This window comes from Streptomyces sp. WAC00040, from assembly GCF_056835925.1.
In genome coordinates this window covers 3,858,253-3,915,079 of the sequence record NZ_JAKQZE010000001.1, presented here as the reverse complement: position 1 = coordinate 3,915,079, position 56,827 = coordinate 3,858,253, and the positions used below count along the sequence as shown (strand labels likewise).

Here is a 56,827-nt window from a genome sequence, read left to right as displayed (position 1 = left end):
GCGTCGCCGTTCCCCCGGACGACGTTGCTCCGCAGCACCGATCGGGTGGACCGCTCCTGGGCGATGCCCCAGGTCCCGTTGTTCTTCGAGGTGACCTGGCGCACCGTCAGCCGGTCGGTCCAGGCGGCCCAGAGGCCGTTCTTGGCGAATCCGCTGAGGGTGAGGGAGCGGACCTGTACGCCCTCGACCGGCTGCTTCTTGGTGCCGATGACGCAGATGCCGTTGCCGGCGCCGGCGCACGTGCCGGCGGCGGCCCCCTTCTTCGACGGCTTGAGCACGGTCGCGCTGCCCGCGCCCCGCAGGGTAAGGCCGGACTTGGTGATCCGGACACTCTCCATGTAGGTGCCGGCCGCGATGTCGATGGTGTCGCCCGGCTTGGCGGCGTCCACCGCGGCCTGGATCGATTCGCCCGGCAGAACCTGGTGACTGACGGCGGCACTGGCGGGAGCCGCCGCGCCGAGGCCGGACGCGACGAGCAGAGCCGCGCATCCGAGCATGGTCGTTTGTCGCTTTGTCATAAACCGAAGCTATGCGCATTTACGACGAAATCGACACAAACCACGCCTGGGCGGGCTTGTGTCGCCCACCCAGACGCGGCCGGAGAGTGATCAGGCCTCTTCGAAATAGGCGTCGAGGACCGCGTCGAGCTCCTCGGTCCACTCCTTCAGGCGCCCCCTGGCCGGGGCCTCGACGTCCGCGTTGAACCAGCGGTTGGCCGCGACATGGACGGTGACCGTGAACCGGCGCCCGAACCGTGCCGGCCGCACCTCGACCGCGCCGATCTCGTCCCAGCGGAAGTCCGCCTCCTGGTCGTCCAGGGTGAAGCGGATGCCGGACCGGTCGGCGGCGATCGAGCCGCGGCGGTCACGCACCTCGAAGGCGGGGCCGTCGGCTGAGGGAGCGTCGGATTCGCCCGTGACCTCGCCCGCGGACTCGCCCGTGGACTCGTCGTCGCCGTCGGTCGCGGTGGCGTCCGTCCCGGCGTCGTCGACCTCGTCCGACACGTCGTCCGGCCCGGTCCCGGCGTCGGGCCCCGTGGCTGTGCTCTCCTCCTCCCTCTCCTTTACGGCGGGCGCCGACCCCGAGAGGAGGGGGACGAATGCCGGATCCGTCCCCACGGCGATATCGAGCTTCGTCTTCGGATCTATCTGCTGCTCCACGGCGGGCAGTATGGACGACGAAGCTGTACGAGACCAATGTGGTCCGCTGATCGGCTTGCGCCCGGGCCTCATTCGGTCTTGCCGGGGCCGACGCGGTCGCGGACGCACCGAAGCGGGCGGCGGGCGCCTCGACGCGCACCGGACTGCGGCCGTGGTCCGCGCAGGAGGCGGTGGCACCGGCCGTGGGCGGAGTGGCTGTCGGACAACTCGATCCGGAAGACGCTCCGGTCGGCGTCTCATGCGACGCGCGGGGCGAAGTCCCTCCGGGTACGCGGCCATGAAGGCGGCGTACCCGGCGAACTCGGCGTCGACGAGCGGGACGGTGCCGTTGAGCGCCGTGCCGCCCGCACGGGGCCAACACGATGGGCCCACCGCACCTGCGAGACGCACCGTCGTGGATCGGTTGCCCGCCATGAACCGACGGTGTCCCAACGAGGGCAGGTTGCCACAGCGGCCCTGTGCGAATCGATATCTCAGTCCAGTCGCCTCGAACTCAGGACATCGCGCGGGGTCAGCGCCTCCGCTCCGGCTCCCTTGAACGTGACCTTGCCGGAGTGGACGGTGTCCAACTGCTCCACCTGCCTGCCGTACCACTCGATGCCGGTCAACAGGAACGACGGCTGGGCGGTCCTGGCCAAAGCTTCGGAACCAGCATGCTCGAACACCATGCCCAATCGTGCGGTCCCCTCGACGCAACGGACTACACACACGACCGCATTATCCGCCGCACCAGAAGCGTCCGGCGCCACGGACTCCACGGACTCCACGGAGACGATGCTCAAAACCAGGGCTTGATCAAGTTCCGTAGGTGTCCGGATCGTTGGTGATGCCCAGGATGGGGGGTGCCGGACAGGCCCTAGGGTGGTCCCTCATGGACTGCCTCACCGATGACCTGCCGTTGCTGGAGTTGCTGTGCGCCGCTGACGAAGTGCGGGTCCCCGGCGAGCTCGAGTCGTCAGGCCCTCACGAGAACGCTCCCGACGCGGTCGTGGACACATACGTGGTCGACGGCGGCCGACTGCTTCTCACTCTCTGGCGCGGCCAGCTGCACGAGGTGATCTATCAGACCCCGGCGGAGTCCGGACAGGACGCATCGCGGCGCAATAACCGGCTGTTCGCGCACTACGGACAGAGCGACGGCTGGACCGAGATTCTCGACAACGGTTTCGGCAAGACCTATCGCCGTACCGATCAGCGGCGGTACGCGCTGTGGAGCTACGCGATGGACATCACGACCTTCGGCACGATGGAATTCCATCAGGTCAAGTGGTAGCCGCCCCGAGCGATGACCTCCGTCATGAGCCGCCGCCTCACCGGAGCCACCATCGCCTCCTGGAGGACCGCATGAGCGAGAACCCACAGGCCAAAGCCATCCTGGAACAACGTCGAAACCCGCGAGCGTGAACTGGCCGACCGGGCCGGGCAGTTCCTGGACCGCATCGAAGAGCTCACCCGGCAGCTCGGCTGACTCGACGCGGAGAGCGAGAACCTGCGCATCACCCGCAAGACCCTCCTCACTCTCCCGCTGCCCTCACCCGCCACCGGGCCGGACCGCCCCGATATCCCGCACCACCCCGCCTACCAGCAGATCCTCACCGAACCCGAACCCGGCTTGTTCACCCGCCCCGACGCCTGAGGGTCACCCCCACACCTGCGACCAGCAGTCCTTCCCCAACTTCAACCACGAAACGGACAAGAGCTCACGTTCCGCACTCTGACAAACGAGGCCCCCACTCTTCATGTCCTGTCAGAGCTTGCCTTCGAGCAGTACGGTGCGGTGGCCACCGAGACGGCGTGAGAAGTCCACGACGAACTCGGGGCGCAGTGTGGGCCAGTTCCAGAACGTGAAGCCGAGATGACCGAACGCGAAGTAGTCGTCGGCCCAGAGCCACGTGTTCACGGGAGCTGTCCGGTCGCAGGACGGGCACGCGACGGGCTCATCGTGGCCCTCGGCCCAGGAACCCACTGCGTCCTCGAACCGGGCCCACCTCTCCTCGATGGGCGACCAGTGCTCGTCAACGAGGGGCATCTCCGTTGCGCAGTGTGGGCAGGTGACGGCCGAGGGTTCGCCCTGCCCAGCATCGAAGACCGTACGCCCTACGGTGACGTGCAGGCCGTTGCTCCACACGTTGACCAGCTCGGGATCCGGGTCCTCGACGGCTTCGCCGTAATGCGTCCCTGGCGCGTGCCCGGCGTCAGCTCCGAGGACGCAGTCGGTACGTTCCGCTGAGATGAAGCCGTCTGCAATCAGCCAATCGAGTACATTCGCCGCGAGCCCCTGCGCCTCCCCTGACGTGGCCTCGGTGTCGACGATCGTCTGGAACCAGTCGCCCATGATCTCCCCTCCAGTGCCCGTGCCTGCGTACCGTACGTCTCGCCAGGGACAGTTGCAGCGGCCCCACCGACATCGCGTTGGTATCGAAGCCGTCGTTCGGGGCAGGGCGCGCGGACTGGGCCGGCGTCCAGGCTGAGAAAGACGTCGACGTCGGCGGTCTGTCCACGCCTGCGGGCTCGTGACGCCCTCCCCGCGTCACGCACTCGAGAAGGGGAGGCAGTCATACCAACCCCCAAGGCCGGTCACTCCCGTTACGGGGTACGTAGAAGGGGCAGCGGGGGCGCGAAGGCCCTGTTCATCCGCCTGTGGACCCTCAGGACTCGGCGCTCCCGGACGTCTCCGCCACCTGACGCTCACCAAACATGCACATAGGTCTGACAAGCTACGCGGGACATCTCCGCATCGGCGGACAACTCACCCATTAGCGAGGGTTTAGCAAATGCGCAAGGCGCGTATCGCACTGACGGCCGTTCTGGTCACCACGCTCGGCCTCGGGCTCACGGCATGCGGCGGCGATAGCGAGGAGGGGGTGACGGAGAAGGAGTCGCCGACGGCGACGGTGCCCGCGCCGGACGGGGCAAGCCCTAGCACCGACGGCGGCGAGAACGAGGGCGGCGACGCCCAGCCCGCGGGCGATGTCACCGCGCCGGGCGCCGGGCTCAAGGTCGGCGACAAGGCGGTCCTGCCCTTCGAGTACGCCAAGAAGAAGGGCACTCTCGCGATCACCGTCACGGCGATCGACAAGGGCACTGAAGCCGACATGTCCCAGTTCGGCGAGCGAGCAGAGGGCCTGACGCCGTATTTCATCAAGATGAAGGTGGAGAACGTAGGCGACACCGACCTCTCGCGCGCGTACGTACAGTTGAGGGGCCTTCTCGACGGCGGCCAGAGCACAGGCGTCTCGCTGATCGGCGACATCCCGGGCAAGTGCGACAAGGAATCCGCGCCCGCCGAGTTCGGTAAGGGAGTGTCGTTCGAGACCTGCTCGCTCGCCGCGTCGCGGAGCGGCGATGTCACGGGCGCTGAATTCGACGAAGGCGACGCGTACAGCGACAAGCCGGTCGTCTGGACCGCCGGCTGACCCATCACCGGACACCGCCCGTCGGGCCCGCGGGGTGGTTCAAGGCGGGCCCGACGGTGCTCACGGAGGAATTCCTCCTCGGCTGTCGAGCAGCGCGAGCCACACGCTGCAGCTGACAAAAGGAAGCTCTGATTCCATGAGCCCAATTCATTGAGCACTCAGTGCTGCATTGACGAAATCGGCCTCGTCCAGCACGTGGTGAGGTCGGGACGTCAGGCGCGGTTCTCGTTGCGGATCATGCGGCGGAGGCTGGTACGGGCGGCGGCCAGGACGGTTGCAAGTTCCCCGGTCGTGCGGCTGGTTGGGCTGTGACCAGTTGGGGCGCATAACAGGGCAGGCACGGGCTTCGTGATCATTGTGGTGTCTAAGCCAGATGATCATAAGGTGGCCCGTGCCTGCTGCTGCATCCTCTCCCATCCCTGCCGTGCTGGTGAAACTGGGGCCGCTGGACACCGGCCGGATCGCCGACCTGCGCCCCTACTTCGACTCGGTGCCCGACCCGCGCGCCCGCCGGGGCCGGTGGTACTCGCTGACAGCGGTCCTGCTGGTGTGTGCCTGCGCGGTCGTCTCGGGAGCGAGGAGCATCGACGAACTCGCCGAGTGGGGCCAGCGTGCCCCGAACGCACTCCTGGCAGTGATCGGGATCCGGCGCCACCTGCTCAGATGGCGGCGCTCTCCGGCGGCGGCCACGATTGGCCGTGTGCTGGGGGCTGTTGACGGTGACGCCCTGGACCGGGCGGTGGGAGCCTACCTGGCCGACCGGTACCGCGTCGCCACCGAACCCGCCCAGGTGCCGTCACCCTCAGCGTCCGGGTGGCGGCGCGTGATCGCTGTCGACGGCAAGGCACTCAAGGGATCGGCCCGTCTCACCGCGACGCGTCGGCATCTGCTCTCCGCGGTCACTCACGGCACCGTGGTGACCCTCGCTCAGGTGGAGGTCGGCGCGAAGACGAACGAGACCACACGCTTCCGGCCGCTGCTGGCATCGCTGGACCTGGCCGACACCGTCGTCACCTTCGACGCCCTGCACTCGGTCAGGGCGAACATCTCCTGGCTGGTCGAGACCAAGAAGGCCCACTACATCGCCGTGATCAAGACCAACCAGCCCACTGCCCACCGTCAGCTCGCGGCCCTGCCATGGCGGAGCATCCCCGTCCAGCACACCGCCTCCGGGACGGGGCACGGACGCCGCGAGTCCCGCTCGATCAAAACCTGCGGGATCGCCGACGAACTCGGCGGAATCGCCTTTCCCCACGCCCGCCTGGCCATCCGCGTTCACCGCCGCCGCAAGCAGACTGGCACACGCGAGACCCGTGAGAGTGTTTACGCCGTCACCAGCCTCGACGCCCACCAAGCCGGCCCAGCCGATCTGGCCGCCGCGATTCGCGGGCACTGGGGAGTGGAGAATTCCTCGCACCACATCAGGGATGTCACCTTCGCCGAGGACGCCTCCACCGTCCACGCCGGGACCGCACCACGGGCCATGGCGACCCTGCGCAACCTCGCCATCGGCGTGCTGAAAACGCTCGGAGCCGACAACATCGCCAAGACCACCCGGGCGATCCGCGACGAGCCCCAACGTGCACTCCCCATCCTGGGCATCACCAACGATCCGGACACCTACGGAACTTGATAAAGCCCTGGCTCAAAACAGCCTTGTCCGGCGGGTTGTCCAACACGTCGGTGTGCCTCCTGGACGAAGTGATCGATCTGCTCGGGAGTCAGTTTGGGCACGTACTCTTCCAGGAGCGGATCAATGTCCCCGTTTCCGATCTTGCGGGGGACGTGAATACCCATCTCGGAGAGAATTTCCCGGGCAACCGATGATGTACTTGCACGGACGCGCCAAGCACTGACTGCCCCTGAGGGTGTGATGCGGCCTGTGCGGCCGAGGGCGTCATAGGTGTACGACATGGTGCGACCGTTGACCGCCTCGGAGACAAGGTCGCCATACCCGTACCGAAGAAACGTGACGGTGGCTTCCTCGTCAGCAGCTTCCGCCAGGTGGTCGGTGACGTCGTAGATGAAGGTCGACGCATTTCCATCGACGTTCTTGCGAATGACCCGTCCAAGAGCATCCCGCTCGTAACGGACCGTCTGTCCCAGCGCGTTGGTACGTGCTGGGGGTCGGCCTGCAATATCCCGCTCGTAGCTCGGTGTCCGGTTGTCGAAGTCCGACTCGGACAGCAAGTGTCCAACTGCGTCATAACTGTAGTCCCAGCTCAAGCCTTGCGGGTTGGTATCTGTGCGAGCGAGCTTTCCCCCTGATCGACCGTTGCGCGGCCACGGGCGCGGGTACCGGCTCACCTGCCCGCTCGACCAGCTCCCCCTGGTCGGCCGGGCCAGCCAACTCGGCCAACTCCGCAAGTCTGGAGAGAGGCGTTCAGGCCCCGATATGTCATCCCCGTTGTCACTCACCCGCGGAATGCTGACACGGCCGTGTTCCCCTGAGCAACGTGGAAACTGGCGCATATGGGACTCAGAACATTGAGCTTCTTCGAGTTGGCCATCGATCAGGTGATGGCCAGCGAAGGGCAACGAGCGAGGCCCCTGGGCAGTTGATCGAGATGTCTGACGTCTCAACCACATAGCTCGGGGGCCCCGTTGGTCATCCATCCTGCCGCACTCGACCTGCCGCATGCGCTCGTGGAGTGGGTCACCATGCTGATCGTCACCGTGAGGGCGACCGCCGATGCAATCTGCGCCCCTCTCAGCGCGCGATGGTGGCACTGGTGTACCTGCGCGAACACACCACCCTGGCGAAGATCGCTGCCGGGTTCGGGATCTGCGAGTTCACCGCCCACGCCTACACCACCAGTGCGGTCGTCCACCTGCTCGCCGAACGAGCACCGGGTCTGCTCAAGGTTCTGCGCGAGAGCGACGCGGACTTCGTCCTGCTGGACGGCACGCTCGCCGAGTGCGACCGAGTCGGCGACGGACGGGGCGACTACTCCCACAAACACCGGCGCCACGGCGTGAACGTGCAGGTCGTCACCGACCCCGGCGGGCGGCTGCTGTGGCTCTCACCCGCCCTGCCAGGCCACACTCACGACCTGACCGCCGCTCGCACCCACCCACCGGATCATCCGGATCTGCGAGCGCCAGGGCGTTCCTATCCTGGCCGATCTCGCCTACCAGGGTGCTGGCCCGTGGCTGACCACCGGCATCAAACGCAAGCCCTTGCAGGAACTCACTCCCACCGCAAAGACCCTCAACCGGGCACTTACCGCTGCACGAGCGCCGGTCGAGCGCGGCGTTGCCCGCCTGAAGTCCTGGCGCATCTTCCGCAGGTCCCGATGCAGCCCGAATCGAATGACGTCAATCGCCAAGGCCATCCTCACACTGGAGCGGCAACTCTGAAGAGGCTCATTCACGGGTGACGGACGTCTCGTGCGGTTCATACGGGTCTGCTGATCCCGCTCGGCCCGTCGCTTGCACGGGAACCAGACGCCCAGGTAAGCCAGTTCGGCGTCAGTGAAACCCGCCTCGACACCGCGGCCGGCTCCGCCTCCGGTCCGGGCCGGAGACGGAGCCGGGAGTCGCGGACCGCCGCTCCCGCAGCCCTGCACCGGCGTGCCGCGCTTCTGCCGCAGCCGCGGAGGTGCGCCGGGGACACGCGGGCGCGGTGGCCGCCGCTGGTGATCAGCGCGTTCACCGGCGTCATCGGGTCCGCCGCCATCGACTTGGCCAGCAGGACGCCCGCCACGAGCGGGAGCAGGGTCACGGCGAGGGCCGTACCGGCAGTGGCGGCGCCCCGGACGCGGGGGTGGTGGAGGGCTTCAGGGAGCATGCTCCGATTCGACCCGACGCGCGGCGCCGGCGGATCCGGCGGCGTACTCAGGTCGGACGCGCGCCGTACTCAGTCACCCCTGCGCGGGCACCACGCTGCGGCCCGTCCCGTGCGCGTAGAGCGTCGCCCGGTCGCGGAGCGAGGCGTGGACCGACATCTGTGCGCGGTGGCGCCGGGCCGGGCCGTCCGGAAGGTGGAGGACCCCGGTGTTGCCGCGGGAGCCGCGCTGGATCTCGGCGGTGCGCGGGATGCGCAGCGCCTCGTAGCGGGCGAGGCTGTCCGCGATCCGCTCCTCGGGCGCGTCGGCGAGGCGGGCCGCCGGGTCCATCGCGTCCTCGCTCGTCCGGCCCGCCCCCTGGCGCCATGAACGGCAGCATCGGATGGGCCGCGTCATTGAGGAGGGTGATGCGGCGGCTCGACAACGTGAGCAGCGGCGGCCGGTCGTGGAGCGCCCCCTGGTGCGTCACCTCGGTCGCCTCGACGATGTCGGAGACCATGCCCGGTCCAGGAACCGAACGCGTCGCGCAGTCCTCCGGATCGCCGGGCGCCGGGCTGTCGTCCCGGGCGGCACAGCGGCACGTGCGGGGCCCGTCGTCTCGTGCGGCACGTACGGGGGTGCCGGGCACGGCCACGGGCCGGTGCCCGGAACGTCGTCGGTCGTTCCGGGCACCGGCCCGTCAGGTGGAGGCGGCCGGTCGGCCGCCGCGCGGCTCCTGTCAGTAGGGGCCGTTCACGTTGTCGATCGAGCCGTACCGGTCGGCGGCGTAGTTGCACGCGGCGGTGATGTTGGCGACCGGGTCGTACAGGTCGAATGACGTGCCATCGACGTGGTAGGCGTCGAAGGTGGGCTGGATGACCTGGAGCAGGCCCTTGGAGGGCGTGCCGTTGACGGCGTTGATGTCCCAATTGTTGATGGCCAGCGGGTTGCCGGAGGACTCACGCATGATGTTGCGGTGGATGCCTTCGTAGCTTCCCGGGATGCCGTGCCGGGCCATGATGTCCAGCGACTCGCGGATCCAGCCGTCCAGGTTGTTCGCGTAGGCCGGCTTCGCGGGGGCCGCGGCAGCCTGGGCCGCCGGGGCGCTCGTGCGCTCGGAGCGGTCCGCGCGGACGGTTTCGGCGGCGCGCTCCGACGTCTCGGCCTCTTCCGCGGCCTTCGGAGCGACCTTCTCCTTGGCCTGCGGCTTCGCCTTCGGCTCGGCCTCGGCCTTGGCGCCGATCGTCAACCGGAGACCGGGGTGAATCAGCGCCGGGTCCGCTCCGACGGCCTTCCGGTTGTCCTTGTAGAGCTGCTTCCAGCCGCCGTTCAGAGAATGCTCTTCGGCGATCTTGTAAAGCGAGTCACCGGCGACCACGGAATACGTGACGGTGCCGGCCTTCTGCGCGACGGCCTGCGCGGCCGCGGCGAAGGTCTTGGCGGGAGCGACGGTCCGCTCCACCACGGCGGGGGCCGCCGCGGGTGCCGCCTGAGCAGCGGTGCCGCCGATGAGCGGCAGGGCGAGCGCGGCGCCGCCCGTGCCGGCTGCGACGAGTCCACGGGTCAGCGAACGGGACTTGGGACGACGGTGCTTACCCTTTGCGGGCATGGCGAATTCCTCTCCGTCGCCTGCGAGGTGAGCTGTCGGGTTCGGGCTGGAGATGCCCGGCCGCAGGTGAATGCGACTTAACCCCGAGCCGTTCCGGATTCCGGTACGGCGGCTTACCTGGTTCCCCCGCTCCTGCCGTACGTGAAGTGAGTTCGGTTGCGGATTCCGGACGGCGGCAGGATTCGGCGGTCCACCCGGATTGACGGTGACCGTAAGCGAGAGCGTCCCCGGGAAACAAGTGCCGAATTACACATCACAATCCGAATGGGGCATCCGCGCACGGATTTTCAATTGTCAGTTCCGCGTCAAGGAACTCAAATTCCTTACCGGGAAAGGGAAGCACCTCTTCCGGCATCCTCGCCGCGGCCACCGACCCGGTGACCGACATCACGGGCTCCCTGTGCAACCGCCCTGACCGCCATAGCGTCTCAAGAACACCAACTCGCAACAACAAGGCCCAATTAGACTTAACAAGCAAGACGGTAATACAAGCCATATAGGACATCCAGTGCCGAATGTGCCCTCCAGAGGGGCCGATCGGCCACAGGTCCCGGCCGTCCCGTCCGCCGGCCGGGACCCGGACCTCATGTCCTCAGCCCCCTGTGGTGCAGGCGCCGAGGTAGAGCACCGAGTTCTTGTTGGGGTCCACGGCGAGCCGCTCGCCCATGCCGCGGTCGGGCATGTTGCCGCCGAGCTTGAAGGGCAGAGTGGTGGCCTGCCGGCCGGCGCCCCGGTCGGCGGAGCGCAGGACGGCTCCGTTGGTGAGGGTCCCAGCTGTTGGTGCACGTGCCCACGGCGGCGTACACCTTGTCCGGGTCCACCGTGTCGGAGGCCGAGGCTCACGACCCCGGTCCAGCGCCATCGGTCCCAGTCGACCCGGTCCAGCAACGGGGTCCACTCCTTGCCCGGCTCGTTCCAGCGGTAGGCGCCGCCGATGTCGGTACGGGCGTACGCGAGGTCCTTCTCGGAGCGGTTGAAGACGATGCCCGGCATGAAGCCGCCGCCGTCGATGCGTACGTTCTTCCAGGTGCAGGTGTCCACGGCCGTCGACACATCGGAGGGCTCGGCGGCCGAGGCGGTTTCGCCCGAGCGTGCCGAGGCCGGGCTACCTGCGGTGAACAGCCGGCCGTCAGGGCGAACGCCGCCAGTAAGGCAGCGAGTGGTCTGGCGCTTCTGCGCACGGATACGTCCTCTCCGACCAGGACCGCCGAGAGTGGCGCCAGGGAAGAGCGGAGGTGGGAGCGCTCCCAATGCGGACGCCGTGGCGGCGCGAGCCCGGCGGGAGAAGAGTGAATGCAGCGGACTCATCCGACGACTGGCGCTTCACGGACCGTCGTCGTTCATTCCACGGGCCAGGTGTGCGCCGGCGCGTTCAGATGCATGTAGTCGAGGTACTGCCGCGTCATCAGCCGCAGCGCCTCATGGTGGTCGACCCGGGACGTGGAGTCGATGTGGTGGTACATCTCCGCCTGCCACACGGCGCCGTTGCGGCCGGTGACACAGCGCTGCTCGATGATGCCGAGCAGCGGCTCCCGCCACGCCGCGTCCATGCCGGAGAGCTCCAGCCCCCGGTGTGCCATGGGGAGCAGCCGCCGCAGCACCAGCTCGGCGGCGGGGACCTCACCCATCCCCGGCCAGTACAGGCCCGCGTCGATGCCGTACCGGGCCGCCGTGTGCAGATTGTCCTCCGCGGCCTGGAACGACATGCGGGACCACACGGGCCGTTCCTCATCGACCAGCGCGCGGGTCAGCCCGTAGTAGAACGCTCCGTTGGCGAGGACGTCGGCGACGGTGGGGCCGGCGGGCAGGACCCGGTTCTCGACCCGTAGATGGGGCTTGCCGTGGGCCACGGCGTAGATCGGGCGGTTCCAGCGGTAGATGGTGCCGTTGTGCAGGGTGAGCTCGGGCAGCTCGGGGACGTCGCCGCCGTCGAGCGTCGCGCGCGGATCCTCCTCGTCGCACAGGGGCAGCAGCGCGGGGAAGTAGCGCACGTTCTCCTCGAAGAGGTCGAAGACGCTGTTGATCCATCGCTCGCCGAACCACACCCGGGGCCGGACCCCCTGCACCTTGATCTCCTCCGGGCGGGTGTCGGTGGCCTGCTCGAACAGTGGGATTCGGGTCTCCCGCCACAGCTCCTTGCCGAACAGGAACGGCGAGTTCGCCGCCAGCGCGACCTGCACCCCGGCGACGGCCTGCGCGGCGTTCCAGTAGGCGGCGAACTCTCCCGGCGAGACCTGGAGGTGGAACTGCGTGCTCGTGCAGGCGGCCTCCGGTGTGATGGTGTCCGCGTAGGTGCGCAGCCTGTCGACGCCGTCCACCGCGATCCGCAGGTCCTCGCCCCGTGCCGCGAAGACCTGCTCGTTCAGCAGCCGGTAGCGCGGGTTCTCCGACAGCGCCGCCTCCCCCACGTCCCGCTGCCGCAGCGTCGGCAGGATGCCGATCATGGCCAGGTGGGCGCCGACCTCGGAAGCCCGCTCCTCGGCGTGGTTGAGCGCGCCGCGGATCTCCTGCTCCCAGGAGTCGGGGCCTCCCGCCGTGAGGGTGCGCGGGGGGATGTTGATCTCCAGGTTGAACCTGCCCAGCTCGCTCGACCAGGCCGGGTCGGCGATCGCCTCGAGGACGTCGGTGTTGCGCATGGCCGGCTCACCGGACTCGTCCACCAGGTTGAGCTCGATCTCGAGTCCCACCTGAGGGCGCTCGGACTCGAAGCGCGCCTCGCGCAGCATCAGCGCGAACGTGTCGAGGCAGCTCTGCATCTTCTCCCGGTACCGGCGGCGGTCGTCACGGGTGAAGACGAGCGCCGGGACATCACGCCCCATGGGCCCTCCCCGGGTCTCGTCGGGCGGGCACGGCTTCCCCTTCAATGTCCCACTCCCCGGCCGCGCCGACCAGCGGTGCGGGACGTCACCCGGCCGGATGACGTCCGGTCCTCCGCGCGGCCGGTACGCCGCCCGTCGCCTCAGCGCGGTGCGCCCACCAGCAGGTCGCCGCCCAGCCGGGTCCTGCAGTACGCGGACGCCGTGGCGGCGGGACGAGAGCAGGCCCGCGTCACGGAGGACCGGGACATGGCGGCTCGCGGTCGAGGCGGCGAGTCCCAGCGCCGCGGCGATGCTCGTGGTGGTCATCGGACGGTCCAGTTGCCGCAGCAGCCGGGCACGGGAGGTGCCGATCAGCTGGGCGACCGACGACGCGGGGTCGGCGCGGCGTGACCGGGCGAGCCACTGCGGCTCGGGCGACAGCGGATGCACCGGCACCGGCGGCAGTTCCTCGTCGACCAGGGCCAGCGGGGCGCGGACGCAGAAGAAGGACGGCACGAGCGTCAAAGCCCTTCCTTGGAGGCCCAGTCTTCGGTCCGCGGGGTACGGGGCGCGGAGCCTCCCGTTGTCGCACCGCCATCCCGGAAGCTCGTCGTACCCGGCGCGCAGCCCCTCGGCGCCGCGGACCGGCGCGGCGTCGGCCCGCGCGGCGCGGTCGGCCGCGGCCTGCGTGCGCATGACGGACAGATACGGCTCGACAGCCGCGGCGCGGTAGCCGCGCAGTGCCCGGGTGAGCCGCCGCAGCGCTTCGGGCCGGCCCTCGCCGAGCGGCGGGCACGCCGGGCGGGACGGCGCGGCCGGTGTCGGCGTACAGCCGCAGGAGCTCGGCCGCCAGTCGTCGCCCGGGCGTAGCGAGCACCTGGTCGAGGGTGGTGTCGAGGTCCGTCTCGCCGCACCCGGGCGTCAGGAAGGCGGGGAAGTATCCGGTGGGCGGGCACAGGCTCATCAGCGCCCTGGTCGCCGAGACGAGACCGGCGCGGGCCGCGGCGGCACGGGCCTCGCGCCGCCACGGGTCGCAGGCGAGCGCGGCCTGTCGGTTCTGGAAAGCAGATGCAGGCTGAGGGCGGTCTCCCCCAGCGCGTCGACGCCCGGCGCGACGCGCAGCCCGGGACCGAATGTTTTGCACCTGACAACCCTGCGTCACCCTGACGGCCTCACCCTGACGGCCGAAGACCCGGGCCGCCCGCTCGCCCACGACCCGAACGTGCCGAAGACACACATGTGACAAGTCGACCCAACACCCGACGGAACGCGACCGGACACGACTCGACGAAGGGGACCGAGGGCATGCGCTGGAGACGAACGAGCGCCGTGAACGGCGGCGGTGCGGCACGGCGCCGACCGCTGGTCTGCCTGCTGCCGCTGCTGGCACTGAGCGCGGCGGCGCTGGGCACGGGCGCCGCCGCCGATCCGCCGGGCGCCCCTGCCGGGTCCCCCGCCGCCCACCGGTCCGCCGCCCGGCCGGCCACCGACGGCACGGCGCCGGCCCCCGACATCGGAGTTTCCTGGAGCGTCGACCTGGCCACCGGCTCCGAAGCCGGCAACGACGACGACGTCAACGTCCGCCATGCGAACGGCGCGCTGCGCATCCGCGACACCATGCTCCCGTCCACCTCGGCCGGCACGGAGCGGGGCCAGGGCTCCGCCGTACTGCCGGTGCACCGCCTGGAGACCGGGGCAAACCGCGTCGCCGCCGAGGTCCGGGCGGAGCTGCCGCCGGGAGCGGCGGTGGAGGTCGACGTCCGCGGCCGCGACCGCAACGGCCCCTGGACCGAGTGGCGCGAGGCCCTCGCCGGCGTACCGGCCGAACTGCCACGCACCGTCACGGAGGTCCAGGCACGGCTGGTCCTCCAGGGCGGCACGAACCGGTCCGGCCCCGCCGTGAGCTCGCTGCGGCTCACCGCCGACAGGGTGAGCGTGGCCGCTCTCCGCCCCGCCTCGGCCGAACCGTTCACCGCCCGCGTCTACGCCACCCGCGAGGGGCTGGTCGGCGGGACCACCGCCAACGGGCATGTGATCAAGCCGAACGACCACTTCGTCGCCCTGCCCTCGCGGCGGGGCCTGTCCCCCAAGGGCAGCGCCGAGTACTCGGTACGGGTCTGCGGGCCCGCCCGCTGCGAGACGGCGCCGGTCTGGGACGTCGGCCCGTGGAACATCCGCGACGACCATTGGAACCCGTCCTCGGTGCGGGAGACCTTCAAGGACCTGCCCCAGGGAACGCCCGAGGCCCAGGCGGCCTACGAGGACGGCTACAACGGCGGTCTCGACGGCTTCGGCCGCCGGGTCCTCAACCGGGCCGGCATCGATCTGGCGGACGGCACCTTCTACAACGTCGGCCTGAACGACAACGGCTGGGTGACCGTCACCTACCTGTGGACCGGCGACGGCACCACCACCAAGTCCTTCCCGACCTGGGGAACGGACGTCAGCATCCGGCAGTCGGCCACCAACGCCTCCACCCGCTTCACGGCGCTCCCCGGCCCGACGACGGTACGGGTCCGCTGCCAGGTCCGAGGCCAGCTGGTGCAGACCGGCGGCTACAGCGACGACGCCTGGTCCTACCTGCCCGACTACGGCGGCTACGTCTCCAACATCTACATCGACGTCGCCGACTCCTGGCTCACGCGCGTCCCCGCCTGCTGACAAACCCCCCGCGGCGGAAGCCGGCTCTCCGCGGAGTCCGTCGGACGTATGCGCCGAGCGGCCGAACGGTATGCCCGAACAGGGCCGCCCTCCCCGACCACGGGCAGAACGGCTGCGCTCCACAGCGCTCCGGTCACGGCTGAGGCTTTTGATCAAGGAGCCGATGCCACGTCAACTACCTCCAAAAAGCGGGTATTTGGCCGGAGCGTGACAAAGAGAGGGCAGCGGCCGGCCCTCCGCCGGCTCGGGCGGCCGTCGGCGGCGCCCGGCTCGTGGAGCCGGGGCCGCCGACGCCGCCGGTCAGTCGCGGCCCGGGCCGAGCGCCGCCGCCAGTTGTCCGACGAGGGTGGCGAACGGCATGTCGAGCGCGCCGTAGACATCACCGGCGATCGGGTCCGCGTTGTCGGCGAGGATCTCGACCATCAATGCCGAGTAGTCGCTGACGACCACGCCAGCCTGTTGCAGCCGGAGCATTCCGGTCTCGCGCTTGGTGGCCCAGAAGGTGCCGCAGGCGTCGACGGCGACGTAGCTGTCGTAGCCGGCGGCGGTCGCGGAGAGAGCGGGGAAGGTGGCGCACACCTCCAGGGAGACGCCGGCGACGACGAGCTTGGTCCGGCCGGTCGCCTCGATCGCCTCGCGGACACGGCCGTCGTCCCAGGCGTTCACACTGCTGCGGTCGACGACCTTGTGCCCGGCCGGCAGCACGGCCGTCAGTTCCGGGACCAGCGGGCCCCACATGCTCGACGCCGCGGTCGTCGTGGTGACGATCGGCAGACCCAGCAGATCGGCGGCCTTGGCCAGGCCGGCCACATTGTGCTTGAGGTCCTGCACGGTGATGTCGCGGACCCCGGTGAACAGGCCCACCTGGTGGTCGACCAGCAGGAGCACGGTGTTGTCGCGGGTGAGCGGCTCGTGGACGCGGCCGGTCCCGGTCGGACGGTCGAATACGGTCATCGGATTCCTTCTCTCTGTCTGTTTCCGGTGTTCGTGCGGTCGAACTGCTTCAGGCGCGGGCGGCCGTCCGATCGCTCCCTCGGGTGCGGGCGTGACCGCCCGTCACCGCGGCGACCGAACGGCGAACCGCGTGCACGGTCAGGAGCAGGAAGCGCGCGGCGGCCGGGCCGAGCGCGACGCCGCCCGTCGCCATGACCGGTCCCGTCGGCTCGGCGAGCGAGAGGCCCATGCCGATGACGCCCCGACGCCCCACTGCCCGGGGCCCCGCCGGGCGTGACCGAGGCTCCGGGCACCCGCCGTGCGGGCAGGACCGCCCGCCGCTTGCAGGCGCCCGGGCCCCAGCGGTGGGAGCAACCGCCCGCCCGTCGCCAGGAATGCGAAGATCCTGTCTGCCATGACCATGGTGGTGAAGCTAGGCGGGCACGCGTCGGGGCGAATCCGTAGAGCTTCAGTAGGTACGTACGTGAGTCGGGGGCGGGGATCGTGGTGCTCTACGGGCGAGATGCGGAACTGGCGGCACTGGACGGGCTCGTGGCGGACGCGCGGGCGGGCGCCAGTGGTGCCGTGCTCGTGCGGGGAGAGGCGGGTATCGGCAAGAGCGCGCTGCTCTCGCACCTCGCCCACTCGGCGGCGGACATGACCGTGCTGCGGGCAACCGGCGTCGAACCGGAGGCCGATCTGGCCTTCGCCTCGTTGCTCCAGCTCCTGCGACCGGTCGCCCACCACATGGAGGCCCTGCCCGCACCGCAGGCGGAGGCCCTCGGCGCCGCCCTGGGCGCGGGCGGCCCGGCGGGCCGGGACCGCTTCCTGACAGGGCTCGCGGTGCTGTCGCTGCTTGCCGACGTGGCCGAGAGCGGCCCGGTGCTCTGCCTGCTCGACGACGCCCACTGGATGGACGCGCCGTCCGCCCAGGCGCTGCTGTTCGCGGCGAGACGGCTGAGCGCCGAGGGCGTCGCGATGGTGTTCGCCGCCCGCGACGAGGGCTTCGACGCTCCCGGGATCGTGGAGCTGCGGCCCGCCCGGCTCGGCAGGGAGGAAGCAGGCCGGCTCCTCGGCGAACTCGATGTGGCGCCCGTACGACGGGAGAGGATCATCCGTGAATCCGGCGGGAACCCGCTGGCGCTCACCGAGTTCGCGGCCGCTTACGGGCCCGAGCCGGGACCGGCCGCACCGCTGACGGCCACCGACAGGGTGCTCGCGTCCTTCCGCTCCCGTGTCTCGGCCCTGCCGGACCGTGCCCGGCTGATGCTGCTCGTCGCCGCCGCCGAGTCACGGGCCGACGTCGCGCACCTGATGAAGGCCGCGGCGCTGCTCGGCGCCGGCCCGGAGGACCTCGCCACGGCGGAGGCGGAGCGGCTCGTCGAAGTCACCGGTGACCAGGTCACGTTCCGGCATCCGCTGATCCGGGCCGCCGCGTACGGGAGCGCCCCGCTCGCCCGGAGGATCGCGGTCCATCGGGCACTGGCCGACGCCGCGGACACACCCGACGGCGGCGCTCTGCACCGGGCTGCCGCCGCCATCGGCCCGGACGAGGACGCCGCCGCCGGGCTCGAGGCGCTCGCGGAACGGGCCCGCGCCCGGGGCGGCCACGCTTCAGCGGCGAACGTCTACCACCAGGCAGCCCGGATGTCCCCTGACCCGGCGGCCCGGACCGCGCGCCTCACCGCGGCCGCCCGGTCCGCCGGACAGGCCGGCCTCGCCGCGCGGTCGGGCGAACTGGCGCGGGAAGCCGCCGCGGGGACCGAGGATCCGGCCGCGCTGGCCGAACTGGCGTACATCCGTTCCCTGTCCCTCTTCGAGCAGGACGCCGTCACGGACGCGGTGGCGCTGCTCGTCGGCCATTGTGCGGACTCCCCCGCACGCGGCACGGACATGGTCCGCACCGCCGCGTTCTACGCCTGGCACAGCGGCGACCTGAACGCCCTGCGGCACTGCGCGGCTCGACCGGAGGTGCAGGGGGGCGAGAGCCCCGGTGACCGGGCGGTACGTGGCCTGGCCCGGGTGGCGGCAGGCGACTTCGCGGAGGGGCTGCCGCTCCTCGCCGGACTCCTCGCGGAGGTGGACGAGGCCGACCGGGCAGGGGCGGACGGGGTCGCGTCCGGGCATCACGCCCGTACCCAGGCGGTCACCGTCGGTCTGCTGCTGGGCGACGACGCGCGGCTCCGACGTGTGGTGGACGCCGGCATCAGGCACTGCCGGCAGCAGGGCGTCCTCGGGCCGCTACCCTTCCTGCTGAGCGTGCTCGGGCGCCTTCAGGTCTTCGCCGGAGAGCACCGTGACGCACTGGTCACCGTGGCGGAGGCGACGGCACTCGCCCGCGACTCGGGATTGCGTAAACGCCGGGTGCAGCTCGACCATGTCGCCGCCCGGATCGCCGCCATCGAGGGCGACGAGACGCGCGTGCGCTCGCTGATACGGACGGGGCCGACGATCGACGGCAGCCACGGCACCGCCGCCCTGATCCTGTTGGACCTGGGGCTCGGCCGGTACGAGGACGTACTGCGCCGCACCGACGAGACGGAACGCGGTGGCGCCTGGCACTCCATCGCGTCCATCCTTGCCTGCGCGGACGCGGCCGAGGCGGCCGTGCGGCTCGGGGAGCCCGCCCGGGCGGACCGCGCGGCTCAGCGGTTCACCGCGTGGGCCGAGGCGAGCGGCCTGCCCTGGGCGCGGGCGACGGCACTGCGTGTCGAGGCGATGCGCTCCAACGACCTGGCCGGCTACGAGCGCGCGATCGACGCCTACCGGGAGGCCCAGGGCGCGCTGACCGACCGGCGGCCGTTCGAACTGGCCCGCACCGAGCTGCTCCACGGCGAGGCCCTGCGCAGGGCGCGCCGTACCACCCAGGCCCGCACGCGGCTGCGCGCGGCGGCCGCGGCCTTCGAACACCTCGGCGCCACCCCGTGGGCGGAGCGGGCTCACGCCGAACTCCGCGCCACCGGCGCGAGCCTCGCCTCACCGCCCACGGCCCTGGCCTCCCCCGCGGCGTCCCTCACCCACCAGGAGCTCCAGGTGGCCCGCCTGGCGGCCGCGGGCACGTCGAGCCGCGAGATCGCGGCGCAACTGTTCCTGAGCCGGCGGACGGTGGAATACCACCTCTACAAGGCGTACCCCAAGTTGGGCGTGACGTCGCGGAAGGAGCTGGCAGGGCTGGACCTGTCGTGACCGCCGTGTCACGGGAGTATCTCCACGAACCTCTTCCCGGGGCACGTCGAGGCAGAGGCTCAGTCGGCGGGCAGTTCCAGCACTGTGTCCGTGAGCCCGAGTTGTTAGGGCCCGTTCGGTCATCGCGTCGGTGATGGCGACGGCGACCGCCCCTGCCAGGTGGTCGTAGCAGGTGCGGGCGTGGGCCGGTGCGCGACGCCGATGGGCGTCGGACAGCGAACGGGCCGGGGCGGGCCGCAGCGGGGCGTGCGAGGCCAGGCTTTCGATCATCTCCGCGATGTCGGGGCCCGCGAGGCGCAGATACCGGTGCCGTCCCTGCCGCTCCTCGGCCAGAAGTCCGCCGGCGACCAGCAGATGCAGATGCCCGGTGGCGGTGGAGGGGGCGACGGCGGCGTGCCGGGCCAGTTTCTGTCGCGGTCCAGGCACGTCCGTCCAGCATGGCCAGGCACATCGCTGCGCGCGTGCGGTCGGCGAACAGCCCGGACAGGGCGGCGAGGTCGGGGCTGGTGACGCCGCCTGCTGGCGTGGGCGGGGACAGGGGCCGGCTCATGACGGTCATTCTCGCCGGTCGACGCTTCGGCGATCACCGAAGTCTCGCCGTCCTAGCGTGCTACGACATGAACAGCACCGCGTTTCCGACGGCTGCCGGCGCCACCGGCACCGACCACCTCTCCATATCCCCGAGCATTCTGTATGTCGGAACCCCTGTCGCCCTGTTGACCACCGAGAACCCCGATGGCACGCCCAATCTCGCCCCCAACTCGTCCGTCTGGGCACTCGGTCACACGATCGTTCTCGGCCTGGGTGCGGAGGGACGCACGGTCGCCAACCTGGCGGACCGCCCCGAGCTGGTGGTCAACGCCCCCTCGCCGGATCTGTGGGCGGCGGTGGAGCGACTCGCCCCACTGACCGGGGCGAACCCGGTACCCGCGGCCAAACGCGGGGTGTACCGCTACGAGCCGGACAAGTTCGCCGCCTGCGGGCTGCACCCTCAGCCCTCGGGGATGGTGGCGCCGCCGCGCGTCGCCGAGTGCCCGCTGCAGTTCGAGGCCACGGTGCGCTCCATCACTCCTGCGGGCCCCGACGGTGGGTTCCGGATCGTGGAGTGCGACGTCGTCCGGATCCACGCCTCCGCCTCCGTGGTCGTGCCCGGCACCCAGCACATCGACCCAGCGGCCTGGAGCCCGCTGATCTACAACTTCCGCCACTACTTCGGCCTCGGCCGCCCGGAACTGGGTCACGGCTTCCGTTCCGAGACGGCCACCTCGCGGCCGTAGGCCGCCGGGGCGGCCGAGTCATGCCGGTGACTTCGCCACGGGCCGGATGAGCCGCCCCGGACTCGCCCGCAGTCGGCTGGGCAGGCCCGTACTCACTGCCGCCGGCAGCCGATCGGGGCCAAGTGACTCCGGAGCGCCGGTCCGGCCCCGGCCCTCCGGAGCCCGGTGCCATGCTCTCCCGTTACTACTCGGCGGACGAGGCGAGGTAGGCCCGGGCGCGAGAGAGCAGCGCGGTCCGTCCCTGAAAGGAGATCTCCCCTGAGGAACTGTCCACGAACACCGCAATGCCGCCGTCCTCCGAGCGAGACAGCCTCACCGATCCACCGGGGCCGCCTCCCCAGCCCGTGACGTGGAGGCTGGTGACCGACGTGAAGGTGACGAAAAACTCCAGAGCGTTCGCCTGTGACTCGTCGGAACCGGGAATCGAGCTGTCCGGGACGCGTCTGGTGTCGAATCCCAGCGTGACGCTCGTGTCCCGCTCATCGATGTGGCACGAGACGAGCCTGCAATCACCGATTTTCGGTGGCGCACTGAGCGTCTCACGCGTGTTCCACGGCTCTTGGAGCAGGTCGGTCCATTCAAATGCGTTCATAGAACGTTTTCTCATCCAGGCTCGGGAGACTGTTGAATTTACGGGAGTCGAGTTTCCCGACGAACTGGTGAGGCCCGTCATCGGCCCCGGCCTCGCCCGCCGCGAAGGCACTCATATGGCCGATGACCACAGCATCGGCGGCCTCGAAGATCAGCCGGAGATCAGGCGACTCGGCTGCCACACGGATACGGTTCGCTCCGCATCTGTCGAATCGCAGATCGGCTGTGACAGGCGGCCGCCAGCCTTCCATCTCGAGATGCTCCACCGCAATGAAGCACAGCTGGCACTGAAATCTGTCGAATCCGGCTTCTCGCCACTCCGCCGGAGGATCCTGCGGGAACTCCGGCAGGTCAATGCGCAACGTCACCGCAGGCCCGTAGCGATTCAGATGCACGGACCGGAGAGTGACAGCATGAAGCGGCGGCGGAGCTGGATAAAGGGAAGTGAGCTGCTTCGGGTTCTGGATCAACTCAACCCAGTTCGGGGTCATAGTAGTAGTGCTCCTCGCAGCCGGGGATCTGCCCGTTCCTTGTGTTCTCGTAGGGACGAACATGCACATGCGGGCCTTGGTAACCGGGTTCGCCCGGTTTCTGGTGGCCGAAATGGTGATCCTGGAAGAGAATGATGTCACCGTCGGCCGTTTCGTACCATTCTTCCCTGTAGAAGATCGGCCTCCCGGTTTCGTCCAGTTGGGCGCCGCCGCCTTGCCAGTCGGGCTTGGTGGCCATGGCGTGATCCGTCGAGTCGAAAGGCTCCGCTCCTTCGGGGACGCCGGCGTCACGCAGCGCCTTGGCCTTGGCGTCGGCGAGGGTGACCGGCGGACACGGGTTGAGGCCGAGCGGGTCGGACCACAGGTGCGGATTGTGCACGTACGCCGAGGGATTGGGAGCCGGACTCAGTCCGAGCGGGTCCATCGACGTGTAGCGAGCGACCTCCGGATCGTAGAAACGCCGAAGGTTGTAGTGGAGGCCGCTTTCCGGATCGAAGTACTGGCCGGGGAACCGCAGCGGGGTATAGGCGGAGCTCTCCGCGGCCCATGTGACCGTCCCCCACAGTGTGCTGCGGGTGCGCCAGGCGATCTGCCCGTCCTCGCCGACGAGTTCGGTCGGGGTCCCGATGAGATCCGTGACGATCGCGAAGAAGCGCTCGTCGAACACGCTCTGGGCATCGGTGTCCGAGCTGATGCGCTCCGACTGGGTCAAGGGGCGCACCCCGTCGTGGTCCCAGGTCAGCGTGACTGGGCGCGGCAATGAGTCCGCACGGGAAGTCTGTTCGCAGAGCGTCGCGCCGTCCCAGGTAAAGGTGACGTGCTCAACCGGTGTCTGCCCGTCCTCGCCGAGACGTATTTTGTCCGTGCGGCGGCCCAGCGCGTCGTACCTGTAGTGCCATGCCGTGCCGTCCGGCGTCGTCACCGCCGTCAAGCGGTCTTCGGCATCCCACGAATATCGCCATGTATCAGGTTTACGGGACAGGCGTATCTTCTGGCGCAGGACGATCCGGCCCTGATCATCGTGCTGGTAGCGGACGCTCCCCGCCCTGCTGATGCGCGTCCCGGTGTACTCACGGGAGCCGGTGGCTTCCTGCCCGGGGTAGCCGTCGGGCCATGCGGCATCCGTCTGGCTGCCGGCTGCATCGTATGCGTAACGCTCCGACCAATTCGCGGCATGCACCGCTGTGACGCGGCCTGCCGGGTCCACGTCGAAGCTCTTGCCGCCCGACAACTGGTCGTCGATTCCGACGAGGTTGCCGTCGGCACGGTAGGAATAGCCCCGTCGCTGAATGCTGCGGCCGTGGGATGTCACGTCCTGCGCCACAACGCGGCCCACGGGATCGAGAAGTCTGCTCAGCGTGACGCTCTCCCCGACGTGACACGCGACCTCCTGCCCCACGGCGTCACGCTCGAACGCCAGCGTGCGACCGGATGTTCTCAGCTCACTACGTCGCCCCGAAGCGTCGTACGACCACTGGCTGACGGCCCCACTCGGCGTCGTGCGGCCGATCCGTCGTCCGAGCCGGTCGTGCTGGAACAACATCGTGCGGCCGTTCGACGTCTCGGACGTGATGCGGCCGTTCGACGTCTCGGACGTGATGCGGCCGAACCGGTCGCGGATACGGGTGAGGCGTGAGTCCGGCGTGGCTGCGACAGTGAGCTGATCGAAGACGTCGTACTCGAACGTGGTGACCCGTCCACCTGCATCCTTACGGATCACCTGGCCCAGCGCGTTGTACGCGTACTTGATCGTCTCGTCGGCTCCGTTGGTCCGGGACTCGAGGCGGCCAGCCGCGTCGTAGGCATATGCGAGGACGCGACCGTCGAAGTCCGACTCCATCATCAGCCGGCCGTCGGGGCCGTATGTGTAGTCCCATGTCAGACCTTGTGGGTTGGTCACCTGCACAAGCTGAAGATTGGCGTTGTGCCGGAACTCGTGGCGCACTCCAGTGGGTCCGGTACGGGCCACCATCAGGTCGAAGTCCGTGTACTCGAACGTTGATGTCGCACCCATCGCATCCGTGTGGGAGAGACAGTTGCCTTCCCCGTCGTACGTCCATGAGACAGCAGTTCCGTCCGCCTCGATCCGGCGGAGCAGTCGGCCTTCAACGCTCCACTCGAAGCGGGTCACCGCGCCGAGCGGATTCATGAACGTGATCAGACGTCCGAAGGGATCCCGCTCGAAGGAGGTGGTTCCGCCCAAAGCATCTGTCGTCTCGACCGGCAGCCCCCGCCCGTCGCAGCGAAGCAGGATGCGGTGCTCGAGGGCGTCCGTGACGGATGTAAGGTGACCAGCCCCGTCGTATACGTAGTGAGTGGTCGCGCCCGAAGGGGTGGTGACCGATGTGCGGTTGCCGCGTTCGTCGTACGTCTGGCGCGTCACGGCACCGTCCGCGCCTATGACGCGAACAGGGCATCCCAGTTCGTCGTACTCCGTACGGAGCCGCCGTCCGTCCGGCCGGACCACCTCCGTCAACCGCCCCAGTTCGTCGTAGGTGAAGCGACTGGTGTGGCCGAGTGGGTCGGTGCGGGAGAGCAGGCGGTTGTAGCGGTCGTACTCGAAGCGGGTGACGGCACCGAGGGCGTCGATCTCGGCGACGACCTGGGCACGGTCGTTGATCACGAAGCGTTTGGTGTGGCCGAGGCCGTCGGTGATGGAGGTCATCCGCAGGCCGGTTTCGGGGTCGGTGTCGTCCCAGGTGAAGCGGGATTCGACGTGGCCGTTGGAGCCGGTCTGGTAGGTGCAGCGGTCCTTCTCGTCGTAGACGTAGTCGTAGTGGCTGCCGTTGGTGTCGGTCCACGAGGTGATGCGGCCGTGGTCGTCACAGCCGAAGCGCAGGGGGCGGCCGCAGGAGTTGGTGACCTCGGTGAGGTGGCCGTCGGTGTACCCGTAGCGGAGGATCTCCTGGTCGGAGCCGTCCGGGGCGGCGCCGGCGAGGTGGAGGGCGGTGACCCGGCCTTCACTGGTGGTGAGCTTGAGGTGGTAGCCGCCGTGGTGGACGATCGACGTCGGTGCGCCGGTCTCGTCGTGCTCGAAGGTGATCCAGCGGCCGTTGCGGTCGTCGATCTGGGTCAGAAGGGCGAGTTCGGCGGTGTGGTCGGTGAAGTGCCAGACCTGGCCGGAGTCGGGGTCGGTGATCGTGTAGCCGTCGTCGACCCGGTCCAGTGGCCAGCGCCGTCCGTGGGTGGGCAGGACGGGGACACCCGGTGCGGGGTGCGGGTAGGCCAGCAGGCTGCCCTCGGCGCAGCTGAACACGATGCCTTCGGAGTCGATGTCCAGGCGTTGGTCGACCGTGCTGGACCAGGTCGGGCCGAACCAGCGGCCGGATCGGTGCGAGGAGTCATGCGTGCGCTGGAAGACCAGTGGCAGTGAGCCGGGCAGGACGATGTCGGTCTGCGGCAGCAGCATCCGGCCGGTCGCGACGTCGACCGGGTCTCCGTCGCACTTGGTGTCGGTGCACTTCTTGCCGCCGCTGTCGGGGTCACGGTCGTGATCTCCTCGGGCGCCGCCGGGCTTGTGCCCGTCGGGGAGGTGTTTGCCGGCGGTGACCAGGCCTTTGACGGCGCCGGTGCCTTTGGTGCCGAGGATTTCGGGGATGAGGCGGCCGATGAATTCGGACGGGTCGCCTTTGGCGGCGTCCCAGGCGTTCTTCAGGGCCCGGTCGGGGTTGGCGACGGTGGAGGCGATGCCGGCGAGCGTCATGTTGACGCCCTTGTAGTACTCGGCCGGGTGGGTCAGGTTGTACATGTCGATCGGGTTGACCGAGCGGACGAAGTTGACGATGCCCGCTGTTCCCTTGACGACGCCGCCGGCCAGGTGCATGGATTCCACGCCCATGCCGAGGGCGTAGTCGGTGAACTCGGCCTTGAGTTTGTCCCGGCCCGTCGGTTCCTTCGGCGCGTGTGCCATCGCCGCCGTCACCGCGCTCTTCGCGGTCTCCGCGGCCTCGTTGCGGGCCTTGCGGGCGTCGGCGAGGACCTCCCGTGCGCGGGCCCGCTTCGCCTTGCCCGGGTCGGTGAACTCGCCCGGGTCCGGGAGCGGATTGTCCCCGTTGCGGGCCGCGTTGTAGGCCTCGACCTTCTTGTTGTACGCCTCGGCCGCCTTCTTGGAGTCGCTCTCGCCCTCCTTGTAGAGGGCGATCGCCTCCTTCGCCTTGCCCTGCGCGCTGGTGATCGCCTTGGAGTAGGTCTCCAAAGCCTTGGCCGCGTCCTCGCACGCGTCCGCCGCGCGCAGCCAGTCCGTGGGAAGCGGCTCGAACTTCTCCCGGAAGGTGTTGGCCGCCTCGCCCTTCCAGTGGGCGGAGTCCATCTTCTTCAGCCCGCCGCCGACCAGGTCGAACGCCTTGTGGAAGTCCCGTAGGTTCTTCACCGAGTCGGCGATCTTCTCCGGCCGGCCATGGATCAGTTCGTTCGCCTCTTCACTCTGACCGAGTTGCTGCTCACCCACCTGCGCACCGAGCGACGAGGCGGTCTCGTCCCCCCAGTCCTCGACCGCCTCGGCCACACCGTCGTAGCCGTAGTGCCGCAGGCCCTGCCCGGCCTTGTCGGTCACATAGTCGACACCCTCGCCGACCAGTTCCTTGCCCTTGTCGATCCCGTCGTCGACGATGTCGACACCCTTGTCGACCAGCCCGCCCCAGTCCACCATCAGCGACTCTCCCCCCACCGCGGCTGCTCAGCCTGATCGACCGTCGCCTGATCAGGGTCCAGGTCCTCACGCAACTGCGCGTCCAGCCGCTCCCGCACCGCCGGATCCAAGATCCCCGCCCGCTCCATCGCGTCGTTCTGCGCATCCATCACGTCATACGTGGTGTTGGCCCACGTCTGCTTCACCTCGGCATGCGCCTTGGAGAACGACTCCTTGCTCCAATCCGCGTTGTCCCAGGCATGCTGGTCACGGATCGTGTCCCAACGCATCTGCTTGACCTCGTCCTCCGACAGATGCGGATTACCGTTCAGCGAGTTCACACCGATCTTCAGCGTGTCCTTGACGTACCGCTCCTGCTCCGCGAACGACCCCGCCGACAGCCCCAACGCCTGAGCAACCAGATTCCCCTTCAACGTGAGCGCCCGAACCCCCCACTCCCACCGGTTGCAGAACGTCTCGAACTCCGACGTCAAACCCCCATGACCCAACTCCAAGCCGGACAAGGCCAGATCGGAAAACCCCCGGCCCGTCGTCGCCTCCCCGATCATGCCGAGCTCCTTCAGCTCCGCATGCGCCAGATCGATACCACTCGCTATCTCCACCAAAGCCGACGGCGGCGCCGCAAGATCCGGCTGCTCCCCACTCACCGCGTCCCCCCGAGATCCACCACCGCCGCCTCGGGCACCACACCCTCCACCGGCGGAAACAACATGCCGTCCTCGCTACCCGCATCCAGCGCAACACCCGCCGGAGAGGGCAGCATCGGCACCATCACATCCAGCAACCGCGCACCGAGCACCGTCCGGAACTCCCACTCACGCCCCACGTCCCGCTGAGCGTGCGCGAACCGCGACAGCGCCTCCTCGTCGGAGAACGCACAGATCCACCGCACCCCGCTGAAATCCGCCGTCCACAAACTCCCCTGCGCGTCGAACGGCACCAGCACCGCCGTCCGCCGGAACTCACCCAGCAAACGCGCAAACCGACGCCGACCCGCCGCCACCTCATCCACCACCGGCGGTTCGGCCGACTTCACCGGCCGTGGTGTATCACTGGTCGCGACCGGCTGCTCCGGAGCAGGCCAATCGGCCAACTCGGCAAGTCTGGAGAGGCGGTCAGGCCTCGATATGTCGTCCCCGTTGTCACTCACGGATCGCATGCTGTCATGGTCGTTTTCCCAGGAGCAACGCGGAAATGGGCCCATTCGGCACTGTGACGGACACCTCCCGAGGCTCTGCCCCTCGGACGCGCGGCGGGGCCGCGGCCTGGCGGGTGACGTGGAAGGCCGCCCGCCCCCGACGCGGGGGCCGTCCCTCCCAGGACGGCCCCGCACCGGCGGCGCTACAGCAACGTCACCCCGCCCGGCACCGTCGCCGGTGCCGGCGCGTAGCCGGCGGGCCGAGTGGTGAAGGTGCCCCGGCCCTGGGTGCGGCTGCGCAGCCGGTTCGCGTAGCCGAACAGTTCGGCCAGCGGCACGGTCGCGGTGACGACCGCCGTACCGGACCGTGTCGCCTGGCCCGAGACGCGTCCGCGCCTGGCGGCGAGGTCGCCGAGGACCGTGCCGACCGCGTCGTCGGGCACGGTGACCGTGACCTCGACGACCGGTTCGAGCAGCGCCATCACGCCGATTCTCAGCGCCTCACGCAGCCCGAAGCGCCCCGCCGCCCGGAACGCCATCTCCGACGAGTCCTTCGTGTGCGTGGCCCCGTCGGTCAGCGTCACGCGCAGCCCGGTCACCGGATGACCCCCGAGAGGGCCCTCCGCCAGGGCGTCCCGGCAGCCGGCCTCCACCGCGCGGACGAACTCCTGCGGCACCCGTCCACCGGTGACGGTCGACGAGAACTCGAAGCCCTCCGCACGGTCGTCCTCCGGGTCCAGCGGTGCGACGTCGAGGACGACATGCGCGAACTGCCCTGCGCCACCGTCCTGCTTGACGTGCCGGTACACCAGACCCGTCACGCCGCGTACGACGGTCTCGCGGTAGGCCACCTGGGGCCGGCCGACGCCGACGTCCAGCCCGTGGGCGCGGCGGATCTTCTCCACCGCGACCTCCAGGTGCAGTTCGCCCATGCCCGACAGCACCGTCTGACCCGTCTCCGGGTCGGTCCGGACCGTCAGGGAGGGGTCCTCCTCGACCAGTCGGGCCAGCGCCGTCGCCAGCCGGTCGGTGTCGAGGCGGCTGCGTGCCTCGACCGCCACGGTGACGACCGGAGCGGCCGCCGTGGGCGGTTCGAGGAGCAGCGGCGCGGCCGGCGTGGACAGGGTCGCACCGGAACGGGCTGCCTTCGGCCCGATCAGGGCCACGATGTCCCCGGCCTCGGCCCGGTCCACCTCGGCGTGCCGGTCGGCCTGTACGCGCAGGATCCTGCCGATCCGTTCCGAACGGCCGGCGCCCACGTCCAGCACCGTGTCCCCCTTCCTGATCGTGCCCGAATAGACGCGCACATACGTCAACCTGCCCGTGGAGGTGGAGTTCACCTTGAAGACCAGCCCCGCGAACGCCGCCTCCGGGTCCGCCGGCCGCTGCTGCTCGGCACCGTCCCGCGTGCCCCGCACCGGCGGTACGTCCGTCGGCGAGGGCAGATAGGCGACGACGGCCTCGAGCAGCGGCTCGATCCCGCAGTTGCGGTACGCGGCGCCGCACAGCACGACGACTCCCTCACCGCTGAGAGTCAGGTCGCGCAGCGCACCGGCCAGGGTCGGCTCCGAGAGGGCGGACCGTTCGCAGAACTCCTCCAGCGCGACGGGATGGAGTTCGGCCACGGCCTCTTCCAGCAGGCGCCGGCGCCGCGCCGCCTCCGCCAGCAGGGCGTCCGGCACCGGGCCTTCCTCGTACGTGTCCCGGCCGGCGCTCCAGATCAGCGAACGCATGCGCAGCAGATCCACCACGCCGGTGAAGCCGTCCTCCTGCCCGACGGGCAGTTGGACCACCAGCGGAACCGTATTCAGCCGTTCCCTGATCGACCCGACAGCCTGGTCCAGGTCCGCGCCCGCGCGGTCCAGCTTGTTGACGAACGCGATCCTGGGCACACCGTGCCGGTCGGCCTGCCGCCACACGGCCTCGCTCTGCGGCTCGACCCCGGCGACGGCGTCGAACACGGCGACCGCGCCGTCGAGCACCCGCAGGGAACGCTCGACCTCGTCGGCGAAGTCCACATGGCCGGGTGTGTCGATCAGGTTGATCCGGTGGCCGTCCCAGTCGCAGCTCACGGCAGCGGCGAAGATCGTGATGCCTCGGTCGCGCTCCTGCGGGTCGAAGTCGGTGACGGTCGTGCCGTCATGGACCTCTCCCCGTTTGTGGGTGGCGCCGGTGAGATACAAGATCCGTTCGGTGACGGTGGTCTTACCGGCGTCGACGTGGGCGAGGATGCCCAGGTTCCTGACGCGGGTCAGCGGACTGGTGGAGACGGATCGGTGTCGCGGGTCGGTGCGCACGGCCCATGGCCTTTCAGGTGTGTCGGGAAACAGGCAGCGCGATTCCCGTACGAGGGACCTGATTCGTGGCTCGCCCACCGTCCCCGGCAGAGGGGCTCGGGCACATGGTCCCGCCCTGATCGGAGGCACGGGCGCATGACGGCGTGCCGGGCGGGCGACCTTGGGGTCGCGCCACCGGGCAGGCGGGGATCAGGCGTTCGTCACGGGCTTCCGGTGGCGGCCGCGCAGCCGGCACCGGGTGGACGTGGACATCAGGATCACGTCGTAGCGTGACCGGGGAACGACGACGGCAGTGCGGCAACGCATGGTCGTGCTCCCCTCGATCCGACGCCGGACGGCGCTGCGATGCCGTGTGCACCGCGCGTCCCGAGTCTAGGGAGACATGCCGGTCCCACGACACCGGTTTATCCGCAGCCGAGTTCTCGGCGCGATCGTGCTGCCGCAGAGCAGCAACTCCGACGGCGGCCGGCGTGGTCTTCGGCCGGTACGAGACCGGATCGGGCACCCGCTGCTCCCGATGCGACTCTTCCGCAGCTCCGCGCCTCCCGTCGGTACGGTCGTCACCGCGCGGACGTCGTGCTCGGCGTGATCTTCTTCGTCATGCTCTACCTGCAGCACGTGCGGGGCTTCACCCCGGTCGAGGCCGGTGTGCGCACGCTCCCGCTGAGCCTCGCCTCCTGGTCGCGGCCCGGTGGGTGCCGCGCTGGTACGCGCGAGGGCGCCCGTACGCAGAGTCAGCGTACGGGTACGCACGGTGGACGAGTCGGGTGATCAAGCCTGACCATGGGCCGGTTGCGACACGGTACGTGGAAGGTGGCCGGGATGGCGGCGTGCGAGACCAGCGGGGACGACGGGAACAGCCAGGCGGACAGCGCCGATTGCGGACCGGGCAGCGGCCCGCCCGGGGACACGAACGGCGTCACGAGCGCCGCCGAGCCTGAGAGTTTGGACAGCCTCAAGGCGTTCGGCGAGGTCGTCAAGGCCTTCCGGAAGCGTGCGCGGCTGACGCAGGAGCAGTTCGCCCCACAGGTGCGGTACTCGGTGCCGACCGTAGCCTCCATCGAACAGGGCCGCCGGTTCCCTCCGGCGGCATTCGTCGACCGGGCGGAGGAGGTGCTCGACGCCTTCGGCGCGCTCCGGGGCGCGGCACGGCATCTGTCGCGGCGGCCGGGGCTGGCGAGCTGGTTCCGGCAGTGGGCCCAGCTGGAGGCGGAGGCGGTCAACCTCTATACGTACGAGTGCCGTTTGATCCCCGGCCTGCTGCAGACGGAGGCGTACGCGCGCACGCTGTTCTCGGAGCGCCTGCCGCCACTCGGCGACGAGCAGATCGAGGCCATGCTCTCCGCGCGGACGGAGCGTCAGCGGTTGCTTCGGGAACGGCCGAACACCGCGTTCAGCTTCATCGTCGAGGAGCATGTGCTCCGGCGCGGCACGGGAGCGAGCCCGGAACTTCTCCACCACGTCCTCGAACTCGCGGCACTTCGGAACATCGAGGTCCAGGTCATGCCGCAGAAACGAGTTATCCACGCCGGTGTCGACGGTCCGATGCAGCTGCTGGAGACGCCCGACAACAAGTGGTACGGCTACTGCGAGGGGCAGGAGAGCGGGCGGTTCGTCTCCGACCCCAAAGTGGTCAGCATGCTCCAGATGCGGTATGCCAGGATGCGGTCACAGGCTCACTCCTTGGAGGAGTCCCTGAGCCTGCTGCGGCAGATGCGAGGAGCAGCATGAGCACCACAGAACTGGCCTGGTTCAAGAGCAGTTACAGCGGCAGCTCCGGCGACAGTTGCGTAGAGGTGGCGACCGCCCCCGCGGCCGTCCACGTCCGGGACTCCAAGGTCGAGCAGAGCCCCCAACTCGCGGTGTCGCCCGCGTCGTGGACGAGCTTCGTCTCGTACGCCGCCCGGACCTGACTGCCCGGGGAGCGCGCCGCGCCGCTTCAAGTCCGTTGCTCAGGAGTCCACTTGACCGCTGTCGGTGGGCCTTCTCAGCGACGGTGGCGCCGCGGTACGAAGCGGACCGTCAGACCCGGCACGGCCTGCGCGGCCGGGTGGAGCAGACTCTCGGGGACGACCCCGATCACCGGATAGCCACCGGTGGTGGGGCAGTCGGCGAGGAAGACGACGGGCCGGCCGTCCGGTGGCACCTGCACGGCGCCGACCACCATGCCTTCGCTCGGCATTTCACGGTGCACGGCCCGCTCCAGCGGCGGGCCGTCCAGCCGCAGGGCGATGCGGTTGCTGTGCTGGGAGATCTCGTAATGACCCGTGGCGAGGGTGTCCACCGCGGCGGCGGTGAACCAGTCGTCGCGCGGCCCGAGCAGTACGGGCAGCACCAGCTCCTCGGGCGGCGCCGGCCACAGCAGCGCGTCGGCATGCAGCGGTGGGCCCGCCGCCTCGCCGAGGGGCAGCGTCTCTCCGTCCTTGAGCGGGGCCGGACCCAGCCCGGAGAGCAGATCGGCGGACCGGCTGCCCAGGACGGGGGCGACCGTGATGCCTCCCCCGACGGCGACATAGCTGCGCAGGCCGCTGGTCGGCGTGCCCACGTCGAGTACGGCGCCGGCCGGCAGACGCACGACGGTCCCCCACGCCGCCGGCCGGCCGTTCACCCGCACCGGCGCCGGGGCCCCCGTCACGGCGACCACCACAGAGCGGTCGGTCCGCACCGCGACGCCGGTCAGCGTGGTCTCCAGCGTCGCCGCGTCGGCGGGGTTGCCCACCAGTCGGTTGGCGAGCCGGTGCGCGGGCAGGTCGAGGGCCCCGGCACGCGGTACGCCGAGCCCGGCGTGACCGGTCCGGCCGAGGTCCTGGACGGTGGTGAGGGCACCGGCCCGTACGACGTCCAGCGTGCCGCCGCTCATGCCGTGCGCCCTCTCGCTGCCGCTGCGGCTCCCGGCGCGGCTTCCTCGGCGACGAAGCGCACGCGCGTGCCGGGTGTCAGCAGTGCCGCGGGTTCGCGTTCGATGTCCCACAGGCGCACCCCGGTCGTCCCGATCAGCTGCCAGCCGCCCGGGGAGGCCCGCGGATACACGCCGGTGTAGGGGCCTGCGAGCGCCACCGAACCCGCGGGCACCGATGTGCGGGGCGCGGAACGGCGCGGCACGTGGTAGCGCTCGCCGAGGCCGAGCATGTAGGCGAACCCCGGGGCGAATCCGCAGAACGCCACCCGGTGTTCCGTACCGCTGTGGATTCGCGCCACCTCGTCCTCCGTGACCCCCCACAGGTCGGCGACGGCGCCGAGATCGGCCCCGTCGTAGCGCACGGGGAGCTCCACCAGAGGACCGCCTCCGGCCGCCGACAGGGGGACGGACCACTGGCGCAGCTCGGCCTCCATGGCGTGGACGTCGGCGACGCCGTAGAGGAGCACGGTCCGGTCCCCGGGCACGATGTCGCGCACCGGCGCCGGGGTTCCCCGGCCGCACCGGTCGAGGATGCGGGCGTGCCAGGCCTGTGCCTCTTCCGGCGTGTCCAGGTCCACGAGGAGGGAGTCCTCCCCGACCGGTCTCAGCCTCATACGAACGCCTCCACCCTGACCCCGGCCGCGTCGAGCGCCGCGCGCACCTGCCCGGCCGCCGCGACTGCTCCTGGGGTGTCGCCGTGCAGGCACAAAGAGCGTGCCCGTACCGCCACGGGCTCGCCGGTCAGCGCCGTGACGCGGCCGTCCCGCGCGAGAGCGACGGCCCTGCGGGCGACCTCCGCCGGATCGGTGATCACGGCACCGGGGATGCTTCTGGGAACGAGCGTTCCGGTGGCCGTGTAGGCACGGTCGGCGAACGCCTCTTCCGCGACGGGGAGACCGACCCGCGCCGCCTGTACGTGCATGGCGGAGTCGGGCAGGCACAGCACCACGAGCCCCGGGTCGGCGAGCCGGGCGCCGGCGGCCACGGCGGCGGCCTGCTCATGGTCGGCCACCACCCGGTTGTAGAGCGCTCCGTGCGGCTTGACGTAACCCACCGCCGCTCCGGCGGCGCGGGCGAACGCCTGGAGGGCGCCGATCTGGTACGTGACCTCGTCGGCGAGCTCGTCCGCGGGCACGTCCATGGCCCGGCGGCCGAAGCCGGCGAGGTCCCGGTAGGAGACCTGGGCGCCGATCCGTACACCGCGCTCGGCGGCCGTGTCGCAGACGCGTCGCATGGTGCCGGGATCGCCCGCGTGGAAGCCGCAGGCGACGTTCGCGCTGGTGACGAGGGACAGCAGTGCCTCGTCATCGGTGAGGGTCCATCGCCCGAAGCCCTCCCCGAGGTCCGCGTTGAGGTCGATCACGAGCTCTGTCACCGCTGCGTCTCCTTGGAATGGTCCGTCGGTCAGCAGGTACCACCGCGCTGCTGCGGGTGCCCATGCGGCGGTCCGGTCAGCCGCATTCACGATCACATCACACAACATAGAAATCGTTGAACGATCCGACAAGGTCTCTGTTGTTTCGTTCAATGATTTCCGGTTGACTGACCCCCGGACCGGCCGGCGCGGCCCCGGAAACCGTCGGACGACCGCCGGCCGCGGGAGAAGGACGGACTCATGACAGCCGAGGTCGACCCCGCCGTGCTCGTCGGCGACCGCGCCCTGCTCGGACGCTCCAGCACCGCCGAACGGGTCGCGGACATCCTGCGCACACGCATCTCCGAGGGGTACCTTCCGCCGGGGAGCAAGCTGTCGGAGGACGCCATCGGCGGCGCCCTGGGCATCTCCCGCAATACCCTGCGCGAGGCGTTCCGCCTGCTCACACACGAACGGCTGCTGGTCCACGAGCTCAACCGCGGCGTCTTCGTGCGCATGCTGACCGTGCAGGACGTCACCGACATCTACCAGGTGCGCAGGCTCATCGAGTGCGCGGCGGTCCGCGGACTCGATGCCCCGCCCTACGACCTGAGCCACGCGGAGGCGGCGGTCGCCGAGGGCGAGAAGGCCGCGAAGGAAGGCGCGTGGCGCGACCTCGGCACCGCCAACATCCACTTCCACCACGCCGTCGTGGCCCTCGCCCGCAGCAGGCGCCTCGACGAGCTGATGCGCGGCATCCTCGCCGAACTGCGCCTGGTCTTCCACGCGATGGACAATCCCCGCGGCTTCCACGAGCCGTACCTGGAGCGCAACCGCGAGATCCTCTCCGCCCTCAAGGCGGCTGACCGCACCAAGGCCGAACTGCTGCTCGCGGCGTATCTCGACGACGCGGAGCAGCAGTTGGTCGAGCGGTACTCCGAACTCCTCGGCCCGTGAGCCGCATACGCTCCGCGCGGCGCTCCGGCCGCCCCCTCAGTGGGCCGAGGCCGTCCTCCTGGCGAGCCATTCGTCACGCGTGAGGGCATGGACCACGGTGTCGCGCCAGCCGGTGTCGCCGTGGCGGTCCTGCCGGAACGTCGCCTCCCTGCGCATTCCGAGTCGCGCGCAGAGGGCCAGGGAGGGCTCGTTGGCCGCGTCCACCGTCGCGGCGATCCGGTGGGCCCCCAGACCGGTGGCGAGGTCGAGCAGGGCCGTGGCCGCCTCGCGGGCGTACCCCCGGCCCTGAAACGCGGGGTGCAGGACCCACCCGACCGCGACCTGGGCATGGGCGGCGCTGGTGAGGATGAAGGTGAGGTCGCCGATGACCCGTTCGTCCCGCCCGCCGCCGAGGCCCCGCTCACCGGGCAGCACGACGGCGAGGGCGACCGCTTCACCGTCGCCGGCCAACGTGCGTTGCTTCGCGCGCAGTTCGGTGTGCTCACCGCTGGCTTCCCGGTCGCGCAACGGCCAGGGCAGATGGGCCACGACCTCGGGCAGTCGCTGATAGGCGTGGATGTCGTCGGCGTCCAGCGGGCGGATCGGCCGCAGCATCAGCCCTCGGTCCAGATGGGCGACGCGTCCAGGCCCGCGAGGTCGAAGGGCAGACGCAGTCGCGGCCCGGTGCCCCCGGTTGTCGTGGTCATGGATCCCCCTACGGGACGGACAGGAACGGAAGGGTGCACGGTCGACCCCCACCGCACGGTAGCCGCCGCTCAGTGACGCCTACGGCGCGCTGCTCGATGCCGCCGGCCGGCGAGTGGAACGCCGAGCAGATCCTGGCGCCCGTCTCTCTCGTCACCGCCGCCATGATCGCTGCCGCCTCCTGTGCCGCTTCGGGCTCCAACACGACCTACGACAGCCGTATCGCTCTCGACACCTGGACCATCGGCCGCGTCATCGCGCTCGCCGGGGCGACGCCGGGCTCCGGTACCGCATCCGCTGCAGGGCGAGGCTCTCCGCGCGCTCGGCAGACCCGCGCTGAGCGAGACCGAACTCGCCACACCGGCGCCCACGCGGCTGCTGCCCAACGGCACGGTCCTGGTCGATCAGCCGTGCCGCTGAAGGACCTCGTCACGGGCCTGACGGAAGTGGAACTCCCCGGCCGCGCGAAGCAGCTCCTGGCACTTCGGCCGAACACCCCCGCGAACCCTGCGGCCTGATCTCCGGGGGCGCCGCCAGGGTCGTACGGCGCGGGGGCCGCTCGGACCGCGGCGAGGTCCGGAGCCCGGCCACCGCAGAGGGCACGGGGGCGGGTCCGGAAACCGGCCACCGCGCTCGTACGACGCGGGGCCGCTCGGAGCAGGGCGGCTCGGGGGTCGGGCCGCAGCGGAACTCGCCCGGGCCCGAGCGGGTGAAGGGACGGCACGGCACGTGTCGGGCCGGTCGGCGGCGCCTTCGGGCGGACGCCGCAGCCCGCCCGTCGCACACGGCGGCCGGAGCAAGGTGCTCATGAGCGGTGGGCTCAGCCGGAGACCTCTCCGGAGCTTTCGACCGGCTGTCCGGCGGCACGCCGAATCTCGGCGTTGATGCGCCGCGCTTCTTCGAGCTGGTCCTCGAGGATGACGATGCGGCAGGCGGCTTCGACCGGGGTGCCCTGGTCGACGAGTTCCCGCGCGCGGGCCGCGATCCGCAGTTGGTACCGCGAGTAGCGCCGGTGACCGCCCTCGGAGCGCAGCGGGGTGATCAGCCGCGCTTCACCGATCGCGCGAAGGAAGCCGGGCGTGGTGCCCAGCATCTCGGCGGCCCGTCCCATCGTGTAGGCGGGGTAGTCATCGTCGTCGAGTCGGCCACCGAGCGCATTATCCGCTGCCATCTGCACCTCTTCTTCCTGAGAACGCGTCGAGGGGCCCTGGTGCCGTACGGCACCAGGGCCCCGAAGGAAATTGAACACCATCTGTCGGCCCTAGTCCTGCGCCGACCTTCTGTTTCCGCGGCATCGCCCCGAAGAGGGACGGGAGCGCGGGGATCGCGAATGCGTGACCGGGGACCACCTTCCGTTCCGGGGTCTTGCGGTACCCGGGGAGTCTTCCTCGCCCGGGCGATCCTGATGGCGTCTGCTTCCTCCGTTCCTTCCTCTGGGACTTACCTGCTACTTGTACTGCTTCCGATGGCCCCTGATCACTGCGGGCCACCCAGTACGGCGGTCAGCCCCGTCGCCATCCTGCGAAACCGGCTCCGGAACTCCACCACCGCACCGAACTGCTGGTACTGCGTGTTGCCACTGCTCGGCAGTTCGTCTCTGCCGGGCTCTCTCTGATCTCGGCTACAACAGGAACACTAACCAGACCGGGAGCGAATGTCTACTACGGCGAGCATAGATTTTTGGGCGCTCGGGACGGAGGTAACGTGAGATCACGGAACGGACCCGACCAGGACGCTCCGCCCCTGCTCAGGGGCGTCTCTCGGTCCCCGGGGCTGCAGCGGGCAGCTCCACGGCGATGCGCAGTCCGCCCGAAGGACGCGGGGTGATCACGAGCGTGCCGTCGTGCGCGTGGGTGATGCTCTTGACGATGGCCAGGCCGAGGCCGACCCCCGCGTGGTCGGTGCGTACGCGTCCGCTGCCGCGCCGAAACGGTTCGGTAAGTGTCGGGACCAACTCCGGCGAGAGGTGCTCGCCGGTGTTCTCGACCGTGAGCACCACGCTCTCGGGACGGACCCCCGTCCCGACCCGCACCGTCCCCTGCTCGGGCAGGTTGTGCACAACGGCGTTGTGCACCAGGTTCGTCGTCATCTGAAGCAGGAGCGCTTGCCACCCGGCGGCCAGGGCGGTGTCACCGGAGGTCTCGAAGGTCACGCCCCGCTTCTCGGCGAGCGGGAGCAGTGATTCTGTGGCCTCCTCCACGAGGAGGGACAGGTCGACGGGTTCCAGGGGGAAGGACCGCTGCCCGGCCCGGCCGAGCAGAAGCAGCGCCTCGGTGAGGTTGATCGCGCGGGCGTTGACGGCATGGAGGCGGTCGATGATTTCGCCGGGGTCGTGGTCCGGATCGGTGCGGGCCACGTCGAGAAGCGCCTTCGAGATCGCCAGCGGGGTGCGCAGCTCGTGCGAGGCGTCGGCCGCGAATCTCCGCTGCTCGGCGACGTGTGCTTCGAGCTGCGCGATCATGGCGTCGAAGGAGTCGGCAAGTTCGCGGAACTCGTCGTTGCGGCCTTCCAACCGGATGCGGTGGGAGAGCGACCCGTTCGCGACGTGCCGCGTGGCATCCGTGACGCGGGTCAGCGGGGCGAGCATGCGGCCGGCGAGCAGCCACCCTCCCAGGAGGCCGAACACCAGCAGGAAAGCCATGATCACGGCCGCCCCCGCCGCGAACTCGCGTGCGAGGACCGAACGGACCTGCAATCCGCCGATGCTGCTAGTCACGTCGGGCAGGTTGCTCAGCAGGAAGACCCACACCGCCGCGATCAGCAGCACGCGCAGATCCCGGACTTCGGAGGCCTCGGCAGCCTGGTGGAGACCTTCCTGCCGTGGTGCGGCCTGTTCGTCCCGGTGCTGCTGGCCGGGGCACTGTGGGTGGGTGAGGGCAACCCGGACCCCGTCGGCACCGCCCGCGACCTGGCCGCCTCCGGGGCGGACGTGCTCGCCCTGGTGGAGCTGACCCATCATGCCCGGGGCACGTACGAGAAGGAGCCCGCGGAGGCGTACCCCCTACCACGCGGTGCAGGGCACGGTCGGGCTGTGGAGCAAGCTGCCGCTGTCCGACACCCGGCCGATCGACACCTGGATGGACTACGGGCCGCCGGCGGACACCAAGCCGGCCGACGTCAGGTCGGCCTACAACCGGGCGCTGCGCACCACGGTTGCCACGGGCCAAGGGCCGCTGGCGGTCTATGCCGCCCACCTCGGATCCGTACGGCTGATGCCCCGAGGGGGCTTCTGGACGGACAGCAAGGACCGCAACGCGCATGCGCTCGGCGAGGCCCTCGCCGCCGAGCGGACCGAACGGGTGGTGCTGCTCGGCGACCTGAACGGCACCATGGACGACCGCGCGCTCACCGGCATCACCTCGCGGATGCGCTCGGCCCAGGACGAGGCCGGGGACGGCTTCGGCTTCACCTGGCCTGCGAAATTCCCGGTGGTGCGGATCGACCACATCCTCCTGCGCGGCGTGGAGCCGCAGAGTTCGTGGGTGCTGCCCGCCACCGGCAGCGACCACCTGCCCGTGGCAGCAAGGATCAGCTGGTGACCACGAGGAACCGGCCCCGACCCGCGGGTGCCGTTGATGAGCGGCCGCCAGGTGCCGGGCAGTCCGTTCCTGCACGGAACGATCACGTCCGCGGTGCGTACTCCCGGATCCCGGGCCCCGGGCCGGACTCCCCCATCCATGGAGAGGGCCCGGGTGAAATAAACTCGCTTGTCATGTCGAAACCTGACGCTCTGCTCGTCGACGTGGCCGCCCTGGTGGAGTCCGGGCAAAGCAATCTCATGTCTCTGACCGTGGTCACCGGTGGCGCTGTCATCACCGGCCGGCTGGCACCCGAAGCCATGTGGCGGCAGCGGGTGTCGGAGGTCCTGACGGATTCGGAGAGCCTGCGGGCGTTCTCCGGCGCCTTCAGCGCCTCCCCCGCCAGGCAGGGCCCGCCCACTCATCTGCACTTCCACGTGGCGCGGATCCTCCAGGGCACGGTCGGGATTCCCGAGACAGGCGGTATGTACCGCGTCTCGATCGAAGACGTCAGCGCCTGGACCGTCGGCGACTTCAGCTACTCCGACCACTGAATCCACCACTACGAGACCAGTACACGAGGAAGAGGGCCCGACCGGCGCGCGCCGGTCGGGCCCTCTTCGTTCCTTGCCTCTCCGGTGCCCTGTCAGGTCCGGAGGGTGCCGTGGGTCAGGCCACCGTGGTGCCGAGCGAGGCGTGCGCCTGCTGGAGCGGGGTGAGGGTGCTCACGGGCGCGGCCGGGACCTGTGACCGGCAGGTGAAGCCCAGCCCCGTCATCGCCCGGACCACCTCGCCCGCGCTGAAGTCACGGCGATCCTGTCGGGTGATGACCGCGCCCACCTGCTTGACGGGGTACTGACGACGGCCGATGACCACGAAGTCACCGGTGATCGGCTCGGGCTTGACGCCCTTCATCGAGTCCAGCACGCCACTCTTGGTCAGATCGAAGGGGAAGCGAGCGATGACGCAGCGCATGAGACCTCACAGGGAGAAGTGGGGAAGCGGAAGGGGAGTCCGCAATGGGTCCGGCGGTTCAACAGGGGAGGGCGGCGACATCACTCAGCCGCACCGTGTCCGTGCGGACGGCGCTGTCGCGTACGGCCACGAGCTGCGCCAGGGTGACGGATCCGGTGCACTGGTCGTCCGCGTCGCAGATGAGCAGACGCCCCGCACGGGCGCCGGCCATCACGGACAGCGCCACCTCCACGGTCATGTCGCCCCAGACCTTCGCGGTCGTGTCGCCACGGACCTGCGGTCCGGCCGCCGCCACGAGGCCGGCCGCCGTCCTGGTGCCGGAAGCCGGACCGACCGGACGGGACTTCAGCTGAACCGGTGCCAAGAGATGCCTCCTGCGACGATGGGTGACGGCCTTGATCAATGACGTCCTGGTGCCTCAGGCCGCCGTGCCGACGGCGGCCTGCCGGCGGGGCGCGCGGCGCGCGGCCTGCGACGCGTTGCGGCCGCGCCGGGCGCGGGAGCCGGTGCTGCGCGCGGGGCGCTCGGTCACCGGTGCGGTGATGACGACCGGCGTGCCGGACGGTGCCTGCGCGCCGGTGATGCGGTTCAGTTCGACGCCGCCGGACCTGACCTGAGTGGTCGTCGGGCGGACCCCGGCGTGCGACAGGAGGCGGGCCATGTCGCGGCGCTGGTTCGGGGTCACCAGGGTGACGACGCTGCCCGACTCGCCGGCCCGGGCGGTGCGGCCGCCGCGGTGCAGGTAGTCCTTGGGATCGGTCGGCGGGTCGACGTTGACGACGAGGTCGAGGTTGTCGACGTGGATGCCGCGGGCGGCGACGTTCGTGGCGACGAGCACGGTTACATGCCCGGTCTTGAACTGCGCCAGCGTGCGGTTCCGCTGCGGCTGGGACTTGCCTCCGTGCAGTCCCGCGGCCCGTACGCCGCTGCTGAGCAGGTCCTTCGTCAGCCGGTCCACGCCGTGCTTGGTGTCCAGGAACATGATCACCCGGCCGTCGCGGGCGGCGATCTCCGTCGTCGTGGCGTGCTTGTCGGAGCTGTCGACGTGCAGCACGTGGTGCTCCATCGTCGTGACGGCGCCGGCCGACGGGTCGACGGAGTGCACGACCGGATCGTTCAGGTAGCGGCGGACGAGCAGGTCGACGTTGCGGTCGAGGGTGGCGGAGAACAGCATCCGCTGGCCGTCCGGGCGGACCTGGTCGAGCAGGGCGGTGACCTGGGGCATGAAGCCCATGTCGGCCATCTGGTCGGCCTCGTCGAGGACGGTGACCGAGACCTGGTCGAGTCGGCAGTCGCCGCGCTGGATCAGGTCCTTCAGCCGTCCGGGAGTCGCCACGACGACCTCCGCGCCGCTGCGCAGCGCACCGGCCTGCCTGCCGATCGACATCCCGCCGACGACCGTGGCCATCCGCAGTTTCAGCGACCGGGCGTACGGGGTGAGCGCGTCGGTGACCTGCTGGGCCAGCTCGCGCGTCGGGACGAGGACCAGCGCCAGCGGAAGTCGCGGCTCTGCGCGCTTCCCCGCGGTACCGGCCAGCATGGCCAGGCCGAAGGCGAGGGTCTTGCCCGAACCGGTGCGGCCGCGGCCGAGCACGTCACGGCCGGCCAGGGTGTTGGGCAGCGTCGCGCCCTGGATGGGGAACGGCACGGTCACGCCCTGCGAGGCGAGCGCCGCGAGCAGCTGCGCGGGCATGTCGAGGTCGGCGAACCGCTCGACGGCGGGCAGGGCGGGGGTCACGGTGACGGGGAGTGCGAACTCACCCTGCGCCGCGGCGGGTCGGCGGCCGTAACCACCGGAGCGGCCACCTCCACCGGAGCGACCGGAGGAACCCGAGCGGGTGGGAGCCGGCGAGCCGAAACGGCTGCCGCGGCCGGAGCCACCGCCGCTACGGGTGCGGGAATAGCGGTCGTCGGTACGTGTGCGGTTCATACGGAACCTTCCTCGATGTGGCGCGTATCAAGGAATTACCGCAGCAGAGGAGCAGCACGGAGAATCGCGAGAACGAGCCAGGCAGAAAGCGAAAACGAAATCGAATCGGACCGCTCGTGAGAATCCCCGGCAGGTCACCGGACGGGCAGATCGATTCGTACGTCAAGGCCGGAATGAGTCCCTGCCGAATGTTCGTCCGGAGGCGGGAGGGACGTCCGCCACGCGAGAAAAAAGCGATCTCCGGAAGGGGCCGCGGCACGATGGGCCGCGGTGGCGGGGCCGGGGCCCCGCAACTGAACGAGCCGGGGCCCGCACCCCAAGGTGCGGGCCCCGGCTCGATCACGCGTCAGCGTCAGGCCGGAACGATGTTCTCGGCGGTCGGGCCCTTCTGGCCCTGCGCGATGTCGAAGTTCACCTTCTGGCCTTCCAGCAGCTCACGGAAGCCCTGGGCGGCGATGTTCGAGTAGTGGGCGAACACGTCGGGGCCGCCACCGTCCTGCTCGATGAAGCCGAAGCCCTTTTCCGCGTTGAACCACTTCACGACGCCAGATGCCATGTCAAATCTCCTTCAGGGGCAGTACCCGGAGTCCACACCGTGCGGTCTCCGTGTCGCCGCAATGATTACCCCGTCCGGAAATGACCGGATACACAAAAGCGCTCACAGCGACCTGAGGGGCCGCCGGGGCACTTGGATTTTCGGGAACCACAACTGCAACTGATAACGACAGTAGCACGGTGAGACCGACCCCGCGCGGCGCGTAATTCTTTTCCGCCTGTTACGCGAGATACCCTCACCGCGCGTTGCGCTGATTTCTCATCCGGCGGTCACAGATATTCGCCCGCCCCGGACTGATCTCTTCACGGACGGCGGCCGTCGGTCCCCTCGGGCGAGGACGCCGGCGGCGTGCGTGGCCCGGCTTCCGGCCGCCGCGCCAGGGTGGCGAGTGGGCGCACCGCCCGGCCGGCGCCTGGCCGGATCCGCCCGGACGAGCGTGGCGCAGATCACCGACGAGCGGCGGTCCCGGCAGTGACGCAGGCCATCGTCTGCCTCCGCGATCTCTGGGAAGGTCTCCGATACGGTGTCGAGCGCTTCGGACCAAGGTCCCCGGCGCATCGCCGCCGCCCATATGACCACCGGACGCCGGCACCGGCGTCCCGTGCGACATCGCCCGTCCTGAGGCCGCCCGGCCCGCGACACGACTGGGGAGTTTGATGTTCGGCAAGGTATTGGTCGCCAACCGCGGCGAGATCGCGATCCGCGCGTTCCGCGCAGCGTTCGAGCTCGGAATCTCCACAGTGGCGGTGTTCCCCTACGAGGACCGCAACTCCCTTCACCGGGCCAAGGCCGACGAGGCGTACCAGATCGGTGAGCCCGGCCACCCCGTGCGGGCCTACCTCTCGGTGGACGAGGTGATCAAGGCGGCCCGGAAGGCGGGGGCCGACGCCATCTACCCCGGCTACGGCTTCCTTTCGGAGAACCCTGACCTCGCCGCCGCGTGCGCCGAGGCCGGTATCGCCTTCGTCGGACCGCCGGCGTCGGTACTGCACCTGACCGGGAACAAGTCCCGTGCCGTCGCGGCCGCGCGGGAGGCGGGCGTACCGGTGCTGAAGTCCTCCGAACCGTCCGAGGACGTCGACGCGCTCGTCGCCGCGTCCGAGGACATCGGTTTCCCCGTCTTCGTGAAGGCCGTCGCGGGCGGCGGCGGACGCGGGATGCGCCGGGTCGCCGAGCCCGGGGAGCTCCGCGAGGCGATCGACGCGGCCATGCGCGAGGCGCGCTCCGCGTTCGGTGACGCCACGGTCTTCCTGGAGCAGGCGGTGGTCAACCCCCGCCACATCGAGGTGCAGATCCTCGCCGACGCCGAGGGCAATGTCGTACACCTCTACGAGCGGGACTGCTCGGTGCAGCGCCGCCACCAGAAGGTCGTCGAGATCGCGCCCGCCCCGAACCTCGACCCGGAGCTGCGGGCACGCATCTGCGCCGACGCCGTGGCCTTCGCACGCCACATCGGCTATGTGAACGCGGGCACCGTCGAATTCCTCGTCGACGAGCGCGGCAACCATGTCTTCATCGAGATGAACCCGCGCATCCAGGTCGAGCACACCGTCACGGAACAGGTCACCGGACGCGACCTCGTCATCGGACAGCTGCGCATCGCCGCCGGCATGACGCTGCCCGAACTGCGCCTCACCCAGGACGACATCGTCCTCAACGGCTCCGCCCTGCAGTGCCGCATCACCACCGAGGACCCGGCCAACGGCTTCCGGCCCGACACCGGCACGATCTCCGCCTACCGCTCCCCCGGCGGTCCCGGCGTCCGGCTCGACGGTGGCACGGTCCACACCGGCGCCGAGGTCTCCGCCCACTTCGACTCGATGCTCGTCAAGCTCACCTGCCACGGGCACGACTTCGCCAACGCGGCCCGCCGCGCGCGCCGGGCCATCGCCGAATTCCGCATCCGGGGAGTCGCCACCAACCTGCCGTTCCTGGGCGCCGTGCTGGACCACCCCGCGTTCCGGGCCGGGCGTATCACCACCAGCTTCATCGACGAACACCCGGAGCTGATGCGGGCCCGGCCGTCGGCCGACCGAGGCAGCCGCATGCTCAGCTACCTCGCCGAGATCACCGTCAACCAGCCGTACGGTCCGCGCCCCGAGGTCATCGACCCGGTGGACAAGCTGCCCGCCGTCCCGCTCGGAGAGCCGCCCGCCGGGTCGCGGCAGCGCCTCGCCGCCCTCGGGCCGGAGGCATTCGCCGCCGAACTGCGCGCCCAGTCGGCCGTCGCCGTCACCGACACGACGTTCCGCGACGCCCATCAGTCCCTGCTGGCGACCCGGGTCCGGACCCGCGACCTGCTGGCCGTGGCACCGCACGTCGCCCGCAGCGCACCGCAGCTGCTGAGCCTCGAATGCTGGGGAGGCGCCACCTACGACGTGGCGCTGCGATTCCTCGCCGAGGACCCGTGGGAGCGGCTTGCCAAGATCCGGGATGCCGTGCCCAACATCTGCACCCAGATGCTGCTCCGCGGCCGCAACACCGTCGGCTACACGCCCTACCCCACCGAGGTCACCGAGGCGTTCGTCGCCGAGGCCGCGAAGACCGGGATGGACATCTTCCGGATCTTCGACGCCCTCAACGACGTGTCCCAGATGCGTCCGGCCATCGACGCCGTGCGCGCCACCGGCACGTCGGTCGCCGAGGTCGCCCTCTGCTACACCGCCGACCTCTCCGACCCCCGCGAGACCCTGTACACGCTGGACTACTACCTGCGTCTCGCCGAGCAGATCGTGGACGCGGGCGCCCATGTCCTCGCCATCAAGGACATGGCCGGGCTGCTGCGCCCGCCCGCCGCCCGCACCCTCGTCACCGCGCTGCGCGAGCGGTTCGACCTGCCCGTCCACCTGCACACGCACGACACCGCTGGCGGGCAGCTCGGCACCCTCATCGCCGCCATCGACGCGGGAGTCGACGCCGTCGACGCGGCTGTCGCCTCCATGGCCGGCACCACCAGCCAGCCCCCGCTGTCCGCGCTGGTCGCCGCCACCGACCACACGGAGCGCGCGACCGGACTCTCCCTCCAGGCCGTCGGCGACCTGGAGCCCTACTGGGAGGCGACCCGGAAGGTGTACGCCCCCTTCGAGTCCGGTCTCGCCTCGCCCACCGGCCGGATCTACCACCACGAGATCCCTGGCGGGCAGCTGTCCAACCTGCGCCAGCAGGCCATCGCCCTCGGTCTGGGCGACCGCTTCGAACTCATCGAGGACTGCTACGCCGCGGCCGACCGCATGCTCGGCCGGTTGGTGAAGGTGACGCCGTCGTCGAAGGTGGTCGGCGATCTGGCGCTGCACCTGGTGGGTGCCGGGGTCTCGGCGTCGGACTTCGAGTCCGACCCGGGCAAGTTCGACGTCCCGGACTCGGTGATCGGCTTCCTGCGCGGTGAGCTGGGCGACCCGCCCGGCGGCTGGCCGGAGCCGTTCCGCACCCGGGCGCTGCAGGGCCGCCCGGCGAAGGCCGAGACGCCGCAGCTGTCGGACGAGGACCGCGAGGGCCTGGCGCAGTCACCGCGCGCGACCTTGAACCGGCTGCTGTTCCCCGGCCCCACCAAGGAGTTCAACGCCCACCGCGAGGCGTACGGCGACACCTCCGTCCTGCCGACGCGGGACTTCCTGTACGGGCTGGAGACGGAGACCGAGCACACCGTCACACTCGAGCCGGGCGTCACGCTGCTGATCGAGCTGGAGGCGGTCTCCGACGCCGACGAGCGCGGCTACCGCAGCGTACTGGCCACGCTCAACGGCCAGTTGCGGCCGGTGTCGGTACGCGACAAGTCCGTCGCCACCGAGGTCAAGGCGGCGGAGAAGGCGGACCGGGCCAACGAGGGCCATGTCGCGGCACCGTTCGCCGGAGTGGTCACGCTCCAGCTGGAGGAAGGCGCCTCGGTGTCGGCCGGCCAGACCGTCGCCACCATCGAGGCCATGAAGATGGAGGCGTCGATCACCGCCCAGACCTCGGGCACGGTGCGCCGTCTCGCGATCGGCAGGATCCAGCAGGTGGAGGCGGGCGATCTGCTCATCGAGATCGGCTGACCCGCCCGTCCGGCACAGAAGGGCCGGTCCCGGCGCCCCGAGCGCCGGGACCGGCCCTTCTCGCGTCCCGCTCGAGGGACAGGACAGCGGGAGCCCGTTCGCAACAGGTGCAGGGCGTACGTCAAGACATCGCAAAGTGTCAGACATACACCCATGATCGATTTCTCCGCGCAGATACCCTACGCCTGTCTTTGTGCGCGATTCACGCGACATGTCTGACCAAGATCCCTGTGCACGATCTTCCGATCGGCCGCGCCCTTCGTGAAGCACACAGATTGGGGCCAGCCCAGTGCCGGACATGAACTCTGCAATGACCGTGGGCGGCTTGGTGGTAGGGCTGGCGGGCGTGCTCCTCACCGTCTTCTACGCACGAAAAGCGGAGCGCTTGAACAGCATCCGCAAGCGCCTGGACTGGTCCGACCTGCAGGCCGCAGCCTCCGATCTCTCGCAGAAGATCAAAGCGGACCTCACTCCGGCAGCGGTCGTGACCCCGGGCCTGACGGGAGCCACTTTCGCGAACCTGCTCGTCTCCGACCTCCCGAACCAGCCACCCGTCTATGTCGGCATCCGGACCTGGAAGGCAGCGGCCCACTCCGCCGGATACACCTCCGATTCCTTCCGGATCGAGACCAAGAAGTGGATCGTCGAGATCCCCGCATCCGTATCGGCTCTCATAGAAAGTCAGGGCGACATACTCATCGTCGACGACTTCGCCATGTCCGGTGATTTCCTGGAGATGCTGAGGACCGAGCTCGTCGCAGCAGGGTTCCAGAAGGAAAAGATCCACTCATGCTCGCTCGCGGTGACCAAGGTGGCCATAAAGAATCACAAGGCCCCTGACTACTACTGGTGGATCGCCGACGACGACGACTTCTACTTCCCCTGGGGGAAAGCACGATGACCCGGAGCGAGGATTTCTTCGCCATCTGCGAAAACGTGGTCAGGACGGTGGAGAGGGAGGCCTCGCGTGTACCTGACTACAGCAGCTGCCACAGGAATCCGCGGCAGGTTCAGACGAAGACGTCCATCGGCGACGTGATCACCCAGCTCGACCGGACCATAGAGACCAGCCTCATCGAACGGCTGACGGACATCATTCCCGGTTCCCAGGTGATCGGCGAAGAGTCGGGCAAGCATGGCGAAGGACTGCTGAACTGGGTCATCGACCCCATCGACGGATCGACGAATGTCCTGCACGGCATGCCGCACGCGGCTGTTTCCGTCGCCCTGTGCGAAGGGTCGGTCCCCAGGGTCGGCGTGGTGCACAATCCCTTCACCTCGGAGAGCTACTACGCGGTTGCCGGTGCGGGCGCGTTCTCGCGCACCCGGGAGGGGGAGACCGTGGGCGCCTCGCGCAAACCCATCCGGGTGTCACCGAACACCCAACTGGAGCAGTCCCTGCTCGGGTTCGGGCTCCCGTACGACCGGAGCAAAGCACCGAGGATCTTCTCTGTCGCGGAGCGCGCATTCGCCCGATGTCAGGACCTGAGGCGACGCGGCAGCGCCGCGCTGGACCTGGTCTCCGTGGCCACTGGGGAGCTCGACGGCTACTTCGAGCTGGATCTGCGCGTATGGGACGTCGCCGCCGCCGGTCTCATCCTCCAAGAGGCGGGCGGCGCCCTCAGTTCCTGGGACGGCGCGTTGCTCCAGTGGGACTCTCCGGAGAGGAAACTGGACGTGCTGGCGACGAACGGCGCGATCCACGACGCCATGCGGGGATTCCTGCGGGAGTGACTGGGCCGAAGTCACACAGCGAATCGGGGGAAATGACTGTGTCACCGCGCATCAGCATCGTGGTCCCGACCTCTTTCCGCACGGCCAAGGTGCGGAAATCCGTCCGGTCGGTGCTCGCTCAATCCATGCCCGACCTGGAGCTGGTCGTGGTGAACAACGGGCAGCCGCCGGCGATCGCGAATTCCACGCTGGGCGACATCACCGACCCTCGTCTGCGCATCGTCACCCTGCGCAGGAACTCCTTCTTCTGCGCTCCCGTGAACCATGGCGTATCGGTATCCTCCGCGCCTTACGTGGCCACGCTGAACGACGACGCCTGGCTGGCCGGCGACTGGGCGGAGAACGTCCTTTCCACGTTCGAGAGAAACCCTGACGCCGGGTCCGTCGCCTCGCTGATCATCCAGGCCAACGACACGACACTGATCGACTCGGCGGGAAGCCATGTCGACCTCTGGGGGCGTGCGTCCAACCTCCTGTGGGGCGCACCACTGGCGTCCACTCCGGGCACCGCGTCACCGGTGTTCTCCGTGTCGAGCTGCTGTGCGGCCTACCGCCGCGCGTCATGGGACGCCGCCGGCGGACTCGACGAGGACTTCACCGCGTATCTGGAGGACGTCGACCTTGGCTTCCGGATGCAGTTGATGGGCATGACCTGCCTTTTCGAACCGGGCTGCCGTGCGTACCACTACGGCTCGGGCACGCCGACGCCGTCGGCCTACAAGGCATTCCTCATAGAGCGCAACCACGTGTGGAACGTCGTCAAGAACTTCCCGAGCGCCTTACTGAGGCGGCGTGCGCTTCCGATCATGAAGGCGCATTCACGTCCTGTGGTCCTGCAGAACGGGAGTTCACTGGGCTCGTTCCTGTCCGGCAAAGCAGCCGCGGCCGTGTTGTCCCGGAAAATTCTTCTGAAGAGGCAATCCGTCCAGCGGTCCCGGCGCATTTCCGTATCGGCACTGGAGGCCCTTCTGATGCCGACCGCGCCGCCGGTCTGCAAGCTTTGACCGCCGGGAGACGGCAACGCAACGCGGTCAGCTCAGACGCTCCCCCACGGGCGCGTGTCCGGGTCGGACTTCGAGGTGCGGATGGAGCGGGGCGAGGACGGCCTCGTCCGGACGGGGCTCTCGGACACCCGGGGCGACAGGAAGCCGCTGCCGTCTCTCAAGGAACCTGGAGAGGGCGGATACGGGCTGCTGCTCGTATCCGCCCTCACCGGCGCCTGGGCGCCAAGGACCGCCGCATCGAAAGGACCGTCTGGGCGACCGTGCCGGCGTCCCGTCAGAACAGGGTCACCGGATGGAGGCCGACGTCGTCAGAAGACGTGGTTGACGGGTGCCGAGTCCCGGAGCAGGTTGCCCGGGGCAGCGGGCTTGAACGGGACCGCCTTGTCGCCGGTGCCCGCGTAGAACTTGGCGCCCGAGGTTCCGACGGCGTAGAGATCGGCCCGCCCGTCGCGGTCGGCGTCACCGATGCCGACGAGGTGGGTGAAGACGCCCCAGCCCCCGCCGATCCTCGTGCGCGGGGCGTAGGTGCCGTCGCCCTTGCCCTCGTAGAGCCACAGGACACCGGCCTTGTCGCGGGCGACGAGGTCTCCGGCGGCGGTGCCGGTGATGTTGCCGGTGGCGGTGAGCTGGTTGTAGATCCCCCAGCCCCAGCCGATCTTCTTGCGGGGTGCGAACGGCGCGCTCGTGCTGCCCGTGCCCTTGTAGAACCACACGTCGCCGGCGGCGTCGGTGGCGAGGAGGTCGGACTTCTGATCGCTGTTGAGGTCGCTGCCGCCGGTTATGTTGTTGTAGATCTGCCAGCCGCTGCCGATCTTTGTGCGGCCGGCGAAGTTGCCGTTTCCGTTGCCCTGGTAGAGCCAGAGCACGCCGACGTTGTCACGGGCGACAAGGTCGCCGGCCGGGCTGCCGGCGATGTTCCCGACGGCCTCCAGTTGGTTGTAGATCTGCCAGCCGCCGCCGACCTTCACCCGACCCGTCGAGTACGGCTGCGGCGCGGACGCCACCTTGGCCGAGTCGTCGCGCCACAGCACGCCCCCGGCGTCACGGGAGAGCAGGTCCGGTGTGCTGTTGTTCGTGTAGTCGTGCACGCCGGTCGTGCGGGTGACCTTGAAGGTGCCGGCCTGCGCGACGTCCGGACCGATGCCGTTGAGCGGGGAGGCGGTGAAGTCCCAGGCGTAGTCGCCGCTGGGCGCGAACTCCTTCATGCCTTCGGCGTTGGGGAGCATCCCGTCCCAGCGGAAGTCGACGGATCCCTTGCCCTCGTAGGTGGCTGCCTGCGCGAAGTCGTACCGCACGCTGCGGCCCGTACCGACATGACGCACCGTCACGGAGCCCTGGGCGTTGGTCCGGGAGAGCACCCAGCGGAGCAGGGCCTGACCGTTGTTCTTGTCGAGGTCGACGACCGGGGGAAGGGCCGCGGTGTGCAGCGTGAGCACGGTCGGCTCGCCGGTGCTCGCGATCAGCGTGGCGGTGGGCCTGCCGTCCGCCCCGAGGGCGATCCGGTAGACCCCCTCGCCGTGGGCGACCGTACCGCCGCGCACGAGGAGCGCGCCGTCGGCGGTGGGGACGGAGGACGAGGCGTGGTCGAGGAGCTTGACCGTGGATTCGTCGACGAGGTTGACGGCACTGAGCGCGAAGTGTGGGGACGCTTCGGTCGCGGCGGCGCCGCCCGGAGCCGCGTACGTGACCCAGTCGCCCAGGACGCCGATGTGCGGGCGGACGGAGTCGCCCAGATCGGCCGCTTCCACGGCCGGCGTGCCCCCCGAACCGTCGCGGGTGGCGTACATGAGCTTGGCGTGCGCGGATGTCGGGGCGTCCACCCAGACCCAGTGGTCCCCGGAGAGGGCCGTGTCGGTGTCGTACGCGGACACGCCCACCTCGCGCTTCTCTACGACGGAGGCGGTGGCGACGTCCACGACGGCGAGGTAGGAGCGGTCGGTGTCGGCATCCGCCGAGACGTACCGGACGAGCGCTGAGCTGTCCGACAGGGCCTCGACGCTCTGGACCCTCGAGTTCGGCGTGAGGCCGGTCACCTGCCGGTCGCTGCCCGCCTGGTTCCCCTCGCCGATCAGACGGAGCTGGCCCACCTTGCTCTGGCTGTCCCAGGACGAGAAGACGAGAGTCCTGCCGACCACGCCCTTCCAGTAGAGCCGGGTGTCGGTCTGGTTGACGACCGCGGGGTCGCTGCCCGGCGACGACATGTCATGGAGCAGGTACCGGGTCGTACCGTCCTCCTTGGCGACGACGGTGTCGGAACCGCCGCCGCGGTACCCGCTGTACCACTCCGGGAGGTCCGTGGTGGTGCCGTCGACGGTGCTGGTCCAGCGGTAGTACGTGTGGTCCCATCGGCGCTCCACCGACAGGAACCCGGTCGGGCCGACACTGAGGATCTGGTCGGTGCGGGGGATGGAGATGACGCCGTCGACGGTCACCTGCGCGTCGGCGGGTCCGGCGTCCGCGGCGACGGCAGCGGTGGGCGTCGCGGCGATCGCGGGCGTCGTCGCGAGGCTCGCACCGACGGTCACGGCCAGAACGGTGGTGACGGCCGAGACGAGCTGATGTCGAGCGGGACGAACATGGATCAAAGCGGGATTCCTCTCAAGCGACCGGGCGCACCGGGGGTTGCGCGCCCGGTCAGACTGTTGATCACCTCAGAAGGTTGTGCCGGGTGGCGATGTCGTCAGACTGACAGCGGTGTCGCTCAGGCGAAGTGGTCGTACCGGCGCTTGGTGCCGTCGAAGTACACACGGTCCCTCCAGAAGCGGCCGGTGATGGTGTGGATCCACGGCGGCGGCTTCACGGTCGACCCCTGAACGTTCCACGACGGCAGCAGCCTGGCGGCCAAGGGCGACGTCGACGACGTCAACTTCGACTACCGTCTCGCCGGGTTCGGTTGCCTGGCCCACCCGGGTCCGGCCGAGGAATCGCCGCAGGGGATCTCCGGCACTACGGTCTGCTCGACCAGCGGGCCGCCCTGCGCCGGGTGCGGGACAACCTCGCCGCGTTCGGCGGCGACCCTGACTACGTGACCGTCTTCGGTGAATCGGCGGGCGGCAGCGTCTGCCAGAACCTGGTCTTGCCCCGCGCGACCGTCTTGTTCCACCGGGCCGTCGCCCAGTCGGTCCGCGGGTTCACGCTGCCTGCCCAGGAGTCGTGCGACCTGTGGACCCGGCCCGCCTCCTGACGACCCGACGGCCTGGACGGCCCGGCGCCCTTGCCCCACGCTGCCGCGGCAACCGCTCTCCGAGAGCGCCGGGACCGTCACCCTTGGCTACGGGCGGCCGCGCCCCGGAACAGGAGCTCCGCCCCGAGGGACCGCTCGCGCCCGGGCACACGAGCGGCGCGGCCAGCCCTAGCGACGCAGCTGCGCGAGTTCGTGATTCATGACTTCGAGGAAGCGGACCACCACGAGCAGTTCCTCCTCGCTGAACTGCCGGCGCGCGGCGTCGGTGCTCCGCGCCAGAGGCGTGAAGTACCCCCTGGCCACGGCCTTGGCCGCGGTCGCGTAATGCAGATGCACGACCCGCCGGTCGTCCGGCGCCCTGACCCGCTGGACGTGGCCGGACCGCTCGAGGCGGTCCAGGCACGCGGTCACCGCTCCCGACGTGAGGTTGAGCTGCTCCCGGAGGCGCCCCGGCGTCATCGGCGCGCCGTCCTCCCCCTCACCGGCATCCATGATCGCGATCAGTGCCTGCACGTCCGTGAGATGCAGCCCCTGCTCGTGCGCGAACTCGTGGGCGATGCGATTGAACTCGGCGTTCATCCCGCGCAGCAGGACGGCAAATTTCTGCAACCCCGTGGGGTCGTCCGGCGGAAGTGTCCCTGAGGGCTCGTCTGTGCTGCGCATCGGACCAGGATATGATCTCTCAACCGTTGAGATATTCAATGACCGAGATACTTCGTGTTCGCGTATTGGGGAAGCAATGACACCCGCGTCCCGATGGGCCCGCCGACTGGTCCCACTCGCTCTGCTGCTCGTCTGGCTGGGAATCGGAGGCACACTCGGCCCCTACGCGGGCAAGCTGGGTGAGGTCTCCACCAACGACCAGGCGGCCTTCCTGCCGCGGAGCGCCGAATCCACAAGAGCCCTGGAGGCCCAGAAGGCGTTCAACCGGTCGGAGACCGTGCCCGCGATCGTCGTGTGGACCGTGACCGACGGCCGGGTCACCCCGCAGCAGCAGACGGAGGCCACGCAGCGATTGGCGGCGCTCGGGGGAACCGATGGCGTGGCGGACGCCCCCTCCCCCGCCCTTCCCTCAAAGGACGGCGAGGCACTCCAGGCCGTCGTACCCCTGGAGCCGGACCTCGGCGAGGACCTGCCCACGGTCCTGCGGGACGTGCGCGAGGCCGCGGAGCGTGTGCCGGGCACCGTGGTGCAACTCGCCGGCCCGGCCGCGACCCAGGCGGACCTGTCGGACGCCTTCTCGGGCATCGACGGTCTGCTGCTGGGCGTGGCCCTCGGAGCGGTGCTGCTCATCCTCCTGCTCGTGTACCGCAGTGTGCTGCTGCCCTTTGTGATCATCATCAGTGCCGTCTTCGCCCTGGGCCTCGCCTGTGCCGTCGTCTACGCGCTGGCCGATCAAGGTGTCGTCCGGGTCGACGGGCAGGTGCAGGGCATCCTCTCCATCCTTGTGATCGGCGCGGCGACGGACTATGCGCTGCTTCTGGCCGCCCGCTTCCGCGAGGAGGTCGCCGCGCGTGCCGACAGGACGGAGGCGGCGAAGGCCGCGGTGCGCCGGTCCTTCGGGGCGATCACCGCGAGCGCCGCGACGGTCGCCCTCGGACTGCTGGCCCTGCTCGTCAGCGACCTCACCAACAACCGCGCTCTGGGACCGGTCGGCGCGATCGGCATCGTCTGCGCGGTGCTGAGCACGCTGACGTTCCTGCCCGCCGTCCTCGTCCTGCTCGGCAAGGCCGCGTACTGGCCGGCGAAGCCGCGCCCGATGGACGACGCGACGGAGGGCCACGGCATCTGGACCCGTGTCGCCTCGAGGGTCGACCGCGCCCCCCGACGCATCTGGGTGTCCACCACGCTCGTGCTCGCCGCGCTCGCCGCCTTCTCTCCGGCGCTGTCGTCGAAAGGCGTCCCGCTGGACGAGATCTTCGTCAACGACGCGCCGTCCGTCGCCGCGCAGGAGACGCTGGGCAGGCACTTCCCCGCGGGTTCCGGCAACCCGGCCGTGATCATCGCTGACGCCGACCGGGCGGCCGAGGTGACAGCCGCGGCCGAGAAGACCGACGGCGTGGCGTCGGCAGGAGCCGTCACCCGGTCCGGCAGGCCCGGCGGGGGCGACCCGCTGGTCGTCGACGGCCGGGTACGCATCGACGCCACGCTCGAGGACGCCGCCGACAGCGACGCCGCCAAGCAGACCGTCGAGCGGCTGCGGGACCGGCTCCACACCGTCCCGGGGGCCGACGCGCTGGTGGGTGGTTACACGGCGCAGCAGTACGACACCCAGGAGACCGCGGCCCGGGACCGGACACTGATCGTTCCCGTGGTCCTCGCCATCATCCTGCTCATCCTGGTGATGCTGCTGCGCTCGGTGCTGCTGCCCGTCCTGCTCGTGGCGACCGTCGCGCTCAACTTCCTCGCCACGCTGGGTGTGTCGGCCCTCGTCTTCCGGCATGTGTTCGGCTTCAGCGGCACGGACGCGTCGGTGCCGCTTTACGGCTTCGTGTTCCTCGTCGCGCTGGGCGTGGACTACAACATCTTCCTGATGTCGCGGGTCCGTGAGGAAGCCATCGCGCACGGCGTCCGGCAAGGCGTGCTGCGGGGTCTGACGACGACGGGCGGCGTGATCACATCGGCGGGCGTCGTCCTGGCCGCCACTTTTGCGGCACTGATCGTGATCCCGCTCGCCTTCCTGGCCCAGATCGCCTTCATCGTCGCCTTCGGCGTCCTGCTGGACACCCTGGTTGTCCGCTCGCTCCTCGTGCCCGCACTGGCCCTCGACATCGGCCCGCGTGCCTGGTGGCCGAGCGCGCTGTCCCGCGCCGACGGACCCAAGGCCTGATCCTCCGGTGCATCCGGCAGGGGCGGCGGCCACGAAGTGGAGCGTCGTCCCTGCCGGTACGGTCCGGCACCGGCGCGGATGCTGCCGCGACGGTCGCCACCAGGGACAGGGGGGACCGGGCGAGGCGATGCCGGGCTCACCCAGGGCGGTCGGCCAGCACCTCGCGTGCGGCACGGGTGCCGGAGGCCAGCGCTCCTTGGACCGACCCGGTCGCGCGGTGGTCCCCGCACACGTACCGCCCGGGTCCTTGGCGCGTGGTGCGGCTCAGCGGCCAGGGCGGTGGCATAGCAGGCAGCGCGTCCTGCACGGTGTGGGCGGCGATCAGCTGCCAGCCGGCGGTGTCCGTCCCGTACGCCTCGGCGAGCCGACCCCGCAGGGACCGCTCCCGGCCCGGCTGGTCGGCGCCCAGGACGGAAGTCGACACCAGCGCCGTGCCCCGCGGGGCGTAGGTGGGGGTGACCTCGCTCAGCACGCAGGTGTTGAGGAACTCGCGCCGGCCGTCGATCAACAGAACCGGTTCACCCACCGGGGAGCGGGCGGCGGCGTGGTAGTACGTCGTCACGATGCGGCCGCCGGGTGCCCGGAGGCCGGGGAGCAGACGGGCGGCGGCCGGTGCGGCCGTGGCCACGACGACCGCACCGGCCCGCAGCTCGGAACCGTTCTCGAGCAGGATGCCGTCGTCGGTCAGCGCGGTCACGAGCGTCTCGAGGCGCAGTGTGCCGGGCGGCAGCGACGCCGCGAGCTGAGCGGGCACCGCGCCGATACCCGCCGCGGGCAGACACAGACTGCCACGCGCCATGCTGCGCCATACGAGGTGGAAGAAGCGGGCGGACGTCTCCAGTTCGTCCTCCAGGAAGACGCCCGACAGGAACGGCCGGAGCAGCTCGTCGATCACCTCCGGGGACAGGCCGGCGTCCTTCAGAGCGGCTGCCGTCGTCCGGTCCCGCTGTCGCTTCAGGAACTTCGGCGGCAGCAACATGTCGCGGGCGGTGAGCCGGGCGAGCCCGAGCAGATCGCGGGGCCCGAAGTACCGTCCGGGCAGCAGAGCCGCCGCGGAACGCGGCTCCCTCGTCGGGTCGACGATCCGCATACGCCCGGCGGGGGTGTTCACGAGGACGCCCGGCGTGAAAGGCCGCAGACGCAGTTCCCGGAGATCCACCCGCCGCTTGATCTGCGGGTAGGAGGTGTTGAAGACCTGG

At 70.0% G+C, this 56,827-nt stretch carries 48 protein-coding genes, 4 pseudogenes and 1 riboswitch (2 of these 53 running past the window's edge); of the genes and pseudogenes, 19 read left to right on the top strand and 33 right to left on the bottom strand.

What is annotated here, in order from left to right:
- From MDN94_RS18040 to MDN94_RS18030, 3 genes are all read right to left on the bottom strand, one after another.
- A protein-coding gene (locus tag MDN94_RS18040; RefSeq protein ID WP_482726766.1) for a right-handed parallel beta-helix repeat-containing protein crosses the window boundary here: on the bottom strand, positions 1 to 518 show its beginning. It extends 547 nt beyond the left edge of the window; 518 of the gene's 1,065 nt are visible here — the first part of the coding sequence; its start codon is at positions 516 to 518; its stop codon lies beyond the left edge, outside the window.
- A 90-nt stretch (positions 519 to 608) separates the two neighbouring features.
- The gene (locus MDN94_RS18035) at positions 609 to 1,160 is read right to left on the bottom strand and encodes a hypothetical protein (protein WP_482726765.1); all 552 of its coding nucleotides are present in this window, start codon (positions 1,158 to 1,160) and stop codon (positions 609 to 611) included.
- Positions 1,161 to 1,633: 473 nt separating this feature from the next.
- Positions 1,634 to 1,828 carry a hypothetical protein gene (locus MDN94_RS18030; protein ID WP_482726764.1) on the bottom strand — a complete coding sequence of 65 codons (195 nt, stop codon included), beginning with the start codon at positions 1,826 to 1,828 and terminating at the stop codon, positions 1,634 to 1,636.
- Positions 1,829 to 2,031: 203 nt separating this feature from the next.
- Here MDN94_RS18030 and MDN94_RS18025 point away from each other — a divergent pair, with 203 nt between their 5' ends.
- Positions 2,032 to 2,433: a hypothetical protein gene (locus MDN94_RS18025; RefSeq protein WP_482726763.1), complete on the top strand. Its 402-nt coding sequence runs from the start codon at positions 2,032 to 2,034 to the stop codon at positions 2,431 to 2,433.
- Positions 2,434 to 2,907: 474 nt separating this feature from the next.
- Here the strand turns inward: MDN94_RS18025 and MDN94_RS18020 are convergent, their stop codons facing one another.
- Positions 2,908 to 3,495, bottom strand: a complete 588-nt coding sequence (locus tag MDN94_RS18020) for a hypothetical protein (RefSeq protein ID WP_482726762.1) — start codon at positions 3,493 to 3,495, stop codon at positions 2,908 to 2,910.
- Positions 3,496 to 3,934: 439 nt separating this feature from the next.
- Here MDN94_RS18020 and MDN94_RS18015 point away from each other — a divergent pair, with 439 nt between their 5' ends.
- Both MDN94_RS18015 and MDN94_RS18010 read left to right on the top strand, forming a co-directional pair.
- Positions 3,935 to 4,576 carry a hypothetical protein gene (locus MDN94_RS18015; RefSeq protein ID WP_482726761.1) on the top strand — a complete coding sequence of 214 codons (642 nt, stop codon included), beginning with the start codon at positions 3,935 to 3,937 and terminating at the stop codon, positions 4,574 to 4,576.
- Positions 4,577 to 4,967: 391 nt separating this feature from the next.
- Entirely contained in the window at positions 4,968 to 6,209 is a 1,242-nt protein-coding gene (locus MDN94_RS18010; RefSeq protein WP_482726760.1) for an ISAs1 family transposase, read from the top strand.
- Here MDN94_RS18010 and MDN94_RS18005 read toward each other — a convergent pair.
- A complete protein-coding gene (locus MDN94_RS18005) occupies positions 6,197 to 6,802 on the bottom strand; it encodes a hypothetical protein (protein WP_482726759.1) in 606 nt (201 codons plus the stop codon). The genes MDN94_RS18010 and MDN94_RS18005 overlap by 13 nt on opposite strands.
- Before the next feature lie 378 nt (positions 6,803 to 7,180).
- Between MDN94_RS18005 and MDN94_RS18000 the strand changes: the two are divergent.
- Positions 7,181 to 7,936: pseudogene (locus tag MDN94_RS18000) on the top strand (transposase).
- Positions 7,937 to 7,973: 37 nt separating this feature from the next.
- On the opposite strand, the gene MDN94_RS17995 reads toward MDN94_RS18000, so the two are convergent.
- From MDN94_RS17995 to MDN94_RS17975, 5 genes and pseudogenes are all read right to left on the bottom strand, one after another.
- On the bottom strand, positions 7,974 to 8,366 hold the full coding sequence (locus tag MDN94_RS17995; RefSeq protein ID WP_482726758.1) for a hypothetical protein: 393 nt from the start codon (positions 8,364 to 8,366) through the stop codon (positions 7,974 to 7,976).
- 73 nt (positions 8,367 to 8,439) lie between these two features.
- A complete protein-coding gene (locus MDN94_RS17990; protein WP_482726757.1) occupies positions 8,440 to 8,760 on the bottom strand; it encodes a hypothetical protein in 321 nt (106 codons plus the stop codon).
- Positions 8,761 to 9,082: 322 nt separating this feature from the next.
- Positions 9,083 to 9,952, bottom strand: a complete 870-nt coding sequence (locus MDN94_RS17985) for a transglycosylase SLT domain-containing protein (RefSeq protein ID WP_482726756.1) — start codon at positions 9,950 to 9,952, stop codon at positions 9,083 to 9,085.
- Positions 9,953 to 9,956: 4 nt separating this feature from the next.
- Positions 9,957 to 10,120: riboswitch (cyclic di-AMP (ydaO/yuaA leader) on the bottom strand.
- A 442-nt stretch (positions 10,121 to 10,562) separates the two neighbouring features.
- Positions 10,563 to 11,133 (bottom strand): annotated as a pseudogene (locus MDN94_RS17980) (xyloglucanase); the annotation flags it as partial.
- Between the two features lie 159 nt (positions 11,134 to 11,292).
- Positions 11,293 to 12,771 carry a glutamate-cysteine ligase family protein gene (locus MDN94_RS17975; RefSeq protein ID WP_482727104.1) on the bottom strand — a complete coding sequence of 493 codons (1,479 nt, stop codon included), beginning with the start codon at positions 12,769 to 12,771 and terminating at the stop codon, positions 11,293 to 11,295.
- 1,284 nt (positions 12,772 to 14,055) lie between these two features.
- Here MDN94_RS17975 and MDN94_RS17970 point away from each other — a divergent pair.
- Positions 14,056 to 15,411: a hypothetical protein gene (locus tag MDN94_RS17970; protein WP_482726755.1), complete on the top strand. Its 1,356-nt coding sequence runs from the start codon at positions 14,056 to 14,058 to the stop codon at positions 15,409 to 15,411.
- A 300-nt stretch (positions 15,412 to 15,711) separates the two neighbouring features.
- On the opposite strand, the gene MDN94_RS17965 is transcribed toward MDN94_RS17970, so the two are convergent.
- Entirely contained in the window at positions 15,712 to 16,365 is a 654-nt protein-coding gene (locus MDN94_RS17965) for an isochorismatase family protein (protein ID WP_482726754.1), read from the bottom strand.
- A gap of 49 nt (positions 16,366 to 16,414) precedes the next feature.
- A complete protein-coding gene (locus MDN94_RS17960; protein ID WP_482726753.1) occupies positions 16,415 to 16,618 on the bottom strand; it encodes a hypothetical protein in 204 nt (67 codons plus the stop codon).
- Positions 16,619 to 16,851: 233 nt separating this feature from the next.
- On the opposite strand from MDN94_RS17960, the gene MDN94_RS17955 reads away from it, so the two are divergent.
- Complete coding sequence (locus tag MDN94_RS17955; RefSeq protein ID WP_482726752.1) at positions 16,852 to 19,530, top strand: helix-turn-helix transcriptional regulator; 2,679 nt, start codon at positions 16,852 to 16,854, stop codon at positions 19,528 to 19,530.
- Positions 19,531 to 19,617: 87 nt separating this feature from the next.
- Here MDN94_RS17955 and MDN94_RS17950 read toward each other — a convergent pair.
- Positions 19,618 to 20,080: pseudogene (locus MDN94_RS17950) on the bottom strand (ArsR/SmtB family transcription factor); the annotation flags it as partial.
- Between the two features lie 67 nt (positions 20,081 to 20,147).
- Between MDN94_RS17950 and MDN94_RS17945 the strand changes: the two are divergent.
- A complete protein-coding gene (locus MDN94_RS17945) occupies positions 20,148 to 20,807 on the top strand; it encodes a flavin reductase family protein (RefSeq protein ID WP_482726751.1) in 660 nt (219 codons plus the stop codon).
- 184 nt (positions 20,808 to 20,991) lie between these two features.
- Here MDN94_RS17945 and MDN94_RS17940 read toward each other — a convergent pair whose 3' ends face one another.
- The 6 genes from MDN94_RS17940 to fusA form a co-directional block, all read right to left on the bottom strand.
- Positions 20,992 to 21,399, bottom strand: coding sequence for an Imm50 family immunity protein (locus MDN94_RS17940; RefSeq protein WP_482726750.1), 408 nt, complete (start codon positions 21,397 to 21,399; stop codon positions 20,992 to 20,994).
- On the bottom strand, positions 21,386 to 21,889 hold the full coding sequence (locus MDN94_RS17935; protein WP_482726749.1) for an Imm50 family immunity protein: 504 nt from the start codon (positions 21,887 to 21,889) through the stop codon (positions 21,386 to 21,388). Before MDN94_RS17935 ends, MDN94_RS17940 begins: the two co-directional genes overlap by 14 nt.
- Positions 21,870 to 26,537, bottom strand: a complete 4,668-nt coding sequence (locus tag MDN94_RS17930; RefSeq protein WP_482726748.1) for a putative T7SS-secreted protein — start codon at positions 26,535 to 26,537, stop codon at positions 21,870 to 21,872. The genes MDN94_RS17935 and MDN94_RS17930 overlap by 20 nt, the downstream gene beginning before the upstream one ends.
- Positions 26,537 to 27,184, bottom strand: a complete 648-nt coding sequence (locus MDN94_RS17925) for a hypothetical protein (RefSeq protein ID WP_482724353.1) — start codon at positions 27,182 to 27,184, stop codon at positions 26,537 to 26,539. The genes MDN94_RS17930 and MDN94_RS17925 overlap by 1 nt, the downstream gene beginning before the upstream one ends.
- Positions 27,181 to 27,696 carry an SseB family protein gene (locus MDN94_RS17920; RefSeq protein ID WP_482726747.1) on the bottom strand — a complete coding sequence of 172 codons (516 nt, stop codon included), beginning with the start codon at positions 27,694 to 27,696 and terminating at the stop codon, positions 27,181 to 27,183. The genes MDN94_RS17925 and MDN94_RS17920 overlap by 4 nt, the downstream gene beginning before the upstream one ends.
- Before the next feature lie 182 nt (positions 27,697 to 27,878).
- Complete coding sequence (fusA, locus tag MDN94_RS17915; protein WP_482726746.1) at positions 27,879 to 29,972, bottom strand: elongation factor G; 2,094 nt, start codon at positions 29,970 to 29,972, stop codon at positions 27,879 to 27,881.
- An 822-nt stretch (positions 29,973 to 30,794) separates the two neighbouring features.
- Between fusA and MDN94_RS17910 the strand changes: the two genes are divergently transcribed.
- Together MDN94_RS17910 and MDN94_RS17905 are read left to right on the top strand one after the other, a co-directional pair.
- Positions 30,795 to 31,703, top strand: a complete 909-nt coding sequence (locus MDN94_RS17910; protein ID WP_482726745.1) for a helix-turn-helix domain-containing protein — start codon at positions 30,795 to 30,797, stop codon at positions 31,701 to 31,703.
- Positions 31,700 to 31,885, top strand: a complete 186-nt coding sequence (locus MDN94_RS17905; RefSeq protein ID WP_482726744.1) for a DUF397 domain-containing protein — start codon at positions 31,700 to 31,702, stop codon at positions 31,883 to 31,885. The genes MDN94_RS17910 and MDN94_RS17905 overlap by 4 nt, the downstream gene beginning before the upstream one ends.
- A gap of 74 nt (positions 31,886 to 31,959) precedes the next feature.
- Here the strand turns inward: MDN94_RS17905 and MDN94_RS17900 are convergent, their stop codons facing one another.
- From MDN94_RS17900 to MDN94_RS17890, 3 genes are read right to left on the bottom strand one after another with little or no spacing between them, the layout of a single operon-like run.
- Positions 31,960 to 32,832, bottom strand: coding sequence for a 5-oxoprolinase subunit C family protein (locus tag MDN94_RS17900; protein ID WP_482726743.1), 873 nt, complete (start codon positions 32,830 to 32,832; stop codon positions 31,960 to 31,962).
- Positions 32,829 to 33,485: a 5-oxoprolinase subunit B family protein gene (locus MDN94_RS17895; protein WP_482726742.1), complete on the bottom strand. Its 657-nt coding sequence runs from the start codon at positions 33,483 to 33,485 to the stop codon at positions 32,829 to 32,831. Before MDN94_RS17895 ends, MDN94_RS17900 begins: the two co-directional genes overlap by 4 nt.
- Positions 33,482 to 34,246 carry a LamB/YcsF family protein gene (locus MDN94_RS17890; RefSeq protein WP_482726741.1) on the bottom strand — a complete coding sequence of 255 codons (765 nt, stop codon included), beginning with the start codon at positions 34,244 to 34,246 and terminating at the stop codon, positions 33,482 to 33,484. Before MDN94_RS17890 ends, MDN94_RS17895 begins: the two co-directional genes overlap by 4 nt.
- Positions 34,247 to 34,486: 240 nt before the next feature.
- On the opposite strand from MDN94_RS17890, the gene MDN94_RS17885 reads away from it, so the two are divergent.
- A complete protein-coding gene (locus MDN94_RS17885; protein WP_482726740.1) occupies positions 34,487 to 35,182 on the top strand; it encodes a GntR family transcriptional regulator in 696 nt (231 codons plus the stop codon).
- A gap of 36 nt (positions 35,183 to 35,218) precedes the next feature.
- Here the strand turns inward: MDN94_RS17885 and MDN94_RS17880 are convergent, their stop codons facing one another.
- Positions 35,219 to 35,776 (bottom strand): GNAT family N-acetyltransferase, encoded by a 558-nt coding sequence (locus MDN94_RS17880; RefSeq protein WP_482726739.1) that lies wholly within the window; start codon positions 35,774 to 35,776, stop codon positions 35,219 to 35,221.
- 164 nt (positions 35,777 to 35,940) lie between these two features.
- Here MDN94_RS17880 and MDN94_RS17875 point away from each other — a divergent pair, with 164 nt between their 5' ends.
- Positions 35,941 to 36,384, top strand: a complete 444-nt coding sequence (locus tag MDN94_RS17875; RefSeq protein ID WP_482726738.1) for a hypothetical protein — start codon at positions 35,941 to 35,943, stop codon at positions 36,382 to 36,384.
- Between the two features lie 302 nt (positions 36,385 to 36,686).
- Here MDN94_RS17875 and MDN94_RS17870 read toward each other — a convergent pair whose 3' ends face one another.
- Complete coding sequence (locus MDN94_RS17870; protein WP_053557718.1) at positions 36,687 to 37,037, bottom strand: helix-turn-helix domain-containing protein; 351 nt, start codon at positions 37,035 to 37,037, stop codon at positions 36,687 to 36,689.
- Positions 37,038 to 37,613: 576 nt separating this feature from the next.
- Positions 37,614 to 38,633: a sensor histidine kinase gene (locus MDN94_RS17865; RefSeq protein WP_482726737.1), complete on the bottom strand. Its 1,020-nt coding sequence runs from the start codon at positions 38,631 to 38,633 to the stop codon at positions 37,614 to 37,616.
- 6 nt (positions 38,634 to 38,639) lie between these two features.
- Here MDN94_RS17865 and MDN94_RS17860 point away from each other — a divergent pair.
- Positions 38,640 to 39,405 (top strand): annotated as a pseudogene (locus MDN94_RS17860) (endonuclease/exonuclease/phosphatase family protein).
- A gap of 173 nt (positions 39,406 to 39,578) precedes the next feature.
- Positions 39,579 to 39,938, top strand: a complete 360-nt coding sequence (locus MDN94_RS17855; protein ID WP_441264744.1) for a hypothetical protein — start codon at positions 39,579 to 39,581, stop codon at positions 39,936 to 39,938.
- A 115-nt stretch (positions 39,939 to 40,053) separates the two neighbouring features.
- Here MDN94_RS17855 and MDN94_RS17850 read toward each other — a convergent pair whose 3' ends face one another.
- From MDN94_RS17850 to MDN94_RS17835, 4 genes are all read right to left on the bottom strand, one after another.
- Positions 40,054 to 40,359, bottom strand: a complete 306-nt coding sequence (locus MDN94_RS17850) for an SCO5918 family protein (protein WP_482726736.1) — start codon at positions 40,357 to 40,359, stop codon at positions 40,054 to 40,056.
- 58 nt (positions 40,360 to 40,417) lie between these two features.
- The gene (locus MDN94_RS17845) at positions 40,418 to 40,723 is read right to left on the bottom strand and encodes a CBS domain-containing protein (RefSeq protein ID WP_482726735.1); all 306 of its coding nucleotides are present in this window, start codon (positions 40,721 to 40,723) and stop codon (positions 40,418 to 40,420) included.
- Positions 40,724 to 40,777: 54 nt separating this feature from the next.
- A complete protein-coding gene (locus MDN94_RS17840; RefSeq protein WP_482726734.1) occupies positions 40,778 to 42,289 on the bottom strand; it encodes a DEAD/DEAH box helicase in 1,512 nt (503 codons plus the stop codon).
- A gap of 352 nt (positions 42,290 to 42,641) precedes the next feature.
- Complete coding sequence (locus tag MDN94_RS17835; RefSeq protein ID WP_005310809.1) at positions 42,642 to 42,845, bottom strand: cold-shock protein; 204 nt, start codon at positions 42,843 to 42,845, stop codon at positions 42,642 to 42,644.
- 656 nt (positions 42,846 to 43,501) lie between these two features.
- On the opposite strand from MDN94_RS17835, the gene MDN94_RS17830 reads away from it, so the two are divergent.
- From MDN94_RS17830 to MDN94_RS17815, 4 genes are all read left to right on the top strand, one after another.
- Positions 43,502 to 46,876: a pyruvate carboxylase gene (locus tag MDN94_RS17830; RefSeq protein ID WP_482726733.1), complete on the top strand. Its 3,375-nt coding sequence runs from the start codon at positions 43,502 to 43,504 to the stop codon at positions 46,874 to 46,876.
- 298 nt (positions 46,877 to 47,174) lie between these two features.
- Positions 47,175 to 47,777: a hypothetical protein gene (locus MDN94_RS17825; protein ID WP_482726732.1), complete on the top strand. Its 603-nt coding sequence runs from the start codon at positions 47,175 to 47,177 to the stop codon at positions 47,775 to 47,777.
- Positions 47,774 to 48,610, top strand: a complete 837-nt coding sequence (locus MDN94_RS17820) for an inositol monophosphatase family protein (protein ID WP_482726731.1) — start codon at positions 47,774 to 47,776, stop codon at positions 48,608 to 48,610. The genes MDN94_RS17825 and MDN94_RS17820 overlap by 4 nt, the downstream gene beginning before the upstream one ends.
- Complete coding sequence (locus MDN94_RS17815; RefSeq protein WP_482726730.1) at positions 48,526 to 49,614, top strand: glycosyltransferase family 2 protein; 1,089 nt, start codon at positions 48,526 to 48,528, stop codon at positions 49,612 to 49,614. The genes MDN94_RS17820 and MDN94_RS17815 overlap by 85 nt, the downstream gene beginning before the upstream one ends.
- 308 nt (positions 49,615 to 49,922) lie before the next feature.
- Here the strand turns inward: MDN94_RS17815 and MDN94_RS17810 are convergent, their stop codons facing one another.
- Entirely contained in the window at positions 49,923 to 52,199 is a 2,277-nt protein-coding gene (locus MDN94_RS17810; protein WP_482726729.1) for an FG-GAP repeat domain-containing protein, read from the bottom strand.
- 116 nt (positions 52,200 to 52,315) lie between these two features.
- Positions 52,316 to 52,480 (bottom strand): hypothetical protein, encoded by a 165-nt coding sequence (locus MDN94_RS17805; protein WP_482726728.1) that lies wholly within the window; start codon positions 52,478 to 52,480, stop codon positions 52,316 to 52,318.
- 27 nt (positions 52,481 to 52,507) lie between these two features.
- Here MDN94_RS17805 and MDN94_RS17800 point away from each other — a divergent pair, with 27 nt between their 5' ends.
- Positions 52,508 to 52,798 (top strand): carboxylesterase family protein, encoded by a 291-nt coding sequence (locus MDN94_RS17800; protein WP_482726727.1) that lies wholly within the window; start codon positions 52,508 to 52,510, stop codon positions 52,796 to 52,798.
- A 168-nt stretch (positions 52,799 to 52,966) separates the two neighbouring features.
- Here MDN94_RS17800 and MDN94_RS17795 read toward each other — a convergent pair whose 3' ends face one another.
- The gene (locus tag MDN94_RS17795) at positions 52,967 to 53,461 is read right to left on the bottom strand and encodes a MarR family winged helix-turn-helix transcriptional regulator (RefSeq protein WP_441264735.1); all 495 of its coding nucleotides are present in this window, start codon (positions 53,459 to 53,461) and stop codon (positions 52,967 to 52,969) included.
- 76 nt (positions 53,462 to 53,537) lie between these two features.
- On the opposite strand from MDN94_RS17795, the gene MDN94_RS17790 reads away from it, so the two are divergent.
- Entirely contained in the window at positions 53,538 to 55,628 is a 2,091-nt protein-coding gene (locus MDN94_RS17790) for an MMPL family transporter (RefSeq protein ID WP_482726726.1), read from the top strand.
- Positions 55,629 to 55,764: 136 nt separating this feature from the next.
- On the opposite strand, the gene MDN94_RS17785 is transcribed toward MDN94_RS17790, so the two are convergent.
- Positions 55,765 to 56,827: the 3' portion of an NAD(P)/FAD-dependent oxidoreductase gene (locus tag MDN94_RS17785; RefSeq protein ID WP_482726725.1), read on the bottom strand. It continues 182 nt past the right edge of the window; 1,063 of the gene's 1,245 nt are visible here — the last part of the coding sequence; its start codon lies off the right edge, out of view; the stop codon is at positions 55,765 to 55,767.

What these genes read in the sequence shown, in the direction of transcription:
- MDN94_RS18030 (WP_482726764.1), bottom strand. Translation starts at nt 1,828, where the DNA reads ATGGTGTTCGAGCATGCTGGTTCCGAAGCTTTGGCCAGGACCGCCCAG.
- MDN94_RS18025 (WP_482726763.1), top strand. Translation starts at nt 2,032, where the DNA reads ATGGACTGCCTCACCGATGACCTGCCGTTGCTGGAGTTGCTGTGCGCC.
- MDN94_RS18020 (WP_482726762.1), bottom strand. Translation starts at nt 3,495, where the DNA reads ATGGGCGACTGGTTCCAGACGATCGTCGACACCGAGGCCACGTCAGGG.
- MDN94_RS18015 (WP_482726761.1), top strand. Translation starts at nt 3,935, where the DNA reads ATGCGCAAGGCGCGTATCGCACTGACGGCCGTTCTGGTCACCACGCTC.
- MDN94_RS17995 (WP_482726758.1), bottom strand. Translation starts at nt 8,366, where the DNA reads ATGCTCCCTGAAGCCCTCCACCACCCCCGCGTCCGGGGCGCCGCCACT.
- MDN94_RS17990 (WP_482726757.1), bottom strand. Translation starts at nt 8,760, where the DNA reads ATGACGCGGCCCATCCGATGCTGCCGTTCATGGCGCCAGGGGGCGGGC.
- MDN94_RS17985 (WP_482726756.1), bottom strand. Translation starts at nt 9,952, where the DNA reads ATGCCCGCAAAGGGTAAGCACCGTCGTCCCAAGTCCCGTTCGCTGACC.
- MDN94_RS17975 (WP_482727104.1), bottom strand. Translation starts at nt 12,771, where the DNA reads ATGGGGCGTGATGTCCCGGCGCTCGTCTTCACCCGTGACGACCGCCGC.
- MDN94_RS17970 (WP_482726755.1), top strand. Translation starts at nt 14,056, where the DNA reads ATGCGCTGGAGACGAACGAGCGCCGTGAACGGCGGCGGTGCGGCACGG.
- MDN94_RS17965 (WP_482726754.1), bottom strand. Translation starts at nt 16,365, where the DNA reads ATGACCGTATTCGACCGTCCGACCGGGACCGGCCGCGTCCACGAGCCG.
- MDN94_RS17945 (WP_482726751.1), top strand. Translation starts at nt 20,148, where the DNA reads ATGAACAGCACCGCGTTTCCGACGGCTGCCGGCGCCACCGGCACCGAC.
- MDN94_RS17940 (WP_482726750.1), bottom strand. Translation starts at nt 21,399, where the DNA reads ATGAACGCATTTGAATGGACCGACCTGCTCCAAGAGCCGTGGAACACG.
- MDN94_RS17935 (WP_482726749.1), bottom strand. Translation starts at nt 21,889, where the DNA reads ATGACCCCGAACTGGGTTGAGTTGATCCAGAACCCGAAGCAGCTCACT.
- MDN94_RS17930 (WP_482726748.1), bottom strand. Translation starts at nt 26,537, where the DNA reads ATGGTGGACTGGGGCGGGCTGGTCGACAAGGGTGTCGACATCGTCGAC.
- MDN94_RS17920 (WP_482726747.1), bottom strand. Translation starts at nt 27,696, where the DNA reads ATGCGATCCGTGAGTGACAACGGGGACGACATATCGAGGCCTGACCGC.
- MDN94_RS17910 (WP_482726745.1), top strand. Translation starts at nt 30,795, where the DNA reads ATGGCGGCGTGCGAGACCAGCGGGGACGACGGGAACAGCCAGGCGGAC.
- MDN94_RS17905 (WP_482726744.1), top strand. Translation starts at nt 31,700, where the DNA reads ATGAGCACCACAGAACTGGCCTGGTTCAAGAGCAGTTACAGCGGCAGC.
- MDN94_RS17900 (WP_482726743.1), bottom strand. Translation starts at nt 32,832, where the DNA reads ATGAGCGGCGGCACGCTGGACGTCGTACGGGCCGGTGCCCTCACCACC.
- MDN94_RS17895 (WP_482726742.1), bottom strand. Translation starts at nt 33,485, where the DNA reads ATGAGGCTGAGACCGGTCGGGGAGGACTCCCTCCTCGTGGACCTGGAC.
- MDN94_RS17885 (WP_482726740.1), top strand. Translation starts at nt 34,487, where the DNA reads ATGACAGCCGAGGTCGACCCCGCCGTGCTCGTCGGCGACCGCGCCCTG.
- MDN94_RS17880 (WP_482726739.1), bottom strand. Translation starts at nt 35,776, where the DNA reads ATGCTGCGGCCGATCCGCCCGCTGGACGCCGACGACATCCACGCCTAT.
- MDN94_RS17870 (WP_053557718.1), bottom strand. Translation starts at nt 37,037, where the DNA reads ATGGCAGCGGATAATGCGCTCGGTGGCCGACTCGACGACGATGACTAC.
- MDN94_RS17855 (WP_441264744.1), top strand. Translation starts at nt 39,579, where the DNA reads ATGTCGAAACCTGACGCTCTGCTCGTCGACGTGGCCGCCCTGGTGGAG.
- MDN94_RS17850 (WP_482726736.1), bottom strand. Translation starts at nt 40,359, where the DNA reads ATGCGCTGCGTCATCGCTCGCTTCCCCTTCGATCTGACCAAGAGTGGC.
- MDN94_RS17840 (WP_482726734.1), bottom strand. Translation starts at nt 42,289, where the DNA reads ATGAACCGCACACGTACCGACGACCGCTATTCCCGCACCCGTAGCGGC.
- MDN94_RS17835 (WP_005310809.1), bottom strand. Translation starts at nt 42,845, where the DNA reads ATGGCATCTGGCGTCGTGAAGTGGTTCAACGCGGAAAAGGGCTTCGGC.
- MDN94_RS17830 (WP_482726733.1), top strand. Translation starts at nt 43,502, where the DNA reads ATGTTCGGCAAGGTATTGGTCGCCAACCGCGGCGAGATCGCGATCCGC.
- MDN94_RS17825 (WP_482726732.1), top strand. Translation starts at nt 47,175, where the DNA reads ATGAACTCTGCAATGACCGTGGGCGGCTTGGTGGTAGGGCTGGCGGGC.
- MDN94_RS17820 (WP_482726731.1), top strand. Translation starts at nt 47,774, where the DNA reads ATGACCCGGAGCGAGGATTTCTTCGCCATCTGCGAAAACGTGGTCAGG.
- MDN94_RS17795 (WP_441264735.1), bottom strand. Translation starts at nt 53,461, where the DNA reads ATGCGCAGCACAGACGAGCCCTCAGGGACACTTCCGCCGGACGACCCC.
- MDN94_RS17790 (WP_482726726.1), top strand. Translation starts at nt 53,538, where the DNA reads ATGACACCCGCGTCCCGATGGGCCCGCCGACTGGTCCCACTCGCTCTG.